This is a genomic window from Verrucosispora sp. WMMA2044 (genome assembly GCF_027497155.1).
GTDB lineage: Bacteria > Actinomycetota > Actinomycetes > Mycobacteriales > Micromonosporaceae > Micromonospora > Micromonospora palythoicola.
Genome location: NZ_CP114913.1, coordinates 3,901,074 through 3,958,744 on the forward strand (window position 1 = coordinate 3,901,074; position 57,671 = coordinate 3,958,744).

Genomic DNA, 57,671 nt, shown 5'->3' on the forward strand with positions numbered 1-57,671 from the left:
GATCTGCGTGCTGGCCGCGCTGACCAACGCGCTGCGCGTCGTGGGCAAGCAGCTCACGGACGTCCGGGTGGTGGTTTCCGGCGCGGGCGCCGCCGGCACCGCGATCATGAAGCTGCTGCTGCGCCAGGGCGTCGGCGACATCATCGCGTACGACCGGCAGGGTGCCCTGCACCGTGGCCAGGCCGACCTCAATCCGGCCTGGCGGTGGCTGGCCGAGAACACCAACGCCGGCGGCTACTCGGGTGACCTGCCCGGTGCGCTGGCCGGTGCCGACGTCTTCATCGGGGTGAGCGCCCCGAACCTGCTCACCGGCGACGACATCGCCACCATGGCGAAGGACGCGATCGTGTTCGCGTTGGCGAACCCGGACCCGGAGGTCGACCCACGGGAGGCGCGCAAGCACGCCGCGGTCGTCGCCACCGGCCGCTCCGACCAGCCGAATCAGATCAACAACGTGCTCGCCTTCCCCGGCGTCTTCCGTGGCATGCTCGACGCGCACGCCGAGGAGTTCACCGAGGAGATGGCGATCGCCGCTGCCCGGGCCATCGCCGACGTGGTCGGCGAGGAGAAGATCAACCCGACGGTAATCGTGCCCAGCGTCTTCGACTCCCGGGTGGCCCCGGCGGTCGCCGCCGCCGTCCGCGCCGCCGCCCAGAACCCCACCGTCACCCCACCCCCCGCCGCCGACCCCGGCCCGGCCGACCTCCCCGAGATCGCCGCCTCCGCCTCCGCCACCCCCTGACGGACCTCCCGACCCCAACAGCCCATGTTGATCATGAGGTTGACGGCAAGTTCGATCTCAGGAACCGCCGCTAACCTCATGATCAACGCAGGTCAGGTCAGGTCAGGGGTGGGAAGGTTAGTTCGCCGGTGGCGACGAGGAGGGCGGGGCCGGAGAGCCAGCAGGAGTCGGGGGTGACGGTCACGGTTAGGCGGCCGCCTGGGACGTCTACGGCGACAGTCCCGGTCTCCTGGTCGGCGTCGCGCAGGGCCACCGCGGCGACCGCGCAGGCACCGGTGCCGCAGGACAGGGTCTCGGCGGAGCCACGCTCGTGGACGCGCATCAGCACGTGTGCGTCGACGCCGGGGACCGGTCCACCGACGGTGGTGAACTCGACGTTCACCCCGGCGGGGAAGACCGCCGGGTCGATGTCGGGGGCGCGGGTCAGGTCCAGTCCGGCCAGGTCCAGCCCGGCGGGTACCGGGCAGACCAGGTGGGGATTGCCGACGTCCACCGCGGTGCCGGGCAGGGTCAGTCCGCCCAGGGCGGCGGCGGAGGCGCCGTACAGCTGAGGTCTTTGCATCTCGACGGCGATGGTGTCGCCCTCGACCCGTGCCCGCACCACGCCGGCCCGGGTCGCCACCGGCAGTGCGTCGCCAGACGGTACGGCCAGCCCGTTCGCCAGCAGGTACCGGACGAAGACCCGGGCACCGTTGCCGCACATCTCGGCGAAGGAGCCGTCGGAGTTCCAGTAGTCCATGAACCACTCGGCCTCGCCGGCCAGGGCTGCGCCGTCGGCGTGCTTCGCGGCGCGGACCACCCGCAGCACGCCGTCCCCGCCGAGACCACGCCGCCGGTCGCAGATCGCCGCCACCAGTTCGGGCGTCAGGTCGAGCGCGCCGTCCGGGTCGGGCAGGATCACGAAGTCGTTGCCGGTGCCGTGCCCCTTGGTGAACTCCACGCTCCCATCATTGCGCAGCCTCACCGAGGATCCGCATCGCGGCCCCGATCAGCCCCGGGTCGGCCGAGTCGAGCCAGTGCACCCGAGGATCGCGCCGGAACCAGGAGCGCTGGCGGCGGACGAAGCGACGGGTGGCCCGGACCGTCTCGTCGTACGCCTCGGTCTCGGTCAGCTCCCCACCCAGGAAACGCAGCACCTGCTGGTAGCCGAGCGCCCGGCTCGCGGTAAGCCCCTGCGGCAGGCCGCGCTCGACCAGTCTCCGGGTCTCCGCGACCAGCCCGTCGGCCCACATCCGGTCGACCCGCGTCGCGATCCGCTCGTCGAGCAGCGCGGTGTCCAGGTCCACGCCGAGCTGCACCGCCGGGTAGTAGGGCGTCGGCTCGGGCAACGCCGCGGTGAACGGCTTACCGGTCAGCTCGATCACCTCCAGCGCGCGCACGATGCGCCGGCCGTTGCCGGGCAGGATGCCGGCCGCCGCGACCGGGTCGGCGTCGCGCAGTCGCGCGTACAGCGGCACCGGCCCGAGCGCGGCCAACTCGCCTTCCAGGCGTTGGCGCACTGCCGGATCGGTGCCGGGGAACTCGAACTGTTCCAGCACCGCCCGCACGTAGAGCCCGGACCCACCGACCAGCAGTGGCACCCGGCCCCGGGCGAGGATGTCGTCGACCGCCGCCCGGGCCAGCCGCTGGTACTCCGCCACGCTGGCCGGTTCGGTGACCTCCCAGATGTCGAGCAGGTGATGTGGTACGCCGTCACGTTCGGCGACGGTGAGCTTGGCCGTGCCAATGTCCATGCCCCGGTAGAGCTGCATCGAGTCGGCGTTGACCACCTCACCGTCGAGCGCGTGCGCCAGCGCGATGCTCAGCGCCGACTTGCCGGCCGCCGTCGGCCCGACGACGGCGACCACGGTGCTCGGGGCGGTCACGGCCGCTGCCAGTTCGCCACGAGGTAGCCCACCCCGTAGGGCGCGGCGTGGTAACGCAGCTCGCCACGCCAGCGATCACCCGCCGCTCGTGCGGCACCGGCGAGCACCTGCCAGGGCGCCCGTCCCGCGACCTTGAGCTGCGTCGACAGGCCGGGATCCAGGCCGAGCAGGGCGTCGCCGTCCGCGTCGGCCAGGGCTCGCGCGACCGTCTCGTCGTACGCCTCGGCGCGCGGATCGGCGTAGCCGGGCGCCTTCTCGCCCCGGCAGGCCGAACCGTCCCCCATCACCAGCAGCGCCCACGGCTGGTCCGAGCCGAGCCGGGCACCGAGGTCGGCGCAGGTATCGACCGGGTCGGCGGCCCCGACCGTCGTCATCCGCCAGTCCATGCCCCGGTTCCTGGCCGACGGTCGCCGGCCGAGCAGCCACGCGCCGACCAGCAGGCTGAGCGGTAGATGGTCGGTGCCCACCAATCCGTCGGGGTGGTCGCCGAGGCGTACCTCAAGCGGCACCCCCCACGGCGCGAAGCTGCCCCGGAACGGAGAGTCGAGGTCGGCTCCGCGGTCGCCGGCCCCGATCACCAGGACGGTCCGCGCTTCCGAGTCGAGCAGGCGGGCGACGGCGGCGTCACAGGCGGCGCGCAGGTCGTCCAGCTCGGGCGCCGCGGCACCGGCGATCTCGGGGATGAGCAGCGGCGGGTGGGGGCAGACGGCGGCGGCGACCAGTGGCACCAGGCAACCGTAGCGGTCCGCTTCGGCAGCGTGGCCGCGTGCCGCCGGGAAGGACGACCGCGCCGCACGTACACCGTACGGTCGAAAGCGGCACGCCGGTCGGATGGCCCAGACAGGCCCTAGGACACCGTATGGTCACGGTCGGCGATAGGCGCTCGACGCGGACCGGGGCGCACCTGTGACAATGCCCGGAGAAACTTGGCTGCGCCGTGGCGGCGCCCGGGAGACTGCTCCCTGGTGCCGGGAGAACGAGGATGGGCACATGAGCGACTGGACTGCCTTCGGACGGGTGGACGCGGACGGCACCGTTTACGTCAAGACCGCCGAGGGCGAGCGGGTGGTCGGATCCTGGCAGGCGGGAGCACCGGAGGAAGGGCTGGCACACTTCGCACGCCGCTTCGCCGACCTGGTGACCGAGGTGGATCTGACCGAAGCACGGCTCAACTCCGGTGCGGCGGACGCCAACCATTCGCTCGCCACCATCCGACGGATCCGTGCTTCCCTCCCCGAGGCTCACGTCGTCGGCGACATCGACGCCCTGGCGACCCGGCTCGACAAGCTCGCCACCGTTGCCGAGGAGAAGGCCGGTGAGGCCCGGGCGGCGAAGGAGGCCGCCCGCGTCGAGGCGCTCGCCCGCAAGACCGCCCTGGTGGAGGAGGCCGAGAAGCTGGCTGCCGAGTCGACCGGTTGGAAGACCGCCGGTGACCGGCTCAAGGAGATCCTCGACGAGTGGAAGACCATCCGGGGGGTCGACAAAAAGACCGATGGCGAGTTGTGGAAGCGGTTCGCCGCCGCCCGGGACGGCTTCACCCGCCGCCGAGGTGCCCACTTCGCCTCCCTCGACGCGCAGCGCAAGCAGGCGCAGACGGTCAAGGAGGAGCTGGTCGCCGAGGCCGAGAAGGTCGCCGAATCGACCGACTGGGCGGCGACGGCCAACCACCTCAAGAACCTGATGACGCAGTGGAAGGCCGCGCCGCGCGCCTCGAAGGAGGCCGAGCAGAAGCTCTGGGAACGGTTCCGGGCCGCCCAGGACGCCTTCTTCAGCCGGCGTAGCGAGGTTTTCTCCGCCCGGGACAACGAGCAGCGCGCCAACCTGGAGCGCAAGCAGGCACTGCTCGCCGAGGCCGAGGCGCTCGACATCGACGGCGACCCGAAGGGCGCCCAAGCGAAGCTGCGGGAGATCCAGGCGCAGTGGCACGAGGCCGGTCGGGTGCCGCGCGAGGCGGCAGCCGGGCTGGAGCGCCGGCTGCGCGCAATCGACGAGAAGGTCCGCGAGGTGATGGACTCGGCCTGGCGGCGCACCAGCCGGGAGGACAATCCGCTGCTGGCCCAGATGCGTTCGCAGGTCGCGGAGGCAGAGGAGCGGCTGGCCCGGGCGCAGGCCGCGGGTGACACCCGACGGATTAAGGAGGCCGAACAGGCGCTGGAGTCCAAGCGCCAGTTCCTCAAGCTGGCTGAACAGTCGAGCTGAGTCGCGTCGGCTACCGAGCCCCCGCCCTTTGAGGCGGGGGCTCCGTTGTGTCCGTCCCGCCGGTACTTGACGACCAGACGAAGCGCGTTCGGGCGGCACACCCTTTACATCGACGACCGTCTGTGGTTCGCTGAGGAAAGCGCTTACCTATGGGCACGGCACGGGAGCCATCCGTACAGCGCAGTCAGCAATTGGTAAGTCCATTGGCAGGGACGGCCCGACCGGCACGCCCGTCTGGGCACCGGGCAAACGCGGATCGAGCCGACCATCCCTGCGCACCCTCTCCGAGAGGAAGCGACCATGCGCACCGCACGGCGTCGTACGACGCTGCTCGCCACCACCGCCTCGGCCACCGCCGCACTGCTCGCCGCCGGGGTACTCACCGCCGTCACCGCCCACGCCGCGGCCGGCTGCCAGGTCAACTACTCGGTCGCCGGCGAGTGGCCGGGCGGCTTCACCGGCAACGTCGTCGTCACCAATCTCGGCGACCCCATCTCCGGCTGGACCCTGCGCTGGTCGTACAGCGCCGGGCAGCAGGTCGTCAGCCCCTGGAACGCGACGATCTCGCAGAGCGGGAGCCAGGTGACCGCCACCAATGTCGCCTACAACGGCAACATCCCCACCAACGGGAACGTCTCGTTCGGGTTCAACGGCTCCTGGAACAACTCCAGCAACCCGGCCCCGACGAGCTTCACCCTCAACGGCGTGTCCTGCACCGGCGGCGTCACGCCAACCACCCCCGGCGGAACCACGCCGCCACCCACCACCACACCACCGACCACTCCGCCACCGACCACTCCGCCACCCGGCCCGGTACCGACGGGTCTGGTCGGCTGGGCCACCCAGAACGGTGGCACCACCGGCGGAGGTAACGCCTCCTCCACCACGGTCACCAGCGAGTCGGCGCTCCGTTCGGCAGTCAGTTCGTCAAGCGCCGCGGTTATCCGGGTGTCCGGCACGATCAGCTGCTCCGGCATGCTCAGCGTGGGCAGCAACAAGAGCATCCTCGGCGTCGGCTCGTCGGCCACGATCTCCGGTTGCGGCTTCAACATCAATGGCAGCCGGAACGTGATCATCCGTAACATCAACTTCCGCAACTGGAACGACGACGCCATCAACGTGCAGGAGTCGGCCACCAACGTCTGGGTGGACCACAACTCGTTCACCAACGGCTACGACGGCGCGGTGGACATCAAGCGCGGCTCCGACTACATCACGGTGTCCTGGAACCGGGTGTTCAACCACGACAAGTCCATGCTGCTCGGGCATTCCGACAACAACAGCAGCCAGGACCGCGGCCACCTGCGGGTGACCTACCACCACAACTGGTTCGACGGTTCCGGCAGCCGGCACCCGCGGGTGCGGTTCGGTAACCCGGTCCACGTGTTCAACAACTACTACTACAACAACGACTACGGCGTCGCGTCGACCATGGGCGCCGGCGTGCTCGTCGAGGGCAACTACTTCGAGTCCGTCGACGACCCGACCCTGGTCGGGTACGCCGCGTCGGGCCCGGGGACGTTGGTCCAGCGCAACAACCACTTCGTCAACTCCGGCAGCCCGCAATCGTCGGGCAGCGTGGCGAGCATCCCGTACTCGTACTCGCTGACCAGCGCCAGCCAGGTCAAGTCGGTCGTCACCAACGGCGCAGGCACCGGCAAGATCGGCCTGTAACCGTCGGTTTCACGGTGTTCCCCGGCCACCCGGTGGCCGGGGAACACACCTGCCTCACGCCGGTAGACGCCTGCCGAACTCGACCCGGCGCTCGGTCAGCGTACGCAGGCCGACTCGGCCGGCGGCGCGGCCGGCGGCACGCCCACCGTGGGCAGCCCCAGCGACACCCCGCCGGTACGCGGCACCCGTCCGGCCTCAACCGCGTCACCGGCCCTGGTCCGCCGGTGCGACAGGGGTTGACCGTCGGCGTTCAGATGGTGCGGAGCAGCGTAGGTGACCGTGGTCTCAACGAGGTCACCCGGGCGGATCGCACCCGCCAGCGACCCCACGTCGAAGTGCACCAGGCGGCCGTCGCAGGCCCGGCCCGACATCCGGCCGGTCCGCTCGTCCTTGCGGCCCTCACCGACGGCGACCAGCACCTCGACCGGCGTCCCGACGAGCTTGCGGTTCTCCGCCCAGGTGATCTCCTCCACGCAGGCGATCAGCCGCTCATACCGCTCCTGCACGACCTGTTTGGGCAGCTGGCCGTCCATGCTCGCGGCCGGGGTGCCGGGCCGCTTGGAGTACTGGAAGGTGAACGCGGAGGCGAACCGCGCCTCGCGGACCACGTCCAGGGTGCGCTCGAAGTCGGTCTCGGTCTCGCCGGGGAAGCCGACGATGATGTCGGTGGTGATCGCCGCGTCGGGCATGGCGGCGCGGACCTTTTCGATGATCCCCAGGTACTTCTCCGACCGGTACGACCGGCGCATCGCGCGCAGCACGTCGTCCGAGCCAGACTGCAACGGCATGTGCAGCGAGGGGCAGACGTTCGGCGTCTCGGCCATCGCCGCAATCACGTCGTCGGTGAAGTCCTTCGGGTGCGGGCTGGTGAACCGGACCCGCTCCAGCCCGTCGATCTCGCCGCAGGCGCGCAGCAGCTTGCCGAAGGCGTACCGGTCGCCGAACTCGACGCCGTAGGAGTTGACGTTCTGCCCGAGCAGGGTCACCTCCAGCACGCCCTCGTCGACAAGCGCCCGGACCTCGCTGAGGATGTCGCCGGGGCGGCGGTCCTTCTCCCGGCCGCGCAGCGACGGCACGATGCAGAAGGTGCAGGTGTTGTTGCAGCCCACCGAGATCGACACCCAGCCGGCGTAGGTCGACTCGCGGCGGGTCGGCAGCGTCGAGGGGAAGACGTCGAGGGATTCGAGGATCTCCACCTCGGCGGCGGCGTTGTGCCGGGCGCGCTCCAGCAGCACCGGCAGCGAGCCGATGTTGTGGGTACCGAAGACCACGTCCACCCACGGTGCCCGGCGGACGATGTCGCCCCGGTCCTTCTGGGCCAGGCAGCCACCGACGGCGATCTGCATCCCCGGGTGCCGGTTCTTGACCGGACGCAGGTGACCGAGGTTGCCGTAGAGCCGGTTGTCCGCGTTCTCGCGGACCGCGCAGGTGTTGAACACCACCACGTCGGGGGTGTCCTCGGCCTCGCCCGCGCGGACGTAACCCGCCTGCTCCAGCAGGCCGGAAATGCGCTCGGAGTCGTGCACGTTCATCTGGCAGCCGTAGGTGCGCACCTGGTAGGTGCGCGGGCCGCCCGCCGCTGCGGTAGTCATGACGTGCACAGCGTAGCTGGGCCCGAGGAATCGGACGCAAACGTGATGCACTGCGGCAGCCGACCCGCCGCGGCGTCGTAGGACCTCAGGCGGCGGCCAGGGCGGGGTTCACCGAGTCGGGCGCCCAGCGGGAGCGGCGGCAACGCGACCAGCCCCGGCAGCGCGGATCCGCCTCGGTGCACAGCCGGCGGTCGCTGAGCACCTCGCCGTCGTCGGTCTCCCGCACGTCGAAGTGGACCGGGCGGATGCTGCCGTCCGGGGCCACCAGCAGGTGCCGGGTGTCGTCGAGCGTGTCGTCACGCAGGACGCAGTTGCGGCCGAGCAGCCGGGCCAGCGCCGCGACGCTGGGCAGCTCGGGCAACTCGTCCGGTACGCCGTAGCAGTCCACGATCGTGGCGAACTCCCCCGGCGCCTGCCAGACGTCGCAGACCACCGCGTACGTCGGCAGCCGCAGCGGATCCGCCACCGCCAGCGGCATCACCACCCGACCGAGCGCGTCGGCCAGCGCCGGGTAGACCTCCACCGGTCGTACCTGGTCGATTCTCCAGTTCCACAGCTCGGTCATGCCGTCTCCTCGCTGTGCTCGTCCCCACCGGCCTCCGGATCGGGCCATACGACGATGGTGGGGGGCATTTGCCCCCAGCCGGGGGCAAGTTACCGGTCTGTGACCATTCTGGCCCAAATTTCCCGGAGCATCATCGCTCCAGGTAGCGGGAAGATGACAGTTTATCGGGTATCGTGCGCGTTCCCACGCAACGGCACGCGTACCGAAACCTGCGTTCAGCGCAGGACGACCCGGTGTTCCCCGGGAGGCAGCAGCTCACCGATCACCGGGGCGCCCGGTATCTCCCCGGCGATCAGCAGCCCGCCGGAGGTCTGCGCGTCGGCCAGCAGCAGCCGATCCTGCTCGGTGGCGGCGCCGAAGTCCGTCCACGGGGTCACCCACTCCAGGTTGCGGCGGGAACCACCGCTGACGTACCCGTCCCGGACCGCCTCGCGGGCACCGGCCAGGTACGGCACCCGGGCGGTGTCGATCGCCACCGTCAGCCGGCTCGCCCGGGCCAGCTTCGAGGCGTGCCCGAGCAGACCGAATCCGGTCACGTCGGTGCCGCAGCGCACGCCGGCCGCCACGGCCACCCGCGCGGCGTCCCGGTTCAGCGTGGTCATCGCCGCCACCGCCGCCGGGAAGCTCTCGCCGGTGCTCTTGTGGCGGGTGTTGAGCACGCCGACGCCGAGCGGTTTGGTAAGCGACAGCGGCAGACCGGCCCGCCCGGCGTCCAGGGTGATCAGCTCTTCCGGCCGGACCAGCCCGGTGACGGCCAGGCCGTACTTCGGGCCGTCATCGTCGACGCTGTGCCCACCGGCCAGGTGGCAGCCCGCCGCGCGGGCCACGTCCAGGCCACCGCGCAGCACCTCCCGGGCCAGTTCCAGCGGCAGCACCTCGCGCGGCCAGCAGAGCAGGTTGAGCGCCACCAGCGGGCTGCCGCCCATCGCGTACACGTCGGACAGCGCGTTGGTGGCGGCGATCCGACCCCAGTCGTACGCGTCGTCGACCACCGGCGTGAAGAAGTCCGCGGTGGTCACCAGGCTGGTGCGCTCGTCCAGCCGGACCACCGCGGCGTCGTCACCGTGGTCCAGCCCGACCAGCAGCTCGGCGGTGCTGGCGGTCGGACCGAGGCCGGCCACCATCGCCTCCAGCTCACCGGGCGGGATCTTGCAGGCGCACCCGCCGCCACGGGCGTACCGGGTCAGCCGCACGGGCTCGGTCATCTCCTCATGATCTCCGTCACCCGGGCCGGACGCCAGCCGGGCGGGTCAAATTCGGACGCCGGAGTCGGATCATCCAGGGTGTTACCGCTCCGTGACCATCTGAGTTGTGTTCCGCCACTTCACCCCGCCTACAGTGGCCGCTACCGGGGGTCGACCGACTCCCGACAGCGACGAGGAGGACAGACGACGTGGCGACGGGCGAACCGCTCATCGTGCTGGACTCGGTCAACAAATGGTTCGGGCCGTTGCACGTACTGGACGACGTCTCGCTGTCGGTGGGGCGGGGCGAGGTGGTCGTGGTGATCGGCCCCTCCGGTTCCGGCAAGTCGACCCTGTGCCGCACCATCAACCGGCTTGAGCCGATCAACTCCGGCACCATCACCTTCGACGGGCAGGCGCTGCCGGCCGAGGGCAAGGCCCTGGCCAAGCTGCGCAGCGAGGTCGGCATGGTGTTCCAGTCGTTCAACCTCTTCGCGCACAAGACGATCCTGGAGAACGTCACCCTCGGCCCGATCAAGGTCCGCAAGGAGAAGCCGGCGGCGGCCCGGGAGCGAGGGCTCGCCCTGCTCGACCGGGTCGGCATCGCCAACCAGGCCGACAAGTACCCGGCCCAGCTCTCCGGCGGCCAGCAGCAGCGCGCCGCGATCGCCCGCGCGCTGGCCATGCAGCCCAAGGCGATGCTCTTCGACGAGCCCACCAGCGCGCTGGACCCGGAGATGGTCGGCGAGGTGCTGGACGTGATGACCTCGCTCGCCCGCGACGGCATGACCATGGTCGTGGTCACCCACGAGATGGGTTTCGCGCGGCACGCGGCCAACCGCGTCATCTTCATGGCCGACGGCAAGCTCGTCGAGGATGCCGCTCCGACGGAGTTCTTCGCGAATCCGCGCAGCGAGCGCGCCAAGGACTTCCTCTCCAAGATCCTCACCCACTAGGCGTCCGGTAGTGGGGCGGGCCGTGACCCGGCCGGCTCCAGTCGAAGAAGGAGATCAGGTATGCGAATGAAGCGGATGGCGGCGGTTGCCGCCGTTGCCGGCCTCGCGGTCGCGATGACCGCCTGCGGCGGGGACAGCGACGAGGGCGGCTCCGGCACGGGCGCCGGTGGCATCGTCGGCAAGGCCGAGAGCCAGAACAAGCTGGTCATCGGCGTCAAGGCCGACCAGCCGGGCCTGGGCCTGCAGACCGGTAGCCAGTACGAGGGCTTCGACATCGAGATCGCGAAGATCATCGCGAAGGGCCTCGGCGTCGAGGAGAGCGGCATCGAGTGGAAGACCACCGTGTCGGCCAACCGGGAGCCCTTCATCGAGCAGGGCACCGTCGACCTCGTGGTGGCCACCTACACCATCAACGACGAGCGCAAGCAGAAGGTCAACTTCGCCGGACCGTACTACATCGCCGGCCAGGACCTGCTGGTCAAGGCGGACTCCACCCTCACCGGCCCGGACCAGCTGGCGGGTAAGACGGTCTGCTCGGTAACCGGCTCGACGCCGGCCAAGCGGATCACCGAGAACTACCCGGATGCCAAGCTGCAGCAGTTCGACGCGTACTCGAAGTGCCTGCCGCTGCTGGAGAACGGCCAGGTCGACGCGGTGACCACCGACGACATCATCCTCGCCGGCTACGCCGCGCAGGACCAGTACGCCGGCAAGTTCAAGGTGGTCGGCAGCACCTTCTCCGACGAGCCCTACGGCATCGGTCTGAAGAAGGACGACACCGACGGCTGCGAGAAGGTCAACGAAATCCTCAAGGCCGCCGCCGAGGACGGCAGCTACAAGGCTGCCTGGGACGCCACCCTGGGCAAGAGCGGCACCCCCGCGCCCGAGCTGGACACCACCAAGCTGACCCACTGCGGCGCTGTCTGACCGGTACCGGAGCCGGCACCCCTTGCGGGTGCCGGCTCCGGCCTGTCACCGGCCCTCATAACGTGCCCCGGGAGCCGAAGCATGGACGTATTCACCGATCCGCAGAACTTCGACGCGTTCGTGTCGGGCTTCGTCTGGATCCTCAAGCTGACCGGCGCGTCCGCGGTCTGCGCGCTGGTGGTCGGCGTGCTGCTGGCCGCGATGCGGGTCTCCCCCGTACCCGTGCTGCGCGGCTTCGGCGCGGCCTGGGTCAACATCTTCCGCAACACCCCGCTGACCCTTGTCGTCTTCTTCTGCTACTTCGGGCTGTACGCCACCCTCGGGCTGAGCCTGTCTCAGGAACTCGACGTCAACATCTACTGGCTCGGTGTGATCGGCCTGTCGACCTACACCGCCGCCTTCGTCTGCGAGGCGGTGCGCTCGGGCATCAACACCGTGCCGGCCGGCCAGGCCGAGGCGGCCCGGGCGATCGGGCTGTCGTTCGCGCAGACGCTGCGGATCGTGGTGCTGCCGCAGGCCGCCCGCTCGGTGATCGCGCCCTTCGGCAGCATCCTGATCGCGCTCTGCAAGAACGCCACAATCGTCGGCACCATCGGGCTCGTCGAGGCCTCCAGCGTCATGAAGGACCTGCTCAACAGCTACGGTAACGCCGTCATTTTGATCTTCCTGGTCTTCGCCGGCACGTTCGCCGCGCTCCTGATTCCCACCGGCTACTTCTTCGGCTGGTTGGCCAACCGTCTGGCGGTGAAGCGCTGATGAGCACCAGCGTCCTCTACGACCACCCGGGACCCCGGGCCAGGATCCGCAACGCGGTGCTGAGTGTCGTCTTCGGCGTCGTGCTGCTCGGGCTGCTCTACTGGATCTACACGAAGTTCGACCAGGCCAACCAGTGGGAGCCCCGACTGTGGGAGCCGTTCACCCGGTCGGCCACCTGGACCCAGTTCATCCTGCCGGGCCTGTGGGCGACCCTGAAGGCGGCCGGGGTCGGCATAGTGCTGTCGCTCGCCTTCGGCGTCGTCTTCGCCTTCGGCCGGCTTTCCGACCGCTGGTGGGTCAGCGTGCCGGCCGGCATGGTGGTGGAGTTCTTCCGCGCCGTCCCGCTGCTGCTGATGATCTTCTTCATCTTCTACGGCGTACCGTTCCTCATCAAGGGTCCGGTGACCGCCTTCTGGGCCGTGGTGATCGGCCTGACGCTCTACAACGGGTCGGTGCTGGCCGAGGCGTTCCGGGCCGGAATCCGGGCCGTGCCCGGCGGGCAGTCCGAGGCGGCGTACGCGATCGGCATGCGTAAGAACCAGGTGATGCGGATGATCCTGCTGCCCCAGGCGGCCCGCGCCATGCTGCCGATCATCGTCAGCCAGCTGGTGGTGCTGCTCAAGGACACCGCGCTCGGCTACATCGTGGCCTACCCGGAGCTGCTCCAGCGCGGCGTCAACGACCTCTCCGCCAACTACGGCAACATCATCGCCTGCGCCATCGTCGCCGCCGTCATCTACATCGTGATCAACTCACTGCTCACCTGGTTCGCCGGCTGGCTGGACCGGCGCAGCGGTGTTCGGGCCTTCCGGGTACCGAAGCAGACCGCGCCGGCCGGAGCGGCGGACTCCACCCCGGAGGGCGGCGCCACCGTCTCCGAGCCGCAGGGCTGAGCGGGTACCGCTTCGATGCGGCGCGCGGCTGCCTCGCCGCGCGCCGCATCGCCGTCCGTGGAGCCCTGGGACTGAACGCCGCCAGCAAGGGACTCCCGCTGCGGGGTCGAGCGGACGCCTCAGCGGGCGATCTCGGTGACCCGGGACTCGCGGACCACCGTCACCCGGATCTGCCCCGGATAGGTCAACTCCTCCTCGACCTGCTTGGCCACGTCCCGGGCCAGCACCGCCGCGCCGATGTCGTCGACGTCGTCGGGCTTGACCATCACCCGGATCTCCCGGCCCGCCTGCATCGCGAAGACCTTCTCCACCCCGACCTTGCCGGCCGCGATCTCCTCGATGCGTTCCAGCCGCTTGACGTACGCCTCCAGGCTCTCCCGCCGCGCTCCCGGCCGACCGCCTGAGCAGGCGTCGGACGCCTGGGTCAGCACCGCCTCCACGGTCTGCGGCGGCACCTCGTTGTGGTGCGCCTCGATGGCGTGCACCACGTCCTCGCTCTCGCCGTACTTACGGGCCACGTCCGCGCCGATGAGGGCATGACTGCCCTCCACCTCGTGGGTGAGCGCCTTGCCGATGTCGTGCAGGAAAGCCGACCGCTTGATCAACGGCACGTCCAACCGCAGCTCGGCCGCCATGATCCCGGCGATGTGCGCGGTCTCCACCAGGTGCTTGAGCACGTTCTGCCCGTACGACGTGCGGTAGCGCAACCGACCGAGCAGGGTGACCAGCTCCGGGTGGATCTCGGTGATGCCGACCTCCACCAGGGCGTCCTCGGCGGCCCGGTGGCAGAGTTGGTCCACCTCCTGCCGGGCCAGCTCGTGCACCTCCTCGATCCGGTGCGGGTGGATCCGGCCGTCCAGCACCAGCTTCTCCAGCGTCAACCGACCGACCTCCCGGCGCACCGGGTCGAAGCAGGACAGCAGCACCGCCTCGGGAGTGTCGTCAATGATCAGGTTGACCCCGGTGACCGACTCGAAGGCCCGGATGTTGCGGCCTTCCCGGCCGATGATCCGCCCCTTCATCTCGTCGCCCGGCAGATGCAGCACACTGACCACACTCTCGGCGGTCTGCTCGCTGGCCACCCGCTGGATGGCGTCGACCACGATGTGCCGGGCCCGCTGCTCGGCCGTCGACCTCGCGTCGGACTCGATGTCCCGGACCAGCAGCGCGGCCTCCCGCTTCGCCTGGCCCTCGATCGCCTCGACCAACTCGGCCCGCGCGGCGTCGGCGGTCAACCCGGCTACCCGCTCCAACTCACGTCGCCGCTGGTTCTCGACCTCGGCCAGCTCGGCCTCCCGCTCGGCCAGCGCCGCCTCACGGGCCGCCAGCGCGGCGTTGGCCGCGGTGAGCTGGCGTTCCCGTTCCGCGAGCCGCTCCACCTCCTCGGTGTGCAGCCGCTCCCGCTCGTCCATCCGGGTCGCCCGCCGCTCCACCTCGGCGGCCTGCTCCCGGGTGGTCGCGGCCAGCACCGCCACCTCCCGCTCACCGCTGCGCCGGGCCGCCGTGCGCAACTGCTCGGCATCCGCCTCGGCCTGCTTGTGCGCCCGTTCCAGCACCGTGTCCGCCTCGGCGCGGGCGTCGTCGAGCACCCGACGTGCCTCCGCCCGGGCGGCCTTCGCCTCGGCCTTGGCCGCCGCCGCCTCGGCGCGGGCCGCCGCCGCCGCGGACTTCGCCACATCGATGGTGCTGTTCGCCTCGTCGGCGGCCGTGCGTAGCGCGGCCAGCGATTGCTCCTGCCGGTCCTTCTCCGCGACGTACGCCGGATCCTCCGCCGCCGGACGCGACATGAAACCCCGCATCAGGCGCACGCCGAACAGAACCGCACCGAGGACCACGAGGGTCAACACCAGCACGGCGACGAGGATCACGACGTCGAAGGCGCTCATCGAACGGCTCCGTCCGGCCGGTCGCCGACCCCGAGGGCGACGGCAGGTGGGCCGGAACTCTGCTCACCGTCGTCGCTGGCCCCGAACTCCGCCGCACCGGGAGCGCCCGCCCCCGCGCTCATGCCGGCGCTCCGTTCCGCTGCGTGCCCCTGGCGGGCAACGCCGAACGAAGCCTCAAGATCGGCCCGCTCCGCTCGCTCATACCGGGACTCCGGTGAACCTGTGCCGCCTCGCCATGGCGCGCCTCCCCTGAACCGTCGCGCCGCAACAGCCTGCCGGGTGGGCACGCTCCTGCGACTCTGGACGCCCGACCGGAGCGCATGGCCGTGGGTTGGCTTCCTCCGCCGACGTCCCTGACGGCCGTCGGCGGGCCGGGTGCACTGTCACGTGAGCCCGGACCGGCCTGTCCGGAGCTGACGTACGCGGCCGAAGGTGCCGGCCAAAGTGATGCTGTTCTGTTACGGGATCTATGTTGTGCGCTTAGCCTGCGCTTGGTCGGGCAATGTGAGCCTTATGGCGAGGCTAGGTCTCAACCGGGCTCCGGTCAAGAACGGATGATCAAACCACCCGGACGGAGAGAAGTTAAATCGTCACCCTCCGCCTATGAACACTCGGACGCCAGTGGGCAAAAAAGACGAACAACCAACGCCGAGTTGACTCATCAGGGCTGGTCACGTCGCGAAGGTGGTCGTCGCAGCCGCGCCACACGCATCGCCCGCGCCCCCGGGACGGGCCAGGCCGGGATCACAGTTGGTGGACGGCACGACAGCGCGAACGCGCGGTCAGCGGTCGATCTCGCCCTCGGCGTCGGCGAGGGCGTCGGCGTCGATCTGCTCGGCGAACTCGGCCGCCTCGGCGCTCTGCGCGGCGATCGCGTCCTTCACCGCCCGGATCGCGACACCGGCCGGGTACCCCTTGCGGGCCAGCATGCCGACCAGTCGCCGGAACACCGCGTCCGGCTCGCCCCGGGCGGTCCGCAGTTTCCGCTCCACCAGGGCGCGGGCGGTCTCCGCCTCGGTGGTCTCGTCCAGCTCGTCCAGCGCCTCGCTGGCCGTGTCGCCGTCCACGCCGCGCTGACGCAGCTCGTTGGCGAGTGCTCGGCGAGCCAGCCCACGGCCGGTGTGTCGGCTGCTCACCCAGGCCCGGGCGAACGCGGCGTCGTCGATGATGCCGACCTCGTCGTACCGGTCGAGGACCTGGTTGGCGGTCTCCTCGGAGATGCCCCGCCGCGCCAACGCGCTGGCCAGCTCGGCACGAGTACGCGGACGCACCGCGAGCTGCCGCAGGCAGATCTCCCGGGCCACCTCGGCCTCGTCGCGAGGCGTGGCAGCCGCGTCACCGCGTGCCGAACCGCCGGCCCGTCGGGTGGAACCAGCCCTGCCCGGGGCCGGGGAACCTGGAGCCGACACGTCCGGAGCCGACGGGTCACCCGGGTCGGAGGTGTTGCCGGCAGCGCGGCGGCCTCGACGGGGTCGTGGTGTGGCGTCACCCGCGCGGGGCGGACTGGCATCCCAGCCCCGCCCCGAGCGGGCACGTCGTCCTGCCACGGATCGTCGATCAGAAGTCGACCGGCGGCAGCTCCGGGCCACCGGCGGCGTCGCCCGCGCCGACCCCGACGCCGAGCTTCTCCAGGATCTTCTTCTCGATCTCGGCGGCCACGTCCGGGTTCTCCCGGAGGAACTCGCGAGCCTTCTCCTTGCCCTGGCCCAACTGGTCGCCCTCGTAGGTGTACCAGGCACCGGACTTGCGGATGATCGACTGCTCGACACCGACGTCGATAAGCGAACCTTCGCGGGAAATGCCCTTTCCATACATGATGTCGAACTCGGCTTGTTTGAATGGGGACGCAACTTTGTTCTTCACGACCTTGACCCGGGTCCGGTTACCGACCACGTCGGTACCGTCCTTCAGGCTCTCGATGCGCCGCACGTCGAGCCGGACCGAGGCGTAGAACTTCAGCGCCCGACCACCGGTAGTGGTCTCGGGGCTGTTGTGCACCATGACGCCGTCGACGAAGTAGTTGTGGTTGCCCTCGACCTCGATGTCGAACCGGTTCATCGAACGGGTTTTCGGCTTAACCCGGACATCGATGATCCTTGCGGGCACCGGCACTAGCTCCGCCGGGACGAACTGCGGCTCGACTGCACACTGGCCCTGGAAGCGCGGCAGCAGCTTGGCCTCCATCACCGCCGGCACGTAGGGAGCAACCAGCTCTTGGAACTTCGCCGACGACTCCGTGGTGAAGACGATCGACGCCGTCTGTCGGGCCCCCCGGGACACCAGCTTCACGTCCATGCCGTACGCGTCGCGCAGGTGCGCCACCAGACGGTCGCGGCTGCCCTCCGCCATTGCCTCGACGCAGATCTCGATCCGGCCGGAGCCGCCGGTCGTACGTTCCTGCAGACCCTTGGAGCGGACGGTGAAGCAGCCATCGTCCATGTACCACACGGCGAGCGCGAGCGGGCTCAGCGCCTTGAGGTAGTCCCAGCTGAGGTGCTTCTTGCCGTCGCCCAGGTAGACCGCGCGGCGCAGCTCGTCCAACTCCGGCAGCGGGGTGAAGTCCACGAAAGCAGCGCCCCGGGCGTCGGTACGCCGGGAGTGGCCGATGTTGCCGAGCAGCGAGACCTTCCAGTCGAGATAGTCGACCTGCTGTGCACCGTGGCCGAGTCGGAAGCGGACACCGGAGCGATCCTGGCGGTTCGGCGACAGGTTACCGTCACCCATCAGCGAGCCGAGCAAGACCTGCCACTGCTGCTCGCTGAGACGGCGTGACTCGGCGAGCATCACCCGGTCGCCGGCGATCAACTCGCCCGCCTCCCGCCAGCCGCCGGGAGTGCGTACCAGGTGGTTGGCGGTGGCGGCGAACTGCGCCCGCCCGTTGCCACCCGACTTGGCGACGGTGAACTGGAGGAACTGCTCCGCCGGACCGTTGTTGAACCAGTTGGTGATCCGCTTCGGCTCCACCCGGTCGGTGTCCGGGTTGTAGGAGAGGACCTCGACGTCCATCCGCTGGTTGACGATCTTGCCGATCTTCTCCTGCGTGCCGTCGGCCAGGGTGACCCGGGTCGAGTACGACATGCAGCCGAACATGACCCCGATCTTCTCGCGGAGCTGGTTGATGAAGATCGCGGTGGTGCCGGTGTTGTTGAGCACGCCGGTGATCTTCCGCAGCGCCTGGCTCATCAGCCGGGCCTGGAGACCGACGTGACTGTCGCCCATCTCGCCCTCGATCTCGGCGCGCGGCACCAGCGCGGCGACCGAGTCGATCACGATGATGTCGATCGCGCCGGAGCGGACCAGCATGTCGGCGATCTCCAGCGCCTGCTCGCCGGTGTCCGGCTGGGAGACCAGCAGGGCGTCGGTGTCGACACCGAGGGCCCTGGCGTACTCCGGGTCGAGCGCGTGCTCGGCGTCGATGAAGGCGGCGATGCCGCCGGCCCGCTGGGCGTTGGCCACCGCGTGCAGGGCGACCGTGGTGTTGTGGGAGAGCATTCCGTTCGCGAGGAAGCTATGCGTTCCCGGAAGCATCACGTCGAAGGTGGGTTGGGTGCCCGCATCGGCGGCCTCGACGACCTGCTCATAGGTGTAGGAGGAGGTGGCCAGGTGCTTGAGGTGCGTCACGATCGCCTGGCCTGACGCCGACAGGCGCTCCCAGCGCCGCTCCCCCCATTCCACGATCTTGGCCAAGCGGCTACGGGAGCAGGCCAACTCGATGTCCGTACGGAACAGGTCTCCCGCGACCCTGTCGAATGCCCGATCACCACCACAGTCGTCGCGCAGGTCTTGAATGAGGCCCTTGAGGTGAGGGATGTTCTCGAACTGGGCGTCCCGCTCACTGGTGCGGAAGCACCGCTCGACCTGTGCACGACGCCGAGCCGAGCGGAATCCGACCTCGTCGACGAACCTGTGCGCCACCGATGGATTGACCGTCACGGTCCAGTAGTGGCGCTGGTACGTCTCGTTCCACTTTGAGGAGACAGTGTTGGGGATGTTGAGTCCGTAGAGCAGCAGCTGTACCTCACGGGCCAGTTGCTCGGACGCGGTGCCGAGCCCGATGGTCGAACTCTCGTCGATCCATCCGTCACCCTCGAAGAGCGCCGACAAGAAGGCGCGCTGCACCTTGTGACCTGCGGTGCGCACCCGGTAGGGAACGCTCTTGCCGTGCGCGGTGACATAGTCGAGGCCGTACTCCTCGGCGAGGCGCTTGCGGAACGCCCCGCCCGAGACGACGAACTCCTTATTGTCGTAGTCGCGGACCTCGACGCCGAACACCTGCTCCATGAGGTGGCGGTACTCACCACTCACCTCTGGGTCCCAGTTGGTAAACCGTACGCTGTGCTGGTAGCCAAGCGAGCCCTCGGCGACGAGGTAGCCCAGGACCACGGCCTCGTCCTCCGAAAGACCGTCGCCGTGGGCGGCCTCCGATGCGCCGAAGGTCGCCGACACCACGAAGTCGCCAGGTCGGATGTTGCCGACCTTCCGCCAAGCGATGAATCCACGGTCGGTCATCACTCGTAGTGGGTGGTTCTTCGTGGCGGTCACCGTCCGCCCGGATCGCAGCTCGAGCTTGATCACCGGCTTGCGGTTGTTGTGGGTCAAGGCGGCAACGGCTTCGAGCTCGCCCCGCTCGTTGACCATCCGCAAACCCAGGTCACGGATATCGGTGACCCGGCTGGTGCAGCTTGCGGGCTGACCGCATCGCGTGAAGAGCTCCTCGACGGTCTCCAGGCCCCGGTCCGTCCAGAGATGCGTGTCGGCCGTCAGGCACTTACCGCTGCTCTCCGGGCCGTACACCTCGACGACCCGGCCGCGGGGCAGACCGCCCACGCCGAGCGCCACGTCGAGCGCGATGGAACCGGTCGGAATGACCGAGGTCTGGATGACCGGTCGCTCCCCCAGCCGCATCACCGAGCCCTTGCCGAACTGCTTGTCGATCTGAGCGAGAGCAAGGTCGAGCGCCTTCTCCCGGTCAGGACCTGCCGCCATCGTTGCCACCCCTGCCTTCGCCGGCGTCTTTCCTGAGCTTCGCGTCACGCGGGACACGCTAGGCGCTGGGTCCGACAGAAAACCAGCCGACTGGCCGTGGCCTGTGGACGAGCACCCCGCTGTGGACAATAGCCGAACAGGTGTACGACTCGGCAAGAGACACGCGGAAGTAACGAATCGGCTGCTCAGCGTAGCCGGACGGGGACCCGGTCCGGATAGGCCGCGACCACGGCGCGCCACACCACGTGCGTCTCCACGCCGGCCTTGAGGGCCTGCTCGATGGTTCGCCCGCCGAGTTCCGACAGCACCTGGTCGCTGGCGATGCTGGTCGCGTACGCCGGACCGAACGCCTCGGCCAGGCGGGCCCAGAAGTCGGTCAGCCGCACGTGATCAGTCCTTCCTGTCCGGTGCAATCATCGGCACCGGACGCAACGCTAGCGCCAGCAGGGGTGCCACCGCGACCGCGGCGAGCAGGGTCAGCACCGGATAGCCCGCCAGTTGCATGACAAACCCGCTCAGTGCTCCGGCCGACGCTCCGGCCAGCCCCATGAGCAGGTCGGACAGGCCCTGGGCGCTGGGCCGCACCTCGTCCGGTACCGACTCCGACAGCAGGGTGGAACCGGCCACCATGGTCGCCGACCAGCCGAGCCCGAGCAGGATGAGCCCGACGGTGAGCCGGGGCGTGTGGTGCCCGGCGGTGCCGGCGACCGCGCAGGCGGCCAGCAGCGTCCCGATCCCGCCGAGGATGACCGGGCGCCGACCGAACCGGTCGGCGAGCCAGCCGACCACCGGTGCCAGCGCGTACATGCCGGCGATGTGCAGGCTCAGCACCAGCCCGACCACCGGCAGCACCTCGTCGACGGCGTAGTACTCCCGCAGGTGCACCGGGGTCATCGCCATCACCGCCACCATCACCAGGTGGCCCACGGCCACGGCGGACACGCCGAGCCGGGCGGCCGGTCGGGCGCGTACCACCGACCAGGCGGCGCGCATGCCCACGCCGCGCCGGGCCGGCGCTGCCGGTGCCGGGATCGGGCCGGCCGGGGCGAGCGCGGACGCCGCCTGGGCCGGCTCGGCCGGGACCGGTGGTGGACCAGGCGGAGGCGGCTCGGACGCGGCGGCCCGGGCCACCGCGAGCCGGCGCGCGGTGAGCAGCGGGTCGGGCCGCAACCAGAGCAGCAGTACGCCGGCGGCGAGCACGAACGCGACGGCGCTGAACGCGAACGGGCCGGACAGCGCCGGCAGCCCCCAGCCGCTTGTGGTCCGGTCGGCGAGCGCGGCGAAGTTCGGGGCGGCCACCGCACCGATGGTGGTGGCCCAGACGATCAGCGACAGTTGCCGGGCACGCCGGTCCGGTTCGGCGAGATCGACCGCGGCGTAGCGGGCCTGGAGGTTGGCGGCTGAGCCACCGCCGAAGAGGAGCATGCCGAGGAAGAGCAGCGGGACCGACCGGGTTGCCGCGGCGAGCACGACAAGCGCCCCGCCCAACGCCCCGACCACGTACGCGACGGCCAGGCCGGGGCGGCGGCCGTACCCGGTGATGATCCGGGTGACCGGCACGGCGAGCAGTGCGGCGCCGACGACGGCGGCGCTCTGCGCCAGGCCGGCCACGGCGGTGCCGGCGATCTCGGCGGCGAGCAGAGCGCCGACGGAGATGCCGATGGTCACGCCGATGCCGCCGACGACCTGGGTGGTGAAGAGCAGCCGCAGGGTGCGCCGCTGGATGGGCGCAACGTCCGGATGCGCCGGCGTGGTCGTCAGGTCAGTGGCCAACGGGAGGCTCCTTGGTAAGGGGTGACCATCCTTTCGCACCCGACCGACGGTCGGCAGCCCGGTTTTCGTCACAGCCCCAGGCCGCGGCCGATGATCTCCTTCATGATCTCCGTGGTGCCGCCGTAGATGGTCTGCACCCGGCTGTCCAGCCAGGCCCGCGCCACCGGGTACTCCGCCATGAAGCCGTAGCCGCCGTGCAGCTGCACGCACCGGTCGGCGACCCGGTTCTGCAACTCCGTGGTCCACCACTTGGCCTTGGCCGCGTCGGTCACCGACAGCCGGCCGGCGTTGAACTCGGCAACGCAGTGGTTGACGAAGGTCCGCGCGATGGTGACCTCGGTGTCCAGTTGGGCGAGGAGGAACCGGTTGTGCTGGAACTTCCCGATGGGCCGGCCGAACGCCTCCCGGGTACGCGCGTGGTCCAGGGTGAGGGCGAGCAGCCGTTCCGCGGCGGCGACCGCGGCCACGGCGATGCTGAGCCGTTCCCGGGGCAGGTTGGCCATCAGGTGGTAGAAGCCGTGGTTCTCGGTGCCGATGAGGTTGGCGGCCGGCACCCGACAGTCGTCGAAGAAGAGTTCGGCGGTGTCGTTGGCCTTCAGCCCGACCTTGGCCAGTCGGCGGCCCCGGGTGAAGCCGGCGGTCCCGGTCTCCACCGCGATCAGGCTCACGCCGTGGGCGCCCTCGTCGGCGGTACGGGCCACCACGATCACCAGGTCGGCCAGTTCACCGTTGGTGATGAACGTCTTCTGCCCGTTGAGCAGGTAGCTGTCGCCGTCGCGGACGGCGGTGGTGCGGACGCCGGCCAGGTCGGAGCCGGCGCCGGGTTCGCTCATCGCGATGGCGGTGACCAGGTCGCCGGAGCAGAACCGGGGCAGCCAGCGCTGGCGCTGATCCTCGGTGGTCAGCTCGGTGAGGTACGGCGCGACCACGTCGTTGTGCAGGCCGAAGCCGAGCCCGGAGCAGCCCGAGTTGACGATTTCCTCGACCAGGACGGCGTTGTACCGGAAGTCCCGCTGTCCGCCGCCGCCGTACGCCTCGTCGACGTCCGGGCCGAGCAGTCCGGCGGCGCCGGCCTTCCGCCACACCTCGCGGTCGACGATGCCGTCGGCCTCCCAGCGGTCGTGGTACGGCACGGCCTCGCGGTCCAGGAAGCGTCGGCACAGGTCGCGGAACGCGTCGTGGTCGGGCTGGTAGAGGTGCTGCTGCATGGCGGCAAGTGTGGCACCGCCGGGCGCGGGCGTCAGCCGGCGAGGGCGCGGGAGACGACGGTGAGGTCGGCGACCAGCCCGTCGTACGCGACGTCCTGGTTGTCGGCTCGCAGCACGGCGGACGGGTGGATGGTGGCCAGCAGTTGGGCCGGTGGTGCGTCGGCGGCGTGGCCGGTGTTGTCGACCGGCACCTGGTGGAAGTCCTCGGGGCGCTGGGCGGCGGCCGGCCAGGGCAGCAGCTCACCGCGCTGACGGGTGACCCGGAACGTCGGGCCGAGCAGCGCCTTCGCCGCGGTCGCCCCGAGTACCACGATCACCTCGGGGGCCAGCTGGGCGAACTCGGCCACCAGCCAGGGCCGACAGGCGGTGATGTGTACCCGGTCGGGGGTCTGGTGGATGCGCCGCTTGCCGCGTACTTCGAAGCGGAAGTGCTTCACGGCGTTGGTGAGGTAGATGTGGGCCGGGTCGAGGCCGGCGTCGTCGACCGCCTTGCGGAGCAGCCGACCGGCCGGGCCGACGAAGGGCAGCCCCTTCTGGTCTTCAATGTCGCCGGGCTGCTCACCGACGAAGACCACCCGGGCGCTGGCGTCGCCTCGGCCGAAGACGGTCTGTGTGGCGTCCCGGTACAGCTCGCAGCCCCGGCAGCCGGTGGCGGCCGCCCGCAGCTCGTCGAGGGTGTCGGCCTGCGGCGGAATGAACCGCTGTGCGCCGGGCGCGGTGTCGGTGTCGGCCATGGCGACTGTTCTACCCGGTTCGGTGCGGCCCACGCGAGCCAGCGGCGACGCGTCGCTCCGCGCGCCCGACCGTTCACGCCTCACGTGTCGTGGGGGGGGGCAGGGGTCTGCTCAGGCGGTGAAGCCTGGGGGCGGGGTGGGGCGGGCCGCGTGGGCGACCGTGTCGGCGAACGCCGGGATCTCCTTGTCGTGCAGGTCGCTGACGGTGATGCGCAGTCCGGGCGGGCCGGCGATCCGGTAGAGCGCGCCCGGCGCGACCACCCAGCCGGCGTCGCGCAGCACGGTCAGCGCGCTGGTCTCGTCGTCCACCGGTACCCAGACGTTGATGCCGGTGCGGCCGTGGGCGGGCAGGCCACGGTCGGTGAGGGCGGTGACCAGCGCGTGACGCCGTCGTTCGTAACTCTGCGCCGCCCGGTCGACAAGGGCGGTCGTCTCCGGGTCCGCCCAGAGCGAGAGCACGAGCCGTTGCAACACGGTGGAGACCCAGCCGGTGCCGACCCTTGCCCGGCCGGCCACCCGCGCCACCGTGGTCTCGTCCGCGGCCAGCACGGCCAGGCGCAGGTCGGGGCCGAAGGGCTTGCTGACCGAGCGGAGGAAGGCCCAGTGGGTGGTGGCTCCGGCGAGCGGGTGCAGCGGTACGCGAGCCAGTTCGGCGGCGTGGTCGTCCTCGATCAGCAGCAGGTCGGCCCGGCCGGCGAGCAGGGCGCGTAGGTCGTCGGCCCGGCCGGCGGAGATTGCCGCGCCGGTGGGGTTCTGGGCCCGGCTGGTCACGATGAGCGCTCGTGCTCCGGCGTCGAGGGCGGCGGCGACTCCCGCGACGATCGGCCCGTCGTCGTCGACGGGCATGCCGATCGGCCGTAGCCCGAGGGCGGCCAGCAGGTCGAGCAGGCCGGCCCAGCCCGGATCCTCCACGGCGACCGCGTCACCGTGGCGCAGGTGCGCGTCGAGCAGACGCTCGATGCCGTCCAGTGCGCCGCCGGTGAGGGTCAGCCCGGGCGCTGGTACCCCGTCGGCGGCCAGTCGAGCCCCGGCCGCCTCGGTCATCTCGGGTAGCACACCGAGGTCGGGATAGCCCACGGGGTCGCCGACGGTGTCGGCGAGGGCGGCCAGGTGCCGACGCAGCGGCGGCAGCAGCCGCTGGTCGGGTTGACCTCGGGACAGGTCACGCAGACCGGGTGCGGGCGGCGGGCGCAGGGCGGCTCGGCGGGCGGCGACCGCCGGTCGGGGGCGTACCCGGGTGCCGCGCCGGCCGGCGGTGACGACGAGTCCGCGACGGCGCAGCTCGGCGTAGGCCCGGGAGACGGTGGCGGGGCTGACGGCCAGGTCGGCGGCGAGCGTGCGCACCGGTGGCAGTGGGTCGCCGGGAGCGAGGGCGGCGTCGCGGATGGCGGATTCGATGCTGGCCGAAATCTCGACGGCCGTCGCACCGGTCACCTGATAGCGTGCTGACACAAAGATGAGATTGTACTAGAACAAAGGTGGAGGCATGTACCCGCAGACCACCCGCACCACCGCCAGCCGTTCCCGGGACCGGATGAGCTACGACCGGATCGCCGCGCACGCCGTACTGGACGAGGCGTACCACTGCGCGCTCGGGTTCACCGTCGACGGCGAGCCCCGGGTGCTGCCCACGCTGCACGTGCGCATCGGCGACACGCTCTACCTGCACGGCTCCACCGGCAGCCGGCCGCTGCTCGCGGCCCGCGCCGACGGCCTTCCGGTATGCGTCGCGGTCACCCTGCTCGACGGGCTGGTCTACGGGCGCTCCCAGTTCCACCACAGCGCCAACTACCGGTCGGTGATCGCGCACGGCACCGCACACCTGGTCACCGACCCGGACGAGAAGACCGACGTGCTGACCGCCCTGGTGGAGAAGGTCGGCACCGGCCGCGCGGCGGACAGCCGACCGCCGAGCCGGCGGGAGCTGGCCGAGACCGCCGTGCTGGCGTTGCCGCTGACGGAGGTGTCGCTGCGCACCCGCACCGGCGGGGTACGCGACGACCCGGCCGATCTCGACCTGGCGCACTGGGCCGGGGTGGTGCCGCTACGGCTGACCCCCGGCCGGCCGGAGCCGGACGCCGGGGTCACCGCGCCGCTGCCGGCGTACCTGCGCCCGCGCCGTTCGCCCTGGCACGAACCGGCGGTGCTGCGCGGTACCCACGTGCTGCTGGAGCCGCTCGACCTGGCGCACGCCGACGAGTTGTACGCGGCCACCGCCGACGCCGAGGTCTGGCGGCACCTCACCCGACCGCTGCCGACCGGGCCGGGGCAGGTGCGTGAGGTGATCATCGAGGCCCTTGCCGACCAGCAGCGGGTCGCCTGGGTGCAACGGTGCGCGGTCACCGGCGCGGTGGTCGGCTCCACCTCGTACTACGAAATCGACCCGGCGCGTCGGTCGGTGGCGATCGGGCACACCATGCTCGGGCGGCCGTGGTGGCGTACCGGGATCAACACCGAGGCGAAGCTGCTGCTGCTCGCCCGCGCCTTCGACGAACTCGACGCGGTGCGGGTGGTCTGGCACACCGACATCCGCAACGAGCGTTCGCAGCGGGCCATCGAGCGGCTCGGCGCGACCCGGGAGGGGGTGCTGCGGATGCACCGGTTGCGGCCGGACGGCTCGTGGCGGGACACCGTGCAGTATGCGATGACCGTCGACGAGTGGCCGAAAGCACAGGTCAGCCTGCGGGAAAGGCTTCGTGCCCAGCCCATGTCGGCCCGATGATGTCGGACGTGCTGGGAATCACCGACCTCTGGACGTACGTGCTGGGCACCGTGGCCATCGTGCTGCTGCCCGGCCCCAATTCGTTGTTCGTCCTCTCCACCGCCGCGCGGCGTGGCGTCGGCGTCGGCTACCGGGCGGCGAGCGGCGTCTGGGTCGGTGACGCGATCCTGATGTTCCTCTCCGCCGCAGGAGTGGCGTCGCTGCTCAAGGCGTACCCGCCGGTCTTCCTTGTGATCAAGTACGCGGGCGCGGCGTACCTGGGCTATGTGGGGTTGACCATGCTGCGCGGGGCGTGGCGACGCTGGCGGGAACGCAACGACCCGGCGACCCCGCGGTTGATCGATGCCGCGGAGCCGGCGGCGATGCGCAGCCCGTTCCGCAAGGCGCTGGTGATCAGTCTGCTCAACCCGAAGGCGATCCTGTTCTTCGTCTCGTTCTTCATCCAGTTCGTCGATCCGACCTACCCCTGGCCGGCGCTGTCGTTCCTGCTGCTCGGTCTGATCGCCCAGGTGACCAGCGCGCTCTACCTGACTGCGTTGATCTTCGCGGGTACCTTCCTGGCCGCCCAGTTCAGTCGGCGTCGCCGGCTGGCGGCCGGCGCGACAAGCGCGGTCGGTGCGCTCTTCCTCGGCTTCGGCCTCAAGCTCGCCCAGGGCTGAGCGGCGGACGGGCGGCGGCCTCAGGTGCCGCCGCCACCGCCGCCACCGCCGCCCTCGCCGCCGCCGACACCCGCGCCGCCCGCGTCGCCACCGAATGTCGGGCCGGGTGGCAGCGGCCGGTCGGGTGGGCGGCTGACGTGGGCCGACTCGGGGACGGGGGCTGACCAGTCGGCGTGTGCCGCGGCGGCGGCGTGCCGGTTGATCGCTTCGCGCAGCCACCCGTCCACGGTGCTCACCCAGTCCCGCTGGTCGGCGCCGACGTGCCAGATCCGGAACCGGCTGATGCTGGTGTGGGTGATTCCGGCCAGCGCCAACCGCCGGTCGCACCAGAGGATCACCTCCAGGCCGGCGGAGTTGGTCACGAAGATCACCTCCAGCTCGGTGATCGGCCCGGCGTAGAGCGGACCGACCCAGAAGCCCCACCGCTGGTGCAGGGGCAGGGCCTGCTCCACGCCGGGTAGCCGGCCGTCGACCAGGCCGGACTGGCGGACGCGGAAGCCGAGCGTGTCCAGGGCGGCCAGGATGTGCTGCTGGGTCGGCAGCGGATGGACCAGAACCGGCACCATCGCCCCCTGGTCCAGGGTGGCGTCGATCGCCACCTCGGTACGCAGTCCCATCCGCAGGCTGAGCAAGGGCACCCCACCCAGCGTGGTCACCGGCGTCTCCCACGGCACCGGGAACTCGAACGGGATCGACCGGGCCCGTCCGGCCCGCAGCACCATCGCGTCCGCCACCTGCGCCTGATGGAACTGCACCAGCCGGCGGGGAGCCTCCGGATCGTCCGGCTCGACCGTGCTGACCAGGCCGAGCCGGACGTGCCGGACCGCTACGTCGACGGAGCCGGCGATCAGGTTCACCCGCCCCGGCAGGCGCAGGCCGGGACGGGTGCTCGGGTTGGCCAGCGCGGTCTGCACCGTCAGGCCCGTTCCGCCCGATCCCGGTGACACCCCCGTCAGCCGCACCCGTTACCCCTATCTGAGCCGGCGTACCGCGCGCGGGATCGGATCGGTCTCGTCGTCGAACTCCCCGATGACCTCCTCCAGCAGGTCCTCCAGCGCGACGAAGCCGACCGGCCGGGTGGGTCCACCGCCGTTGCGGACCAGGGCGAGTTGGGACTGGCGGGCCCGCATCACGGCCACCGCCTCGGTCACGGTGGCGGTGTCGGGCAGCGTGATGGCGTCGTTCATCAGGTCCGCCGCGGTGGCGTCGGGTCGACCGGCGGTGGCCCGTACCGCCTCCCGTACGTGCACCAGGCCGCAGACGTCACCGGCGGCGTCCAGCACCGCCAGCCGGGACCGGCCGCTGTCCCGGCTGACCTGCTCGATGCGGTTCGCCGGATCGTCCCGGCGCACGGTCACCATCCGGTCGAACGGTTCCATCACCTGGGCGACCGTCGTGCCCTGCAACTCCAGCATGCTGGTGAGCAGTTCGTGCTGGGCGGCGCCGAGCAGCCCGTGTTCCCGGGACTGTTCCAGCAGCATGCGCAGCTCGTCCGGGCCGTGCACCTGGGCCAACTGGTCCTGCGGGTTCACCTTCACCAGCCGCAGCATGGCGTTGGCCACCGCGTTGAGCACCGACAGCACCGGGCGGGCCACCCGGGCGAAGGCCCGGAACGGCAGGGCCAACAGCAGCGCGGACCGCTCCGGGTGGGTGATCGCCCAGGACTTCGGTGCCATCTCACCGACCACCAGGTGCAGGAAGGTGACCAGGCTCAGCGCGAAGATCAACGCGATCACGTGGCTGGCGCCGTACGGCACGCCGACCGCGTGCAGCAGCGGACTGAGCAGCCGCTCGATCGCCGGCTCGGCCAGCGCGCCGAGGCCCAGCGTGCACAGGGTGATGCCGAGCTGCGCGCCGGCCAGCATCAGCGACAGCTCACGCACGCCGTCGAGGGCGGCCCGGGCGGCCCGGCCGCCGCCGGCCGCCGCCTGTTCCAGGCGGTACCGCTTGCTCGCCACCAGGGCGAACTCGGCGGCGACGAAGAAGCCGTTGAGCGCCAGCAGGACCACCGAGGTGATCAGCGCGAATCCGGTGCTCATGCCGTCACCTCCGACTGCCCGCCGGTGACCTGGAGGCGGACCGAGTCGGCCACGTGCCGATCCACCGCGAGCACCTCGACCAGGGCGCGCGGTGGCACCTGGCCGTTCTCGCCGTCGGCCGGCAGGCTGATCTCCAGCCGGTCACCGACCTCGGGCACCCGGCCCAGCTCCCGCATGACCAGCCCGGACAGGGTGTCGTACTCGGCCCCCTCGGGCAGGGCGATGCCGGTGCTGTCGGCGACCTCGTCGATGCGCCAACGGGCGGGCACCACCCAGGAGCCGTCCTCCTGCCGCGTCGGGGCCCGCTCCGGCGGGTCGTCCTCGTCGCGGATCGGGCCGACCAGTTCCTCGGCGATGTCCTCGAGCGTGATGACTCCGGCGAAACCGCCGTACTCGTCGACCACGCAGGCGAGCTGGCGGTGCCCGGAGCGCAGCCGGTCCAGCACGGTGGGCAGCGGCAGTGTCTCGGGCACCAGCAGCGGCGGTACGGCGACCGCGCTAACCGGGGTGGCGGCCCGCTCGGCCGGTGGTACCTGGAGCACGTCGGCGATGCCGATCACGCCGACCAGGTCGTCGACGCCCTCCGCGCCGCGTACCGGGAAGCGGGAGCGGCCGGTGTCGAGCAGCTCGACCACCCGGCTCACCGGCTCGTGCGCGCGCACGGTGTGCACGTCGACCCGGGGCACCATCGCCTCACCGGCCGTCAACTGCCGGAAGTCGAGCCCCCGGTCCAGCAGCTCCGACATGTCGGCGTCGAGATGCCCCTCCAACCGGGACTCGGCGATGATCTGTTCCAGGTCCTCCGGGGTGGCGCCGCTGGGCAGTTCCTCGATCGGCTCGATGCCGACCCGCCGCAGCAGCCGCACCGCGGACTTGTCGAAGAGCTTGATCAACGGTCCGGCCATGGCCAGGTAGACCAGGGTGGACCGGGACAACGCCCGGGCCACCTGTTCGGGCCGGGCGATGGCCAGGTTCTTCGGGGCCAGCTCCCCCACCACCATCTGCACCACAGTGGCGATGACCAGGGCCAGCGCGACCGACAGCGGCAGGCTGACGCCGGTGGAGACACCGGCCACGCCGAGCAGCTCGGCCAGGCCGGCACCGAGGTACGGCTCGGCGACGTAACCGACGAGCAGTGCGGTCACGGTGATGCCGAGCTGTGCGCCGGAGAGCATGAACGAGAGCCGTCCAGCGACCTCCAGGGCCCGGACGGACGCCTGGTCACCTTCGGCGGCGAGCTGCTTCAGCTTGCCGCGGTCGACCGCGACGTAGCCGAACTCCTGCGCGACGAAGTACCCCGTCGCGACGGTCAAGACAACGATCAGAAGAAGACCGACGAGGATCAACACGGGAGGTTCAGGGCTCCCGGGGTCGTCGGTGCGTAGGGATGCCGGGGCCTACCCGGCTGGCTACTGCTGCCCTCCTGGGCAGAAGAGTCGATCATGTGGTCATTCTACCGGCGGCGTGGCCCGGGCCGGGCGGGTGTGCTTACTCATCGTGCCCGCCGGCCGGGACGGCTCAGTGGTCGGCGAGTTCGTCGGCGTCGAGCAGGTCCCGGTCCACCCGCCCGGCCCGGTACGCGGCCCGACCGATCATCTGGGCGGCGACCGGGGCGGTGGCCAGTTGAAAGACCCCGACGAGAACGATCATGCCGAGGTCGGCCGGGCTGCGCAGCCGCAGACCCACCCCCAGCAGCAGGAGCAGCACGCCGAGCACCTGCGGCTTGGTGGCCGCGTGCATGCGACTCAGCGTGTCCGGGAAGCGCAGCACCCCGATCGCGGCGGCCAGGCTCAGCAGCGCACCGGTGACGAGGCTGACCGCAGCCAGCCAGTCCGCGACGGCGCCCGGTGTCACGGCCGGTCCCGGACGGCGAAGCGGACCAGCGAGACGGATCCGACGAAGCCGAGCAGGGCGAGGACCACCAGCACCGGCAGGGTGGTGGCGTGCCGGTTGACCGCGGCCTCCGCGCCGACGGCGCCGACCATGGTGGCGAGCAGCATGTCGGCCGCGACGACCCGGTCCAGCAGCGTCGGACCCCGGTAGAGGCGGACGAGGGCGAGCAGCGCGGTCACCGACAGCAAACTGGTGAGCACGACGGCGAGGAAGATGGTCACGGGAACTCCTTGTCCACTTCTCCGGTACGCGTCCGGCGTAGTTCGGCGGTCGAGCCGATCGCCGCGACGATCCGCCCTTCCACGGCGCGGACCTGGTCACGGCTGGCGGCGAGCGAGGCGGGGCCGCGTACGTCGAGCACGTGCACGTAGAGGATTCCGGCGTCCCGGTCCACCTCGATGATCAAAGTGCCGGGCACCAGGGAGAGCACCTCGGCGGTGAGGGCGAGGTTGAGGTCGGTGGGCAGCCGCAGCCGCACGCCGATGATCGCCGAACGGGGCGTGTAGCCGGGCTGCACCGCGATCCGAGCGACGTGGGCGCTGGCCCGGACCAACTCGACGACGAACCGGCCGCCGAAGACCAGCAGCCCCCACGGCCGGAGCCGGCCGTGGAAGGTCACCGGCGGCAGCGGGAAGAACAGCAGCACCACCCCGGCGGTCAGCAGCCCGCCGAGCAGGTTGCCCCAGGTGAACTCCCCCCAGAACAGGTTCCAGGCGAGCACCAGCCAGCCGTAGGCGATCAGTTGGTCACGCCATCGGCCGATCCGGGTGCGCCGCTGCGGCGCCTCGGGCGTGGTCACGACGCCCCGCCGGGCAGGACGGCGCGCACGTACGGGGTGCGCTCGATCAGATCCGCCGCCGCCCGCCCGGTGACGTCGAACAACGGTCCGGCCACGAAGGTCAACGACACGCCGAGCACCACCAGGGCGACCGTGGCGCCGACCATCAGCGCGGGCAGCGGGGCGGTCGGCGCGACCGTTTGGCAGGGCGAGCGCCAGAAGGCGATGTTCCACACCCGGCTCGCCACGTAGAGGGTGAGCAGGCTGGTCACGGCACCGACGGCCACCAGCGTCCAGGGCAGCGGACCGCCCACGGCGACACCGGCCTGGAGCAGGCCGAGCTTGCCCAGGAAGCCGGAGAACGGCGGGATACCCGCCAGGTTCATCGCCGAGACGAAGAAGAGCACGCCCACCAGGGGCGCCAGTCGGGCCAGCCCGCCGAGGCGGCGCAGGTCGGTGCTGCCGGCCCGCTGCTCGACCAGCCCGGAGATCAGGAACAGGGTGGTCTGGATGGTGATGTGGTGGACCACGTAGAAGATGGCACCGACCAGCCCGGCGACCGTGCTCAGCCCCACCCCGAAGATCATGTAACCGATGTGACTGACGAGCGTGAACGACAGCAGCCGCTTGATGTCCGACTGGGCCACCGCGCCGAGGATGCCGACCAGCATGGTCAGGCCGGCCGCCACCATCAGCAGTTCCCCGGCCTGCTGCCCAGGGAAGAGCAGGGTCTGGGTCCGGATGATCGCGTACACGCCGACCTTGGTGAGCAGGCCGGCGAAGACCGCGGTGACCGGGGCCGGTGCCGTCGGATAGCTGTCGGGCAGCCAGGCCGACAGCGGGAAGACCGCCGCCTTGATCCCGAAGGCCACCAGCAGCATCAGTTGCAGGCTCAGTCGTACGCCGCCCGGTAGCGCGTCCAGTCGCGCGGTGAGCTGTGCCAGGTTGAGGGTGCCGGTGGCCGCGTAGACCAGGCCCACCGAGATCAGGAAGATCATCGACGCCAGGACGTTGACCACGACGTAGGTGGAGCCGGTCCGGATGCGTGGCCCGGTGCCGTTGAGGGTGATCAGGACGAAGCTCGCGGCGAGCAGCATCTCGAAGCCGACGAAGAGGTTGAACAGGTCACCGGCGAGGAACGCGTTGCACACGCCGGCGGTCAGCACGAGGTAGGTGGGGTGGAAGATCGCCACCGGGGACCGCTCCCCGACCTCCGCCTGGCCCTGCCCGATCGAGTACAGCAGCACGCAGAGGGTCACCGCCGAGGAGACCACCAGCATCAGCGCGGCCAGTTGGTCGGCGACCAGCACAATGCCCACCGGCGCCGGCCAGCCGCCGATCTGCACCACCAGTGGGCCCTGCCGGTACGCCTGGACCAGCAGGACGACCGCCACCACCAGGCTGGTGCTCAGGCACCCCACGCTCACCGTCCGCTGGGTCCACGGCCGGCCCGCCAGCAGCAAGGTCAGCGCGGCACCCAGCAGCGGCAGCACCACCGGCAGCGGCACGAGAGTGTTCATCGCCGCCACCGGTCCGGTCCGGCCGGCACGTACCGGCTCATCCCGGGCCCTCCTCGCGCGGTGGGGCGGGTGCGTCGACCTGCTGCGGGTCGGCGGTCGGTGGCTCGCCGATGAGATCGGCGGCGGAAACCTCGTGTTGGGCGGTCCGGCGGACGATCTCCCGGTCCTCTATGTCGTCGGGCACCTCGTCGTCGCCGCTGAGGTACCAGCTGCGGTAGCTGATCGCCAGCAGGAAGGCGGTGAAGCCGAAGGTGATCACGATGGCGGTGAGCACCATGGCCTGGGGCAGGGCGTCGCTCATCGCCGCCTCGTCGCTGACGCCGACCACCGGTGCCTCGCCGGACCGGCCACCGAAGACGATCAACAGGTTGACGCCGTTGCCGATCAGGATGACGCCGAGCAGGATCCGGCTCAGGCTGCGTTCCAGCAGCAGGGTCACGCCGCAGCCGACGAGTACCCCGATCGTGATGAAGGAGACCAGGTTCGCTCCGGCGGCCCTCACCGCGCCTCCCCTCGCTGGCCGGCGAGCCCGCCCCCGGACCCGCCGGCCGTCTCGATGTGCCGGTCCACCTCGGCGCCGAGGCTGCGCAGCACGTCCAGCGCCAGACCGATCACCACCAGGTAGACGCCGACGTCGAAGAAGAGGGAGGTGACCAGGTAGAAGTGACCGATCAGGGGCAGCCAGAGGTCGACCCTGGTGCTCTCCAGCACCGTGCCGTCGGCGATCAGGGAGACCACGCCGCCGCCGACCGACAGCAGCAGGCCGGCACCGAGCACGGTGCCGGCACCGATCGGTGCCGCCTCGACCAACTCGTACCGGCCACCGGCGAGATACCGCATGGTCAGCGCGAGGCTGGCCACCAGCCCTCCGGCGAAGCCGCCACCGGGCGCGTTGTGCCCGGAGAAGAGCAGGTAGAGCGAGAACAGGACCGCGGTGTGCGAGATCAGTCGGGTGACCACCTCCAGCACGATCGACCGTTGCCGTTCGTGCAGCGTCGCCCCGCCACGCAGCCAGACCGCCCGACCTGCGGGCGCGTCGTCCTCGGCGACCTCGCGGCGACGGGGACGGGGCCCGGTACGGGACCGGTGGAAGATCAGACTCGCCACTCCGGTGGCCGCCGCCACCAGCACCGCCATCTCCCCCAGGGTGTCCCAGGCGCGGATGTCCACCAGGGTCACGTTGACCACGTTGCGTCCGTGCCCCTCCTCGACCGCCAGGTGCGGGAACTCCTCAGAGATGGACCGCGCCTGCCGGGCCGCCGCGGCACCGACAGCCAGCGCGGCCACGGTCGTACCGACGATCACGCCGATCGCCCGCCGGATCCACCGACTGCGCCGCAGCGGCCGGGTCGAGAACCGTTCGGGGAGTCGGCGCAGCACCAGCACGAAGATCGCGATGGTCATCGTCTCCACGAGGAACTGGGTCAGCGCCAGGTCGGGCGCGCCGTAGAGCACGAACAGCATCGCGGTGCCGTAACCGGTCATGCCGACCAGCAGCATCGCGGTCAGCCGCCGGGTGGCGCCCACGGCGAGCAGGGCGGCGACGCAGACCACCAGCAGCACCACCGGCTGCGCGGGAGTGGCCCACAGCTCCAGCGGCTGTTCCCAGGGCTCGATGAGGAACACCGCCCCGCCCGGCACCGCGGCCAGCACGATCAGGATGAGGCCGAGGTACTGCGGCAGCGATCCTCGCTGGGTGACGCTGGTGACGTTCAACGCGACCCGGTCGAAGCGGTGGGTGGTCCACTCGTACCCCTGTTGGCCGGTGACCGGCCATCGCAGCCGGGCCAGCACCGGGGCCAGCGGGCCGCGCAGCGCGAACAGCGCGGTGCCACCCACCAGCGCCAGCGCGGACAGGCCGAGCGCCGGGGTGAGCCCGTGCCACAGGGCCAGGTGTTTCCCGACGGCGCCGAAGAGTTCGGGATACGGGCGGAGCAGATGGTCCAGCGCTCCGGCGGCCGGGCCCGCGACGAGCCCGACGACGGCCAGCAGGGCCGGTGGGGCCAGCAGCGACGGGGCGATCCGTCCCAGGTCGGTGGCGTCGGCGCCGGGGCGGTCGGCGAACGCGCCCCAGATGAACCTGATGCTGTACGCGACGGTGAGCACGGTGCCGACGACGAGCACCGCCAGCACCAGTGGCTGGTCGGCGAAGGCGGCGAACACGGCCTCCTTGGCGACGAAGCCGAACAGCGGTGGCAGCCCGGCCATCGAGGCGGCGGCGAGCACGGCCACCCCGGTCAGCACCGGTGCGGTGCGCCGCAGTCCCGACAACTCGCGCAGGTCACGGGTCCCGGCGCCATGGTCGATCACACCGACCACGAGGAACAGCGCCGCCTTGAACAACGCGTGGGCGAGCAGCATGGCGACACCGGCGAGCGCGGCGTCCGCGGTGCCCACCCCGACGACCACCGTCAGCAGTCCGAGCTGGCTGACCGTGCCGTAGGCGAGCAGCAGCTTCAGGTCGGTCTGCCGCAGTGCCGCCCAGCCGCCCACCAGCATGGTGGCCAGGCCGGCGATCAGCACCACCGGACGCCACGGGCCGACCACGGCGAGCACCGGGGTGAGCAGGCCGAGCAGGTAGACGCCGGCCTTCACCATCGCGGCCGCGTGCAGGTACGCGCTGACCGGTGTCGGTGCGGCCATCGCCACCGGCAGCCACGAGGTGAACGGCAGCACCGCCGACTTCGACAGCGCACCGAGCAGGATCAGCAGCACCGCGACGACCAGGTACGCCCCGCCGGGCAGCGGTCGCTGGGCCAGCTCGGACCAGCGGTAGGTGCCGGCGTGGTGACCGAGCATGAGGAACCCGACAAGCATGGCCAGACCGCCGAGGGTGGTCACGGTCAGCGCCTGGGCCGCGGCCCAACGGCTCGACCGCCGTTCGGTGCTGTGACCGATCAGCAGGTACGAGAAGACGGTGGTGAGTTCCCAGCAGACGTAGAGCAGCAGCAGATCGTCGGCGAGGACCAGCCCGAGCATCGCGCCGGCGAAGGCGACAAGCACACCGGCGAACCGTGAGTTGCCGAGCGCGTCGGGCGGGAAGTACCGGGCGCTGTAGCCGAGCACCAGCGCGCCCACCCCGCCCACCAGCAGGGTCATCAGCCAGGACAGGGTGGTCATCCGCAGCGCGAGGTCCAACCCCAGTTCCCGGATCCACGGGTAGGTCTCGACGACCGCACCGCCACGCGTCACGTCGGGTGTGCGTACCAGCGCCCAGCCGAAGGCGGCCGCCGGCACCAACGCCAGCAGGTAACAGGCGCGCGGACCCCACCGGCGAACCAGCAGCGGTGCCGCGACGGCCGCCACGAGGTGCAGGATGAGCAGTACGAGCACGCGCGCTCCCGGTCGAGGTGGCCGCGACGCCCCACGGGGGTTGGGGGTCTAGCAGCGATCAGACGACAGATCGGCGCGCTATGGACGCTTTTTCCGAGATAAAAACACTTTCGCCGTCAATACGGCGAAAGGTGGGGGAAGGCCGAATCAGCTGTGCGCGGCAACATCCGTCGGGGCGCTTTCGCCGCCGCGTACCGGACGCCCCTCGACCACCAGGTCCGCCCGGCCAAGTTGAGAGGCGGCCTTGTTGACCAGTCGCTGCGCGGCGGCCAGGGACCGCACGGACAACAACCGCCCGCGGCTTTCCCGACGCAGGACGAAGTAGTGCACGGCGGCCCGCACCTGGGCACGGTCGGCCGCGCTGGCCTGCGCGGTGGAGACGACCAGTTCGCGCAGGCAACTGGCGAGCCGCTCGGCCAACTCGAGATCCGCGCCGTGCAGCCCGGCACGCAGGGCGGTGACGTGGCTGTCGACCTTGCGGATCAGGATGTCGGTGCCGGGCCCCGAACTCCGCTCCTCGACGGCCATCCGACTTCCCTCCACCGCTCGCCCACGACCCGGGTGAAGTTACTTTATGTTGCCCCGCAAGAGCAAGCAGTTAAGTAAGACTTAACGGATTCTCGGCGCAAGTCACCCGAAACGCCTTAACACCACATACTCGCCTGGCTCGCGGCGGGATGAATGTCGGTGCCCGGGGGCAGGATGGGTTCGTGGCGGACTCCAGCACGGCCTCCGGCGAGGGGGTGCTCTCCCGGTTCGGGCCGGCGACCCGGGAGTGGTTCGGTGCGGCGTTCGCCGCGCCGACGGCGGCGCAGGCCGGTGCCTGGAACGCGGTGGCCGCCGGCCGGCACGCCCTGGTCGTGGCGCCCACCGGTTCCGGCAAGACGCTCGCGGCGTTCCTGTGGTCACTCGACCGGCTCTCCCGCGAGACCGCCCCGGCCGACCCTCGACGACGCTGCCGGGTGCTCTACGTCAGCCCGCTCAAGGCGCTCGCGGTCGACGTCGAACGCAACCTGCGCGCCCCCCTCACGGGAATCCGGCAGGCCGCCACCCGGCTCGCCCTACCCCCGCCGGAGATCACCGTCGGGATGCGCACCGGCGACACTCCCGCCGACGAGCGGCGGGCCTTCGCCCGCACCCCGCCGGACATCCTCATCACCACGCCGGAGTCGCTGTTCCTACTGCTCACCTCGGCCGCGCGGGACTCGCTGCGCGGTGTGGAGACCGTGATCGTCGACGAGGTGCACGCGGTCGCCGGCACCAAACGGGGTGCCCATCTGGCGCTCTCCCTGGAACGGCTCGACGAACTGCTGCCTGCTCCGGCACAGCGCATCGGGCTCTCCGCCACCGTCCGGCCGCTGGACGAGTGCGCCCGTTTCCTCGGCGGCGCCCGCCCGGTCGAGGTGGTGGCCCCGGCGACCGCCAAGACGATCGAGGTCAGCGTCCAGGTGCCGGTGGAGGACATGACCCGCCTCGACGAGCAGCCGACGCCGGAGGACGATCTCGCCGGTCCACGCACGGCATCCATCTGGCCGGCCGTGGAGGAGCGGGTCTTCGCCCTGATCAGGGCGCACCGCTCGACGATCGTCTTCACCAACTCCCGGCGCAGCGCCGAACGTCTCTGCGCCCGGCTCAACGAGTTGGCCGCCGACGAGACGGCCACGGCTGCGTCACCCGCGACCGGCCCGGCGGCTCGGACACCTGCCGAGATGATGGCCCAGGCCGGCGCGGTGTCCGGTGCGCCGCCGGTGATCGCCCGGGCGCACCACGGCAGCGTCTCCCGGGAGGAGCGCCGGCAGATCGAGGAGGCGCTGAAGGCGGGCCGGTTGCCCGCGGTGGTGGCCACCTCCAGTCTCGAACTCGGCATCGACATGGGCGCGGTCGACCTGGTCGTGCAGATCGAGGCACCGCCGAGCGTGGCCGCCGGCCTGCAACGGGTCGGCCGGGCCGGGCACCAGGTCGGCGCGGTGTCGCGCGGGGTGGTCCTGCCCAAGCACCGCGGCGACCTGCTCTCCTGCGCGGTGGTCGCCGAGCGGATGGGCGAGGCGGCCATCGAGGAGCTGCGCCATCCCCGCAACCCGCTGGACGTGCTCGCCCAGCAGGTCGTCGCGATGGTCGCGCTGGACGAGTGGCGGGTCGGCGACCTGGCGACCGTCGTCCGTCGGGCCGCACCCTTCGCCGAGCTGCCCGACTCCGCGCTGCACGCCGTACTGGACATGCTCTCCGGCCGCTACCCGTCCACCGCCTTCGCCGAGCTTCGTCCCCGCCTGGTCTGGGATCGCGCCACCGACGTGCTCACCGGCCGTCCCGGCGCCCAGCGACTCGCGGTGACAAGTGGCGGCACCATCCCCGACCGGGGGCTGTTCGGCGTCTTCCTGGCCGGGGCGGAACGGGCCGCCCGGGTCGGCGAGCTGGACGAGGAGATGGTCTACGAGTCCCGGGTCGGTGACATCTTCCTGCTCGGTTCCTCGTCCTGGCGGATCGAGGAGATCACGCCCGACCGCGTGCTGGTCTCCCCGGCACCCGGGCAGGCGGCGAAGATGCCGTTCTGGAAGGGCGACCAGCCGGGCCGGCCGGTGGAACTGGGCCGGGCGATCGGTGCCCGGGTGCGGGCCCTGCTCCGGCAGGACACCGAGCAGGCCACGGCCGCGCTGCGGGCCACCGGGTTGGACGACTGGGCCGCCGGGAACCTGCTGACCTACCTGCACGAGCAGCGGGCGGCGACCCGGGCCCTGCCGGACGACCGGACGGTGGTCGTCGAACGCTTCCGCGACGAGCTGGGTGACTGGCGACTGGCCGTGCACAGCGTCCTGGGCGCCCGGGTCAACGCACCGTGGGCGTTGGCCATCGGCCGTCGGCTCGCCGAGCGCTACGGGGTCGACGCGCAGGTGATGCCCGCCGACGACGGGATCGTGGTCCGGCTGCCGGACACCGCCGACACCCCGCCCGGTGCCGACGTGGTGGCCTTCGACCCGGAGGAGATCGCCCAACTGGTGGAGGAGTCGGTGGGCACCTCGACGCTGTTCGCCGCGCGGTTCCGGGAGTGCGCCGCCCGGTCGCTGCTGCTGCCCCGCCGCGATCCGCGCCGCCGCCAGCCGCTGTGGCAACAGCGGCAACGCGCCGCCCAACTGCTCGACGTGGCCCGCGAGTACGCCGACTTCCCGGTCACCCTGGAGGCGGCGCGGGAGTGCCTGCAGGATGTCTTCGACCTGCCCGCCCTGACCGAGGTGATGCGTGACCTGGCCGGCCGCCGGGTGCGCCTGGTCGAGGTGGAGAGCGCCCGGCCGTCCCCGTTCGCCCGCTCGCTGCTGTTCGGCTACGTCGGTGCCTTCCTCTACGAGGGCGACGCCCCGCTGGCCGAACGCCGGGCCGCTGCCCTCACCCTGGACTCGGCCCTGCTCGGTGAGTTGCTCGGCCGGGTCGACCTGCGCGAGCTGCTCGACCCGGCGGTGCTCGCCGAGACCGAACGGCAACTGCGCTGGCTGACCCCGCAACGCCGGGCACGCGATGCCGAGGACGTGATCGAACTGCTCCGACAGCTCGGCGACCTGAGCGCCGCCGAGTTGGCCGAGCGCGGGGTACCCGAGGCGTGGCTCACCGACCTGGCCGCCGCCCGGCGGGTGCTGCGGGTTCGCATCGCCGGTCAGGAACGCTGGGTCGGCGTCGAGGATGCCGGCCGGCTGCGGGACGCTCTCGGCGTGGCCCTGCCGGTCGGTGTCGCCGAGGCATACCTCGAACCGGTCACCGACCCGCTCGGCGACCTGGTGGCCCGGTACGCCCGCACCCACACCCCGTTCACGGCCGCAAGTTGCGCGGCCCGGTTCGGGCTCGGCGTCTTCGTGGTCGAGCAGGCGCTGCGCCGGCTGGCCGCCGCAGGCCGGGTGGTCTCCGGCGAGTTCACCCCGGACACGGCCGGCACCCAGTGGTGCGACGCCGAGGTGCTGCGCCTGCTGCGCCGCCGTTCCCTCGCCGCGCTCCGCCGCGAGATCGAACCGGTGCCACCGCAGGCCCTGGCCACCTTCCTGCCCCGCTGGCAGCAGGTGGGCTCCGCGGCGCGCGGTGTGGAGGCGGTGGCCGCGACGGTCGAGCAGTTGCAGGGCGCCTCGGTGCCCGCGTCGGCGCTGGAACGGCTGGTGCTGCCCGCCCGGGTCGCCGACTACTCTCCCGCCCAGCTCGACGAGCTGTGCGCCAGCGGTGAGGTGCTGTGGGCCGGCGCGGGGGCGATCTCCGGTGGGGACGGCTGGGTCAGCCTGGCGTACGCCGACTCGGCTGCCCTGCTGCTCCCGCCGCCGGACGAGACCCTCGCGCGTACGCCCCTGCACGACGCGGTGCTGGACGCGCTCGACGCCGGGCAGGCCCTGTTCTTCCGGCCGTTGGCCGACCGGGTCGGCGCCACCGACGACGCCGAGCTGACCGCCGTCATCTGGGACCTGGTCTGGGCCGGTCACCTCACCAACGACACCCTGGCTCCGCTGCGGGCGGTCCTCGGCGCCGGTGGCGCCCACCGCGCCCGCCCGACCGCCGCCCGCAGCCGTTACCGCCGACCGGGACGGGTGGCGCTGCCGAGTCGCGGTGGCCCGCCGACGGTGGCCGGACGCTGGTCCCGGCTGCCGGCGCGGGACACCGACCCGACCCGCCGCGCCGCCGCCCTCGCCGACGTGCTGCTGGAACGGCACGGTGTGCTGACCCGGGGTGCGGTCGTGGCCGAGCAGGTGGCGGGCGGCTTCGCGGCCGTCTACCCGGTGCTGTCCGCGCTGGAGGAGCGCGGCGCGGCCCGGCGGGGATACTTCGTCGACGGGCTGGGCGCGGCGCAGTTCGCGGTGCCGGGCGCGGTGGACCGGATCCGCGCCGGTGCCGATCCACTCGACGGTGGCCGGCCCCGGGGCGGGGCCACGGTGGTGCTGGCCGCCACCGACCCGGCGAACCCGTACGGCGCGGCGCTGCCCTGGCCGGAGCGGGCCGTCGACTCCGGTGACGCGGCATCGCCACCGACCAGCGGGCACCGGGCGGGTCGCAAGGCCGGGGCACTGGTCGTGCTGGTCGAGGGTGGGTTGGCGCTCTACGTGGAGCGGGGTGGACGGACGCTGCTGTCCTTCACCGACGACGTCGACGTGCTGGCCGCGGCCGGCAAGGCGCTCGCCGACGCCGTCCACTCCGGCGCGCTGGGTCCGATCTCGGTGGAACGCGCCGACGGCGAGTCCGTAGGCTCGTCGCCGCTGCGCGACGCCCTGACCGCCGCCGGCTTCCGCACCACCCCCCGCGGCCTCCGCCTACGCCCCTGACCCGCTCCGCCACCGCGCGCCAGGCGGGGCAGGACGAGGGCAGAGCGGGGTGGAGGGGTCAACGGAGCTTGTCGAGGACCTTCTCGTAGCGGGGGCGGTCGGCGGGCGGCGTCGGTGCCTCAAGGTAGTTGAGCACCACGGTGCCGTTGCGGTAAGCGGCTCCGCTCCACCGCTCGGCCAGGTCACCGGCGCTGCTCTCGTCGGGGAAGACGTAGACGGCCACGTTGTCGGTCACGACCAGCTCCGAACAGCCCAGACCCAGCCCGTCCGGTCCGCAGTCGACGGAACGGTCGCGGACGTTGGCCGCCTTGAGCCCGGCCGCCCGGAACGCCGCCACGACCTCCCGGCCGGTCGGTTCGCCGGCCTGACGCGGTGGTAGCTCCACCGGAGGCGGGCTCGGCGGTCGCCGTTCGGTGGTGCCGTCGGCGTTCGGCGCGGTCGGCGCCGGTCGGGGCGACGACGGCGGTACGGCACCGCCGGTGGCGACGTCCCCCGGGGCGGCGGGACTCACCGCGCCGGTCGGCGCAGTTGCGGCGCCCGGCGGGCCAGGATCCGCCGATGGTCCGCTGACGGCCGGTGCCGGTGCGGCGGCAGGCGGTGCGTCCTGGTCGGCTCCGCAGGCGGCGAGGACCACGGTGACCATGAGCAGAACGACGGTTGGCAGCATCCGGTGACTCACCCACGCAGTCTGTCCAACCGGGACCACCACCGGCAGTGGCCGGTCGGTCAGCCACGCTGTCGGCTTTCCGGCATCGCAGCGCCCACCGCACGACTGCCGCAGACCGAGGTGGTGCGGCAGCGGCGGCGCGGGTACGCGGCTGCCGGGGATCGGCGGCGAAAGCGGCGATCCCGCGCCGGCACCGTCCGCCGCGACGGCGGATACGGGCGTACGATCCGGTGCCGTGACCAGCAGCGCCGCTCGCGAGTCCCGACCACCGACCGAGGTCGTCTCGCTGACCACCGACTACGGCCTCGCCGACGGCTTCGTGGCCGCCTGCCACGGAGTGATCGCCCGCCTCGCGCCCACGCTGCGGGTCATCGACGTGACCCACCTGGTGCCGCCGGGTGACGTCCGCCGGGGCGCGGCGGTGCTGGCCCAGACCGTGCCGCACCTGCCGCCCGGGGTGCACGTGGCGGTGGTCGACCCCGGGGTCGGTACGAGCCGGCGAGGTGTCGCCCTGGGCACGCCTGAGGGTCTGCTGGTGGGCCCGGACAACGGCCTGCTGCTGGACGCCGCCGCGGCGCTCGGCGGGGTGACCGGGGCGGTGGAGCTGACCAATCCGCGCTGGCTGGCCCCACGGGTGTCGGCCACCTTTCACGGACGGGACGTCTTCGCCCCGGTCGCGGCCCGCCTGGCTCGCGGTGCCCCGCTGACCGACGCCGGCCCGGCGGTCGACCCGGCGACGCTGGTACGGCTGCCCGAACCGCTGGTCCGCCGGGGGCCGGACGGGTTCGTCGCCGAGGTGCTGACGGTGGACCACTTCGGAAACGTCCAGTTGGCCGCGCCTGCCGAGCTGCTCGACCCCCTGCCGGCGCGGGTCCGGGTGTGCCCGGCGACCGTGCCGACCGCACCCGGCGCGGACGAGGACGCCCCGGCGGGCGTCGGCGGGTGGGAGCGGGAAGCGGTGCACGGGCGTACCTTCGGAGACGCCCCGGTCGGTGCCCTGGTGGCGCACGTCGACTCGACCGGCCGGGTCGCACTCTCCGTCAACGGTGGACACGCCGCCGAACTACTCGCGGTGGATCCGGGTACGCTGCTGCGGGTCCGGGGTTACGGCGTCGTGGGGGACGCTCCCGGACAACACGGATGAAGTGTCTACTGTGGAAAGCTGTCAAGGTGGATGATCGCTGGGTTCCCGCCGCTTGTCCCTGCTGCGCGTACCGGACCGGCGGCGGCACCTGCCCGGTCTGTTTCTGGACAGACGACGGTCAGGGCGACGCCGACGCGGACGTCGTACGCGGCGGGGCGAACGGGGACCTGAGCCTGTCGCACGCCCGCCTCAACTTCGCCGTCTACGGTGCCTGCCATCCCCGGTACCAGGAACTGGTGCGGACGCCGAGGCCGGAGGAGATGCCCTGAATCGGCCGGGCACCCGCTGACGCGGCGAGCCGGGCCGGCCTGGGAGGACGCCGACCCGGCTCGGGGTGCCGGTCTCAGCAGACCGGCACCGACCCACCCCAGACCGTCGAGATGTACGCGTGGCTGACGAACTGCCCGCTGGCCAGGCGGTTCCACCGATTGGTGGTGCGGTACGGGCCGACGATCGTCTGCCCGGTCACGTAGCACTGGATCGGCACGTTCGCGTACTGGGCGGCCAGGCCCCGGGACTGGTAGCCGGTGCTCGGGCCGGAGCGCACGGTCAACGGCCCGTCACCGACCACCCCTCGCGGGCCGGTGCCGGTCCACAGGTACGCCACGTCGACCCAGGCGTTCGTGGACAGCTGCAACCCGTCCCAGAACGTCCCGTCGGCGAGGTCGATGCCGGCCGGGTTGAGCACCACCCGACCGAACTGGTCCCGCCCGCCGTTGTAGCCGTCCTGGTACGCGGCCTGCGCCTGCGGCCTGCCCTGCGGCAGTGCCTTCCAGTTCTCCCGCACCGCGCTGAGATTCCAGTAGTCGTCGCGGGTGTTCCACGGACCGACGTCCCAGACCGGAGCGTATTCGCAGCGGCTGCCGGTGACGGTGCAGACCCGGACGGTGTAGTCGCCGGTGTTGCGTGGGGACAGCCCCCGGCGCGAGGGCAACGCGACGAAATGGTCCCGGGTGCGAACCGTGTGCCCGTTCGCGGTCAACTCGCCCACCAGTCCGACCCGGGTCGCGTACACCCGGTAGGTCAGGCCGGGGGTGGCCGCGGTGGTGGCGGCGACGGTGTCGGCGGTGAGCCGGACGGCACGCACCTCGCTGCTGGCACCGGCGGGGCTGCCGGTCAACACCACCCGGGCCTGCACCCGGCGGACCGGCCGGTCGAAGACGGCCGCGGGTGCCGCGTCGCGCCACTCGGTCCAGCCGGCGGCCCGCCAGCCGCGGACCTGCACGGTCGCGGTGGCGCCGGACCGGGCGGCGATGGTGGCCTGGGCGCGGATCCGGGTGGCCGGGCGACTGAGGGTACGCGGTACGGACACCAGCATGCCCTCGGCGACGGCGCTACGCCGGGCGGACCCGCCGGGTGGCCGGGCGTCGGCCAGTCGCAGGCCGGTACGGGTATGTCGCACGTTGACGTCGTCGGCGTCGACGACCGACAGGTCGGCGGTCCACCGGTCGGCCCGGCCGGCCGAGGATGCGGATTGTGGATGGAGGGCGATGGCGAGGGCGGTGGTCAGAAGGGCGGCCAGGACGGCGTTGCGGGGATGATTCATCGGCATTCTCCTCAGAACTCCCCGATAGTGCCTATATCCGTAGATCGAACAGAAGCGCCATACAAATAGCGATACATGTGAATTGCGCTCGGGTGAGGGAGAATGGTGCCGTGCCCGAAGGTGACACCGTCTGGAACACCGCCCGCGTCCTGGAACGCGCGCTGGTCGGCGCCCGGCTGACCGGCAGCGACTTTCGGGTGCCCTCGCTCGCCACCACCGACCTCGCCGGATGGTCGGTACGCGACAGCGCGAGCCGGGGGAAGCACCTGCTGCTCCGGCTGGACGCACCGGCCGGCACCGGCGAGTCGCGCTGGACGCTGCACTCGCACCTGCGGATGGACGGCACCTGGCGGGCCTACGCGCCCGGGGAGCGGTGGACGGGCCGACCGGCGCACCTGATCCGGGTGGTGCTGCGCGCCCCGGCCGCGACCGCCGTCGGCTACCACCTGCACGAGGTGGCCCTGGTGCCGACCGCCGACGAGGAGCGCCTCGTCGGTCACCTCGGCCCCGACCTGCTCGGCGCCGACTGGGATCCCACCGAGGCCGCCCGTCGACTCGCCACCCACCCGGACACCCCGGTCGGTGTGGCCCTGCTCGACCAGCGCATCCTGGCCGGCGTCGGCAACCTCTACAAGTGCGAGGTGCTGTTCCTGCGCGGTGTGCACCCGCGTACCCCCGTGCGGGACGTGACCGACCTCACCGGTTTGGTGACCCTGGCCCAGAAGTTGCTGGCCGCGAACCGGGGTCGCTGGACGCAGAGCACCACCGGTGCGCTGGGGCGCGGCCGGACCAGCTACGTGTACGGCCGCCGGGCGCAGCCGTGCCGACGCTGCGGCACCGCCATCCGCAAGGAGGAACTGGGCGACCGGGTCACCTACTGGTGTCCCACCTGCCAGCCCGGCGAGCCGACCTGACCCCTCACCGCGCATCTTCCACGCGGCGGTCTGGGCAGGTCGTGACCGGTGTACGGCCGGCCACGCCACCGGCGCGGAGTGGCGACGGCGACACGCCGGCAGCTCGGCAGATTGGCACGAAAGGGGACTTCCTAACCGGCCACCACACGTCGCATGCTGCGGTTGAGGGCTCACGGAACGTCAGCACGCGTGTCCGGGCCGCCACGTCGGGGTGGTGGCCGGCGCGCCCCGATCACCGGGAGAGCCATGGCCGTGTTCCGCAGACTCCGGTCGACCTGGTTGGACCGCGTCGCCCGCACCGACCAGCCCGGCACACCGAGCGCCGTCCCCGGCACCCGGACCGCCCCGGACACGGAGCACGGCACGCACCCCCGTCCCGACCGCGAGGCTCCGACGGCTGGGACCGCCGGGACCGGAAGTACCGACGACACGGGCGCGGCGACGCGGACACCGGCGGTGCCCGGGCAGCCGCATCCGGAAACGGCCCCGTCCCGGCCCGGGCCGGCGAGCCTGGACCCGGCGGCGGCCCCCCACTACTTCGGCGCCGTGCCGAACCACGCCTACAGCCCACTGCCCGCCCTCGGCGAGGACAGGCAGGTGGTGCCCGGCACCGGGTTGCGCAAGTTCGTCGACCCACTGCCCGGTCTCGGTCCGCTGGGACGTACCCCGCACGGTGCCCACCTGCCGGTCGCCGTACCCGACACGATCACCTATCCCGGTTGCGACTACTACGAGATCGGGCTCCAGGAATACACCCAACGGCTGCACCGGGACCTGCCGGCGACCCGGCTGCGCGGCTACCGCCAACTGAACCTGGGTACCAACCCGGACGGGCACAACACGGTCGCCCCGCCACGGCGACCCTGGCATCTCGGTCCGGTCGTGCTCGCCCGACGCGGCCGGCCGGTACGCGTCAAGTTCATCAACCAACTGCCCACCGGCGACCTCTTCCTACCGGTCGACCCGACCGTGCCCGGTGCCGGCCCGGGGCCCCTCGACGGGCCGGCGCCCTACCCGCAGAACCGGGCCGTGCCGCATCTCTGCGGCGCACTCACCGGCTGGATCAGCGCCGGCGGCCCCTGGCAGTGGATCACTCCGGCGGGCGAGATCACCCCCTACCCCACCGGCGCCGGCCTGGCCCACGTGCCGGACATGCCCCATCCGGGGCAGGGTGCCACCACCCGCTACTACCCGAACGACCAGAGCGGCCGGCTGCTCTGGTTCCACGACAACACCGTCGGACTCGCCCGACTGACCAGCTACTCCGGTCAGCTCGCGCTCTACCTGCTCACCGACGACGCGCAGGAGCGGTTGATCGCCGACGGGACGCTGCCGTCCGAGCAGCTGCCGCTGGTCTTCGAGGACAAGACGTTCGTGCCGGACGACGCCCAGCTCGCCGCCCAGGACCCGACCTGGGACCGGGACCGGTGGGGTTCCCGCGGCTCCCTCTGGCACCCGCACGTCTACCAGGTCCGCCAGAACCCGTACCGGCGCGACGGGATCAACCCGACCGGCCGGTGGGACTACGGGCCCTGGTCGCGTACCGCCCCCGCCGGTGCCGACGCCTCCGCCGCCACCGTGCCCAACCCGCATCACGACCCGGTCACCGACCCGGACGAGCCGCCGGAAACCCCGGGCGTGCCGCAGCCGAGCGCGGTGCCCGCCGCGTACGGCGACACGGTCCTGGTGAACGGTGCCGCGTACCCGTACCTGGAGGTGCAGCCGAAGGTCCACCGGTGGCGCATCCTCAACGCCTGCACCGACCGCTGGCTCAATCTGCAGCTGTACCGGGCCGCCTCGGACACGCCGATGTGGACGCCGGACGGCACCCTGGTCGACGCCGCTGCCGGTGAGGTGCCGATGGTCGACGCGGTACGCGCCCCGGACCGGCCGGCGGGCTGGCCCACCGACGGGCGGCCCGGCGGCGTGCCGGACCCGACGGCGGCCGGGCCGGAGATGATCCGGATCGGCAACGAGGGCGGCCTGCTGCCGGCACCCGTGGTGGTGCCGAACCGTCCGATCGGCTTCCGCCACGACCGACGCGACCCGACCGTGCTCAACGTCGACGGCCACGCGCTGCTGCTCGCCCCCGGCGAGCGGGCCGACGTGCTCGTCGACTTCGCCGCCGTCGACCCCGGCACCACCCTGATCCTCTACAACGACTGCCCCGTCCCGCTGCCCTGCTTCGACCCCCGCTACGACCACCACACCGGCGATCCCGACCGGACCACCGAGGGCGGTGCGCCGCCGACCGTGCCCGGGTACGGTCCGAACACCCGCACCCTGTTGCAGCTGCGGGTGACGGGCACTCCGGCCCCGCCGTACGACCTCGACCGGCTGCGGGACCGCCTGCCCGCCGCGTACGCGGCCAGCCAGCGTCCCCCGGTCGTGCCGCAACCGGCCTACGACCCCTGCTTCGGCACCACGAGTACGGCGACCCGGATCCCGGTCCACGCCAGCACCGTCGAGTTCACCCCGCCCGGCGGAGCACCGGTGCGCCTGCCGCTGACCGTGCGGTCCGTGTGTCAGGTCTTCGAACCCGAGTACGGCAGGCTCGTCGGCCGCCTCGGCGTGGCCCACCCGCACGGCGGACCACGCGGCGCGGCGACCCTGCCGCTCGTTTCCACCGACCCGGCAACCGAGGTGGTGTACGCCAGCGACCCGGCCCTGGCGGTCGGCACACCGGGTGACGGCAGTCAGCTCTGGCGGGTACGCGGCTGCGGACGGCAGAGCCATCCGGTGCGCTTCGACGGCCTGGACGTGCAGGTGATCGGCCGGGTCGGCCGGGACGGCAGGATCCGGCCACCGCACCCCGGCGAACTCGGCTGGAAGCAGGTGGTGCGCGTCGATCCCGGTGAGGACGTGCTGCTCGCGCTGCGCCCCGAGGCACCACCCCTACCGTTCAAGATCGGCGACAGCGTACGACTGCTCGACCCGACCCGCCCGGCCGACACCCGGCTCGACTCCACCCCGGTCAGTCCCGTCGACGGGCGACCCGCGTCGGTGGTCAACCAGCTGGTGAACCTCGGCTGGGAGTACCGCTGGGGCAGCGCGGCGGCCGGCCATCGCGATCTGGGCATGAGCCGCCCGCTCGTGGTCCGGGTCTCGCCCCGGGCACCGACCGGGCTCACCGCCGCGCCGGCCCCGGGCTCGGCCACCGCGCTGCCGGCGATCACCCTCGCCTGGACCGGCAACGGCAGCCGCCCGCCGGCCACCAGCCACCTGCTGCACCGGGCCACCGACGCGACCTTCACCAACGGGCTGACCACCATCACCGTCGCGGCCACCGCGACCCGGTACACCGACGCCACCGTCACCCCGGGCGTCACCTACCACTACCGCATCCGCGCCGAGACCGCGGCCAGCTGCTCCACCTGGTCGAACAGCGTTCCCGCGTCGGTACAGCTCACCGCGCCGGCCAAGCTGACCGCGACCGTGCCACCGGCCGCACCGCTGCGGGTGGCACTGCGCTGGGCCAACAATTCCTTCGCCACCGGCATCGACGTGCAACGCGCCACCAACCCGACCTTCACCAGTGGGCCCGGCACCACCGCGATAAGCGTCGGCGACAGTCACCTGGACCCGGCGGTCGCGCCCGACACCACCTACTACTACCGGGTACGCACCACCTACCTGGGCGCCGCCTCACCCTGGTCCACCCTGGCGGCGGTGACCACCCCACCCGCGCCCGGCACGCCGACCTCGGTCAGCGTGGCCGCCACCGCTCCCGGCCCGGACACCGCGACCGTGGTGCTCGGCTGGTCGGCCAGCACGCCCGCCGGACAGGGTGCCGGCTTCACCGTGGAGCGGGCCCTGGACCCGGCATTCACCCGGGAACTGGCCACCTTCACCGTGACCGGTCGGGGCTTCACCAACACCGGCCTGTCCCGGGGCGTGACCTACCACTACCGGGTGCGCTCGTTCAACGTGGTCGGCGCCTCCCCGTACACCGGCCCCATCCCGGTCACCACCCCCGAGTAAGACGGTGGCGGTCAGCGCGACGGGGCGGGGCGGCCCACGGCGCGTAGTTCGGAGAGGGCGGAGGCGAAGCCGTGGAGGAGGTCCGTGGCTTCGGTGAGGCGGGCGGCTGCGGGGTGTTCGGTCTCGGGGCGGTACTCCTCGGCGAGGTAGCCGGCGGCGGCGGCGACCAGCCGCTCGTACGCTGTCACGCCCGTCTCCAGCTGCCCGGTGAGCGCCCGGTGCGCCTCGGCCAGCGGCGGCTTCGCGTCGGCCGGGGCGAGCCGGACCGCGCGTTCCACGCTGGCGACCCGGTTGGCCAGCTCGCGCAGGGACTGCTCGGCGGCGGAGGCTTCGGCGACGGCCGGTTCGGCGAGGCCGGTCAGCCGGCCCGCCATGGCTGCCATGGTCGCGGCGGCCCGGTCGAGGCGTTCCCACGGCTGGGCGGCGGTGGTGCCGCGCAGCGCGGTGCGGGAGCGGACCCGTCGTACCTCGGCCAGCACGCCGGCACCGGCGGGGAGCCGTTCCACGGCGGCGACCAGGCGGGCCCGGTTGCGGGCGGCCGCCTGGGCCGGGTCCAGCGGCGGTGGAGCGGGTTGGGCGGCGAGGGCACGCAGGTCCACCCAGCGCCAGGTGGCAAGTGCGGTGGCCGCGCCCGCGGCGGCGGCCCACGCCGCGTCGGCCAGACCGATCCCGGCGTACGGGGTCAGCACCGCTGCTGCGCCACCGAGCCCGCCGGCCAGGACGCTCCACCGGCGGGCGGAGCCGCGCAGCCTGCTCAGCCGGCGGAAATACCGGGTACGCTCGTCCGCTGCCACCGTCGCCCTCCTCGATCCTCCGCCTCAGCCGGCGACTCTCCGCTCAGCCGGCGGCCGTGGTGTCGCCGGTGCCGCGTTCGCGGCTCATGCTGGCGCGGATCTCGTCGAGCCGGGCCACCCCCGGGTCCGCGCTGGCCGGTTGCTCCTCGGCGGTGCCGCGGTCGGCGCCCGCGCCGAGCTGCTCACCGGCCATGCTGGCCCGGATCTGGTCCAGCCGGGCGGAGCCCGCCGAGTCCAGCGTCGCCTGCTGGATCTCCAGCATCCGGCCCTCGGTCGAGTTGCTGGCCAGCTCGGCGCGGCCCATGGCGTTGGCGTAACGGCGTTCGATGCGCTCGCGTACCTCGTCGAGGGTGGGCGTGCTGCCGGGGGCGGTGAGCGCCGACATGGACTCCAGCGAGGCTGCGACGCTCTCCTGCATCTTGGCCTGCTCCAGCTGGCTGAGCAGCTTGGCGCGCTCGGCGAGCTTCTGCTGGAGAATCATGGAATTGTTCTCCACCGCCCGGCGGGCCTGCCCGGCGGCGGCCAGCGCCTGGTCGTGCAGGGTCTTCAGGTCCTCCGCGGACTGTTCGGCGTTGACCAGTTGGGTGGCCAGGGTCTGCGCGGACTGCTCGTACCGCCCGGCCTCCGCCTCGTCGCCCTTGGCCCGGGCCTGGTCGGCCAGGACCAGCGCCTGGCGGGCGTTGGCCTGCAACCGCTCGACGTCGGACATCTGCCGGGACAGCTTCATCTCCAGCTGCCGCTGGTTGCCGATCACCGCGGCGGCCTGCTGGACGAGCGCCTGGTGCTGCCGGTGCGCCTCGTCGATGGCCTGCTGGAGCTGCACCTTCGGGTCGGCGTGCTCGTCGATGCGGGCACCGAAGAGCGCCATCAGGTACTTCCACCCCTTGACGAACGGGTTCGCCATCTCCGCGGTATCCCCTCAGTCACGTCGCTGCGCCTGCCCCACCTCCGGGCAACCGGCTCGGCTTCCGGCGATGGTGGCTCCATCGTCCCAGCCGGGCGCCAACACGGCATCCGTACCGGCGGAAGGGGACGTCCGCGATCAACCCTACGCGGCGGGAGCTACCGCGACCATCGGCCACGAGGCTCAGGCGGCGCAGACCACGTCCCGGTCACTGCGGTCCGCGGGCCGGACCCGGGCGCTGCGCAGGGTGGCCTTGAGCGGGGAGTCCTGGCGCACCGAGACGGCGACGTTGCCGTCCGAGGTGACCTGGCGTACGCCCCGACCGGTGGTCTTGTGCACCGACGCGGCGGCGACCGACGTCGACTCGGCCGGCTCGTCCTGCACCGGCACCAGCACGCCCGGCATCTGTTCGGCGAGCGCGACCGTGTCGCTGACCTCGCGCAGCAGCTCGGAGAGGCGGGCACCCAGCGCGTCGCAGATCGCCGCGAGCAGCTCGCTTGAGGGTTCCTTCTGGCCGCGTTCGATCTCCGAGAGGTAGCCCAGGCTGACGTTGGCTGCGGACGAGACCTCACGCAGCGTGCGGTGCTGCCCCTGCCGGCGCGCCCGTAGTGCGTCACCGATCACCCGGCGTAGCAGGACCATCGCACCTCCCCTGAGGGACACAGTTCGCCCGGCCGACCGGCCTGCGGGAGCACCGGCTGTCGGAGCTTTCCCGCAACCGTACCCGCTGTGCGCCGCCGCGACATCCCGCCCCGCCCGGTCTTCCCACGGCCGCCGCCCGCCGCTCGGTCGATCCGTGGCAGCGCAGGTGTCCGATCCGCCCGTGCGGCGGCACCTGGAGTGCCACCGTCGGTGGCACCCAGAATCGACGGCGGCGAGGTCAGGCCGGGTGCGGGGCGGCGATCCGGTCAGCCAGCAGGCGCAGAGCCTCGGTCACGGCGGCTCCCCGGACCTGGTCGCGCCCACCATCAAGATTCAGTTCCCGCACCTCGGTGCCACCCGGTCCGGCGACCGCGACGAAGACCAGGCCGACGGGCTTACCATCCTGCGGTTCCGGTCCGGCCACCCCGGTGGTGGCCAGACCCCAGTCGGCGCCACAGCGTCGCCGCCCACCCTCGGCGAGTGCCGTCGCCACGTCGGGATCGACCGGGCCGCGTTCGGCCAGCAGCTCCGCCGGCACGTCGGCCAGCCGCTGCTTCAGCTCGGTGGCGTAGACCACCAGTCCACCCCGGTAGACGGCGCTCGCCCCGGCGATCTCCACGACCGTGGCGGCCAACAGGCCTCCGGTCAGCGACTCGACGGTGGCGAACGTCTCCCGCCGTTCGGCGAGCCGGTGCACCACACCGGCCGCCGCAGCGCCCATCGAACCCTCACCCTCGCGTACACCCATGATCTGCATCCTTCCCGGCCCCGGCGCGGTCTACCCGTCGCAACGCCGTTGCCCCGCTCACCCCTTGGCGCGTCGCAGCCGGGTGGCCTGGGCGATGTAGTCCAGCCCGGTGACGAGGGTGACCGCGACCGCCGCGCCCATGATCCAGGGCCCGACCGGGGTGAGAGCGGCCGGCATCGGCCACAGGTACCAGGTGATGGCCAGCACCTGAAGCGCGGTCTTGATCTTTCCGCCCCGGCTGGCGGCGATCACGCCGCGCCGGATCACCCAGAACCTCAGGGCGGTGATCCCCAGCTCCCGGGCCAGGATGACCGCAGTCACCCACCAGGGCAGCCGGTCGTACCAGGACAGCAGCAGCAGGGCGGCGCCGGTGAGTGCCTTGTCGGCGATCGGGTCGGCCACCTTTCCCACGGCGGTGACCAGCGCGAACCTGCGGGCGATCCACCCGTCGACCAGATCCGTCACCGAGGCCACGGCGAAGATCACGCAGGCGATGACCTGCCATCCGGCGTGGGTCATCCCCGACACGACCACCGAGGCGGCGAAGACCGGTACGAGCACCAGCCGCAGCGCGGTCAGGGCGTTGGCGGCGTTGACCACGGGTACCCGGGCCACCACCGGCACCGGAGGCGACTCCGTCGCCCCGGTCATCGAACTGCCCCGCTCGGGTGGCGCACCCGGCACCGCACCTCGTGCCTCCTCCGCCTCGTCCCAGCCCACCGTCACCGCGCCGCGCCGGGCGCGGCGGAGATCATCTCGTCCGGCACGGCGAGCAGGTCGACGCCCTCGGTGCCGGTCACCGTGGCCCGGACCAGGTCGCCGGGACGCAGCGCGGCCAGGTCGACGCCGCCGCCGTCGGGGGCGACCAGGGTGGTCGACCCGTCCACCTCCGGCGCCTGGTGCGCCGCCCGTCCCTCGACGACCCCACCGTCCACCGAGTCGACGAGCACCTCCACCGTCGAGCCGAGGCGGTCCTCGGCCCGCTGCGAACACAGCTCGTCGGCGAGCGCGCTGAGCCTGTCGTACCGGCGTTTGATGGTGGCGGCGGAAACCTTGCCCGACAGTCCGGCGGCCTCCGTGCCGTCCTCGTCGCTGTAGTCGAAGACGCCGATCGCGTCGAGCCGGGCCTCGGTGAGGAACCGCACCAGTTCGTCGACGTCGCCCCGGGTCTCACCGGGGAACCCGACGATGAAGTTGCTGCGCGCCCCGGCCTCCGGCGCGAGTTGCCGGGCGGCGGCGAGCAGGTCCAGGAACCGGTCGGTGGAGCCGAAACGACGCATCCGGCGCAGTACCGGCTCGCTGGAGTGCTGGAACGACAGGTCGAAGTAGGGTGCCACCCCGGGCGTGCCGGCGATCGCCTCGATCAGCCCGGGCCGGGTCTCGGCGGGCTGGAGGTAGCTGGCCCGGACCCGGACGATGCCCTCGACGGCGGCGAGCTGCGGCAGCAGCTTCTCCAGGGCACGCGGGTCGCCCAGGTCCTTGCCGTAGGAGGTCGAGTTCTCGCTGACCAGCACGAGTTCCCGGACGCCGCTCTTGGCCAGCCACTCGGCCTCGGCGAGCAGCTCGTCCGGCGTGCGGGAGACGAAGGCGCCCCGGAAGGCGGGGATGGCACAGAAGGCGCAGCGCCGGTCACAGCCACTGGCCAGCTTGAGCGAGGCCACCGGGCCACTGTCCAACCGGCGACGCAGCACCGTACGCAGGTGGGCCGGGGTGTGCTCGTCGACGTCGGTGCCGCGGCCGTGCCCGGGCAGGGAGACCGCGCTGTCGCGCCGGGCGACCGGGGTCAGCGGCAGCAGCTCGCGTCGGTCTCGGGGCGTGTGCGCGGCGACCTCCCGGCCGGCCACCACCGCGTCCAGCCGGGCGGCGATGTCGGGGTAGTCGTCGAAGCTGAGCACCGCCTGCGCCTCGGGAAGACTGTCGGCCAGTTCCCGGCCGTACCGCTCGGCCATGCAGCCGGCGGCCACGACCTTCGCCCCGGTGTCGGCGGCGGCCAGCAGCGTCTGGATCGAATCCTGCTTGGCCTTCTCCACGAACCCGCAGGTGTTGACGACCACCACGTCGGCACCCTCGCCGTCGGTGGTCACCTGCCAGCCGTCGGCGTGCAGGCGGGCGGCCAGCTCCTCCGAGTCGACCTCGTTGCGGGCACAGCCCAGGGTCAGCAGTGCGACCCGGCGACCATCGGGGGAAGGCGAGGAGGTGGCAGACACCATCCGAGGGTACCGGGCGGCGGTGCCCGCACCGGCGACGGCGGTCGACGCCGGTGCCGCTCAGACCGCCGTGGCGAGGATCCGGACCACGCGGTCGAGCAGGAAGACCTCGGTACCGGCCAGACCGACCGAGCAGAAGACCGAGATCTGGTCCGCGTCGGTCCGGCCGGGTGCCGTGCCGGCCAGCACCGCGCCCAGGTCGCGCAACCGGGCGGCGTACGGCGGCAGCGCGGCGAGCATCGGCGGGGCGTACGACCGCGCCTGCGCCACCGAGTCGCTGGCCAGCACGGTGGCGGCGTCGAGCAGGTCGGTGCCGAACTCCGCGCGGTCCAGCTGCTTGAAGCCGACCGCGTTGACGTGCGTTCCGGGGCGCAGGTCGGCAGCGCTGAGCACGGGAGTCGGGCTGGTGGTGGCCAGTACCACCACGTCCCGGTCGCGTACCGCCTCCCGGGCGGTGTCCACCGCGCGGGCCGCGATGCCGAGTTCGGCCCGCACCCGGGCGGCGAACGCCTCCCGACGCGCGGCCGAGCGGCTGTGCACGGTCACCTCACCCAGACGTCGCACGGCGGCGATGGCCCAGACCTGGGTCCACGCCTGCCCGCCAGCGCCGATCACGCCGACGGTCGCCGCGTCCGCGCGGGCCAGCGTGTCCACCGCCACCCCGCCCAGTGCGCCGGTGCGCCGCGAGCCCAGTTCCTCCCCCACGGCCACGGCCCGCACCGCGCCGGTCCGCCCGTCGTGCAGCACCACCACCTGCTCGGCTTCCGGGTGCCCGAACGTGTCGTACGCCCGGTACCCGTACCACTGCCCCTCCATGTGGCCAGCGGTGAGCACCATCCGGCCGGCGCCCAGCGACGCGGCGGCCCGGGGCGGGGCGACGAGCCGCCCGTCGTAGGCGGCGAGCAGGGCCTGACGCATCGCGTCGACCGAGGTCGCCGCGTCCAGCGCGGCGGCGACCTCCGGATCGGAGATGAGCACGGTCACGCGTCCATGGTGCAGCTTGAAGCGGGCTTGAGGTCCATCCGGGGTGATCCGTCTCACCCGGACCGCCGTCGGGGCGGTGCTACGGTCGGTTTCGGCGGCCCGCGTGGCCACTGCTGAAGAGGTGACCTGATGGCCTGGCTCGTGCTGGTGCTCTCCGGACTGCTCGAAACGGCCTGGGCCATCGCCCTGGACCGCTCCGCCGGATTCACCCGACCCGTCGCCTCGACGGTGTTCGCGGTCACGCTGGTGTTGAGCATGGCCGGCCTGGCGTACGCGCTGCGGGAAATCCCGGTCGGCACCGGCTACGCGGTGTGGGTCGGCATCGGTGCGGTCGGCACCGCCGTCGTCGGCATGGTGGCGCTCGGCGAACCGGCCAACCTGCCCCGCCTGCTCAGCCTGCTGCTGGTGGTGGCCGGCGTGATCGGTCTGAAGCTGTTCCACTGACTCGCGGGCGGGTGTGCGTGGCGATCGTCCGTAGTGGGTAGAGATCCGGACAGCAGACCTGACACTCATCCCCTTGGAGGAAGACATGGCCACCAGCACCGTCCGCTCGACCAGCGCCGCCCGCATCTGCACCATCGTGGGTTTCGTCTGCGCGGTACTCGCGCTGCTGCTCAACCCGGTCCTCTTCGGAGTCATCGGTCTGGTCCTCGGCGTCGTCGGCGCGGTGCTCGGTGACAAGCCGCTCGGCTGGTACGCCGCCGCGGCCAACGTGGTCGCCATGCTGCTGAGCATGCTGATCCTCAGCGCCCTCTGATCCCGGCTACGTCGACGGCCCGCCACATTCCGTGGCGGGCCGTTGCCATGACCTGTTCCACCCCCACGTCGGCCCGTCCCACCCATGGTCCCCGCATGACTGCTCCACTGGCATGACGCCCGGCCGAACGCCGCTACGGACAGCAACACTGCGCGCTGAACACGAACCGTAGCGCCAACGGGGTAGCCCACCCTTACCCCTTCCGCCGCTTTGCTCT

General features: G+C 72.0%; 50 protein-coding genes and 5 pseudogenes (1 of these 55 only partly in view). 16 read left to right on the plus strand and 39 right to left on the minus strand.

The window, feature by feature from the left end:
• A protein-coding gene (locus O3597_RS17705; protein ID WP_281601812.1) for an NAD-dependent malic enzyme crosses the window boundary here: on the plus strand, window positions 1-742 show its 3' portion. The gene continues 731 nt to the left of window position 1, outside the view; only the last 742 of its 1,473 coding nucleotides appear in the window; the start codon falls outside the window, past its left edge; the stop codon is at window positions 740-742.
• A gap of 97 nt (window positions 743-839) precedes the next feature.
• Here the strand turns inward: O3597_RS17705 and dapF are convergent, their stop codons facing one another.
• Genes dapF through O3597_RS17720 form a run of 3 tightly spaced genes read right to left on the minus strand, consistent with a single transcriptional unit; the run spans window position 840 to window position 3,335 of the window.
• Window positions 840-1,682, minus strand: coding sequence for a diaminopimelate epimerase (dapF, locus tag O3597_RS17710; protein WP_164445604.1), 843 nt, complete (start codon window positions 1,680-1,682; stop codon window positions 840-842).
• 7 nt (window positions 1,683-1,689) lie between these two features.
• The gene (gene miaA / locus O3597_RS17715) at window positions 1,690-2,607 is read right to left on the minus strand and encodes a tRNA (adenosine(37)-N6)-dimethylallyltransferase MiaA (RefSeq protein WP_281601813.1); all 918 of its coding nucleotides are present in this window, start codon (window positions 2,605-2,607) and stop codon (window positions 1,690-1,692) included.
• Window positions 2,604-3,335, minus strand: coding sequence for a class III extradiol dioxygenase subunit B-like domain-containing protein (locus tag O3597_RS17720; protein WP_164445605.1), 732 nt, complete (start codon window positions 3,333-3,335; stop codon window positions 2,604-2,606). The genes miaA and O3597_RS17720 overlap by 4 nt, the downstream gene beginning before the upstream one ends.
• Window positions 3,336-3,597: 262 nt before the next feature.
• Between O3597_RS17720 and O3597_RS17725 the strand changes: the two genes are divergently transcribed.
• Window positions 3,598-4,806, plus strand: coding sequence for a DUF349 domain-containing protein (locus O3597_RS17725; protein WP_164445606.1), 1,209 nt, complete (start codon window positions 3,598-3,600; stop codon window positions 4,804-4,806).
• Between the two features lie 300 nt (window positions 4,807-5,106).
• Window positions 5,107-6,480: a cellulose binding domain-containing protein gene (locus O3597_RS17730; protein ID WP_164445607.1), complete on the plus strand. Its 1,374-nt coding sequence runs from the start codon at window positions 5,107-5,109 to the stop codon at window positions 6,478-6,480.
• 95 nt (window positions 6,481-6,575) lie between these two features.
• On the opposite strand, the gene miaB is transcribed toward O3597_RS17730, so the two are convergent.
• The 3 genes from miaB to selD form a co-directional block, all read right to left on the minus strand.
• Window positions 6,576-8,072, minus strand: a complete 1,497-nt coding sequence (gene miaB / locus O3597_RS17735) for a tRNA (N6-isopentenyl adenosine(37)-C2)-methylthiotransferase MiaB (protein ID WP_164445608.1) — start codon at window positions 8,070-8,072, stop codon at window positions 6,576-6,578.
• A gap of 85 nt (window positions 8,073-8,157) precedes the next feature.
• On the minus strand, window positions 8,158-8,637 hold the full coding sequence (locus tag O3597_RS17740) for a hypothetical protein (RefSeq protein ID WP_164445609.1): 480 nt from the start codon (window positions 8,635-8,637) through the stop codon (window positions 8,158-8,160).
• 215 nt (window positions 8,638-8,852) lie between these two features.
• A complete protein-coding gene (gene selD / locus O3597_RS17745) occupies window positions 8,853-9,842 on the minus strand; it encodes a selenide, water dikinase SelD (RefSeq protein WP_281601814.1) in 990 nt (329 codons plus the stop codon).
• Between the two features lie 188 nt (window positions 9,843-10,030).
• On the opposite strand from selD, the gene O3597_RS17750 reads away from it, so the two are divergent.
• From O3597_RS17750 to O3597_RS17765, 4 genes are all read left to right on the plus strand, one after another.
• On the plus strand, window positions 10,031-10,777 hold the full coding sequence (locus O3597_RS17750; RefSeq protein WP_093410231.1) for an amino acid ABC transporter ATP-binding protein: 747 nt from the start codon (window positions 10,031-10,033) through the stop codon (window positions 10,775-10,777).
• 60 nt (window positions 10,778-10,837) lie between these two features.
• Window positions 10,838-11,704, plus strand: a complete 867-nt coding sequence (locus O3597_RS17755) for a glutamate ABC transporter substrate-binding protein (protein WP_093410229.1) — start codon at window positions 10,838-10,840, stop codon at window positions 11,702-11,704.
• Between the two features lie 81 nt (window positions 11,705-11,785).
• On the plus strand, window positions 11,786-12,460 hold the full coding sequence (locus O3597_RS17760) for an amino acid ABC transporter permease (protein WP_210937299.1): 675 nt from the start codon (window positions 11,786-11,788) through the stop codon (window positions 12,458-12,460).
• Window positions 12,457-13,353 (plus strand): amino acid ABC transporter permease, encoded by an 897-nt coding sequence (locus O3597_RS17765; protein WP_281604574.1) that lies wholly within the window; start codon window positions 12,457-12,459, stop codon window positions 13,351-13,353. The genes O3597_RS17760 and O3597_RS17765 overlap by 4 nt, the downstream gene beginning before the upstream one ends.
• Window positions 13,354-13,472: 119 nt before the next feature.
• Here O3597_RS17765 and rny read toward each other — a convergent pair whose 3' ends face one another.
• From rny to O3597_RS17830, 14 genes and pseudogenes are all read right to left on the minus strand, one after another.
• Entirely contained in the window at window positions 13,473-15,239 is a 1,767-nt protein-coding gene (rny, locus tag O3597_RS17770; RefSeq protein WP_210937298.1) for a ribonuclease Y, read from the minus strand.
• The gene (locus O3597_RS17775; RefSeq protein ID WP_281601815.1) at window positions 15,236-15,361 is read right to left on the minus strand and encodes a hypothetical protein; all 126 of its coding nucleotides are present in this window, start codon (window positions 15,359-15,361) and stop codon (window positions 15,236-15,238) included. Before O3597_RS17775 ends, rny begins: the two co-directional genes overlap by 4 nt.
• A 660-nt stretch (window positions 15,362-16,021) precedes the next feature.
• Window positions 16,022-16,786 (minus strand): regulatory protein RecX, encoded by a 765-nt coding sequence (locus tag O3597_RS17780; RefSeq protein ID WP_281601816.1) that lies wholly within the window; start codon window positions 16,784-16,786, stop codon window positions 16,022-16,024.
• A 10-nt stretch (window positions 16,787-16,796) separates the two neighbouring features.
• Window positions 16,797-17,054 carry a hypothetical protein gene (locus tag O3597_RS28580; protein WP_348650365.1) on the minus strand — a complete coding sequence of 86 codons (258 nt, stop codon included), beginning with the start codon at window positions 17,052-17,054 and terminating at the stop codon, window positions 16,797-16,799.
• Window positions 17,046-17,283, minus strand: a pseudogene (locus O3597_RS28585) (hypothetical protein); the annotation flags it as partial. The gene O3597_RS28580 and the pseudogene O3597_RS28585, both read right to left, overlap by 9 nt.
• A gap of 185 nt (window positions 17,284-17,468) precedes the next feature.
• A pseudogene (locus tag O3597_RS17790) lies at window positions 17,469-18,329 on the minus strand (recombinase RecA); the annotation flags it as partial.
• Window positions 18,321-18,716 (minus strand): annotated as a pseudogene (locus O3597_RS17795) (hypothetical protein); the annotation flags it as partial. The pseudogenes O3597_RS17790 and O3597_RS17795, both read right to left, overlap by 9 nt.
• 3 nt (window positions 18,717-18,719) lie before the next feature.
• Window positions 18,720-20,033 (minus strand): annotated as a pseudogene (locus O3597_RS17800) (LAGLIDADG family homing endonuclease); the annotation flags it as partial.
• Window positions 20,007-20,225 (minus strand): annotated as a pseudogene (locus O3597_RS17805) (hypothetical protein); the annotation flags it as partial. The pseudogenes O3597_RS17805 and O3597_RS17800, both read right to left, overlap by 27 nt.
• A gap of 185 nt (window positions 20,226-20,410) precedes the next feature.
• Window positions 20,411-20,611, minus strand: coding sequence for a DUF3046 domain-containing protein (locus tag O3597_RS17810; RefSeq protein ID WP_281601817.1), 201 nt, complete (start codon window positions 20,609-20,611; stop codon window positions 20,411-20,413).
• Window positions 20,612-20,615: 4 nt separating this feature from the next.
• Entirely contained in the window at window positions 20,616-21,998 is a 1,383-nt protein-coding gene (locus O3597_RS17815; RefSeq protein WP_281601818.1) for an MFS transporter, read from the minus strand.
• A gap of 68 nt (window positions 21,999-22,066) precedes the next feature.
• Complete coding sequence (locus tag O3597_RS17820; RefSeq protein ID WP_281601819.1) at window positions 22,067-23,206, minus strand: acyl-CoA dehydrogenase family protein; 1,140 nt, start codon at window positions 23,204-23,206, stop codon at window positions 22,067-22,069.
• 32 nt (window positions 23,207-23,238) lie between these two features.
• Entirely contained in the window at window positions 23,239-23,940 is a 702-nt protein-coding gene (locus O3597_RS17825) for a UdgX family uracil-DNA binding protein (RefSeq protein WP_164445621.1), read from the minus strand.
• Between the two features lie 111 nt (window positions 23,941-24,051).
• On the minus strand, window positions 24,052-25,392 hold the full coding sequence (locus tag O3597_RS17830; protein WP_281601820.1) for an aminotransferase class I/II-fold pyridoxal phosphate-dependent enzyme: 1,341 nt from the start codon (window positions 25,390-25,392) through the stop codon (window positions 24,052-24,054).
• 34 nt (window positions 25,393-25,426) lie between these two features.
• On the opposite strand from O3597_RS17830, the gene O3597_RS17835 reads away from it, so the two are divergent.
• Complete coding sequence (locus O3597_RS17835) at window positions 25,427-26,662, plus strand: bifunctional pyridoxamine 5'-phosphate oxidase family protein/GNAT family N-acetyltransferase (protein WP_281601821.1); 1,236 nt, start codon at window positions 25,427-25,429, stop codon at window positions 26,660-26,662.
• Window positions 26,659-27,321, plus strand: a complete 663-nt coding sequence (gene leuE, locus O3597_RS17840; protein ID WP_164445623.1) for a leucine efflux protein LeuE — start codon at window positions 26,659-26,661, stop codon at window positions 27,319-27,321. The genes O3597_RS17835 and leuE overlap by 4 nt, the downstream gene beginning before the upstream one ends.
• Window positions 27,322-27,341: 20 nt before the next feature.
• Here leuE and O3597_RS17845 read toward each other — a convergent pair whose 3' ends face one another.
• The 10 genes from O3597_RS17845 to O3597_RS17890 form a co-directional block, all read right to left on the minus strand.
• Window positions 27,342-28,283 carry a sporulation protein gene (locus tag O3597_RS17845; protein WP_281601822.1) on the minus strand — a complete coding sequence of 314 codons (942 nt, stop codon included), beginning with the start codon at window positions 28,281-28,283 and terminating at the stop codon, window positions 27,342-27,344.
• Window positions 28,284-28,292: 9 nt separating this feature from the next.
• A complete protein-coding gene (locus tag O3597_RS17850; RefSeq protein WP_164445624.1) occupies window positions 28,293-29,360 on the minus strand; it encodes a hemolysin family protein in 1,068 nt (355 codons plus the stop codon).
• Entirely contained in the window at window positions 29,357-30,709 is a 1,353-nt protein-coding gene (locus tag O3597_RS17855; RefSeq protein ID WP_164445625.1) for a hemolysin family protein, read from the minus strand. Before O3597_RS17855 ends, O3597_RS17850 begins: the two co-directional genes overlap by 4 nt.
• A 169-nt stretch (window positions 30,710-30,878) precedes the next feature.
• Window positions 30,879-31,214, minus strand: a complete 336-nt coding sequence (gene mnhG, locus O3597_RS17860; protein WP_164445626.1) for a monovalent cation/H(+) antiporter subunit G — start codon at window positions 31,212-31,214, stop codon at window positions 30,879-30,881.
• The gene (locus O3597_RS17865) at window positions 31,211-31,474 is read right to left on the minus strand and encodes a monovalent cation/H+ antiporter complex subunit F (protein ID WP_164445627.1); all 264 of its coding nucleotides are present in this window, start codon (window positions 31,472-31,474) and stop codon (window positions 31,211-31,213) included. Before O3597_RS17865 ends, mnhG begins: the two co-directional genes overlap by 4 nt.
• Window positions 31,471-32,052, minus strand: a complete 582-nt coding sequence (locus O3597_RS17870) for a Na+/H+ antiporter subunit E (protein WP_281601823.1) — start codon at window positions 32,050-32,052, stop codon at window positions 31,471-31,473. Before O3597_RS17870 ends, O3597_RS17865 begins: the two co-directional genes overlap by 4 nt.
• Complete coding sequence (locus tag O3597_RS17875) at window positions 32,049-33,551, minus strand: Na+/H+ antiporter subunit D (protein WP_164445629.1); 1,503 nt, start codon at window positions 33,549-33,551, stop codon at window positions 32,049-32,051. Before O3597_RS17875 ends, O3597_RS17870 begins: the two co-directional genes overlap by 4 nt.
• Window positions 33,552-33,588: 37 nt before the next feature.
• Window positions 33,589-34,053 carry a Na(+)/H(+) antiporter subunit C gene (locus tag O3597_RS17880; RefSeq protein WP_281601824.1) on the minus strand — a complete coding sequence of 155 codons (465 nt, stop codon included), beginning with the start codon at window positions 34,051-34,053 and terminating at the stop codon, window positions 33,589-33,591.
• Window positions 34,050-36,884, minus strand: a complete 2,835-nt coding sequence (locus tag O3597_RS17885) for a Na+/H+ antiporter subunit A (RefSeq protein ID WP_281601825.1) — start codon at window positions 36,882-36,884, stop codon at window positions 34,050-34,052. The genes O3597_RS17880 and O3597_RS17885 overlap by 4 nt, the downstream gene beginning before the upstream one ends.
• A 147-nt stretch (window positions 36,885-37,031) precedes the next feature.
• Entirely contained in the window at window positions 37,032-37,412 is a 381-nt protein-coding gene (locus tag O3597_RS17890; RefSeq protein ID WP_164445632.1) for a hypothetical protein, read from the minus strand.
• Window positions 37,413-37,561: 149 nt separating this feature from the next.
• Between O3597_RS17890 and O3597_RS17895 the strand changes: the two genes are divergently transcribed.
• On the plus strand, window positions 37,562-42,166 hold the full coding sequence (locus O3597_RS17895) for an ATP-dependent helicase (RefSeq protein ID WP_281601826.1): 4,605 nt from the start codon (window positions 37,562-37,564) through the stop codon (window positions 42,164-42,166).
• A gap of 58 nt (window positions 42,167-42,224) precedes the next feature.
• On the opposite strand, the gene O3597_RS17900 is transcribed toward O3597_RS17895, so the two are convergent.
• The gene (locus tag O3597_RS17900) at window positions 42,225-42,845 is read right to left on the minus strand and encodes a hypothetical protein (protein ID WP_281601827.1); all 621 of its coding nucleotides are present in this window, start codon (window positions 42,843-42,845) and stop codon (window positions 42,225-42,227) included.
• Window positions 42,846-43,068: 223 nt separating this feature from the next.
• Between O3597_RS17900 and O3597_RS17905 the strand changes: the two genes are divergently transcribed.
• Together O3597_RS17905 and O3597_RS17910 are read left to right on the plus strand one after the other, a co-directional pair.
• Window positions 43,069-43,977 (plus strand): SAM-dependent chlorinase/fluorinase, encoded by a 909-nt coding sequence (locus O3597_RS17905; protein ID WP_281601828.1) that lies wholly within the window; start codon window positions 43,069-43,071, stop codon window positions 43,975-43,977.
• Window positions 43,978-44,003: 26 nt separating this feature from the next.
• Entirely contained in the window at window positions 44,004-44,246 is a 243-nt protein-coding gene (locus O3597_RS17910) for a CPCC family cysteine-rich protein (RefSeq protein ID WP_164445633.1), read from the plus strand.
• A 74-nt stretch (window positions 44,247-44,320) separates the two neighbouring features.
• Here the strand turns inward: O3597_RS17910 and O3597_RS17915 are convergent, their stop codons facing one another.
• Window positions 44,321-45,523, minus strand: a complete 1,203-nt coding sequence (locus tag O3597_RS17915; protein ID WP_281601829.1) for a hypothetical protein — start codon at window positions 45,521-45,523, stop codon at window positions 44,321-44,323.
• A 110-nt stretch (window positions 45,524-45,633) separates the two neighbouring features.
• Here O3597_RS17915 and O3597_RS17920 point away from each other — a divergent pair, with 110 nt between their 5' ends.
• Together O3597_RS17920 and O3597_RS17925 are read left to right on the plus strand one after the other, a co-directional pair.
• Window positions 45,634-46,437 (plus strand): zinc finger domain-containing protein, encoded by an 804-nt coding sequence (locus tag O3597_RS17920; protein ID WP_164445634.1) that lies wholly within the window; start codon window positions 45,634-45,636, stop codon window positions 46,435-46,437.
• 246 nt (window positions 46,438-46,683) lie between these two features.
• Window positions 46,684-50,418 (plus strand): hypothetical protein, encoded by a 3,735-nt coding sequence (locus tag O3597_RS17925; RefSeq protein WP_281601830.1) that lies wholly within the window; start codon window positions 46,684-46,686, stop codon window positions 50,416-50,418.
• 11 nt (window positions 50,419-50,429) lie between these two features.
• On the opposite strand, the gene O3597_RS17930 is transcribed toward O3597_RS17925, so the two are convergent.
• From O3597_RS17930 to O3597_RS17960, 7 genes are all read right to left on the minus strand, one after another.
• Window positions 50,430-51,212 carry a hypothetical protein gene (locus tag O3597_RS17930; protein ID WP_281601831.1) on the minus strand — a complete coding sequence of 261 codons (783 nt, stop codon included), beginning with the start codon at window positions 51,210-51,212 and terminating at the stop codon, window positions 50,430-50,432.
• Window positions 51,213-51,255: 43 nt separating this feature from the next.
• Window positions 51,256-52,116, minus strand: coding sequence for a PspA/IM30 family protein (locus tag O3597_RS17935; protein WP_164445636.1), 861 nt, complete (start codon window positions 52,114-52,116; stop codon window positions 51,256-51,258).
• Between the two features lie 183 nt (window positions 52,117-52,299).
• A complete protein-coding gene (locus tag O3597_RS17940; RefSeq protein ID WP_164445637.1) occupies window positions 52,300-52,758 on the minus strand; it encodes a helix-turn-helix transcriptional regulator in 459 nt (152 codons plus the stop codon).
• Between the two features lie 238 nt (window positions 52,759-52,996).
• A complete protein-coding gene (locus tag O3597_RS17945) occupies window positions 52,997-53,506 on the minus strand; it encodes a CinA family protein (protein WP_164445638.1) in 510 nt (169 codons plus the stop codon).
• Window positions 53,507-53,563: 57 nt separating this feature from the next.
• Window positions 53,564-54,157 carry a CDP-diacylglycerol--glycerol-3-phosphate 3-phosphatidyltransferase gene (gene pgsA, locus O3597_RS17950; protein ID WP_164445983.1) on the minus strand — a complete coding sequence of 198 codons (594 nt, stop codon included), beginning with the start codon at window positions 54,155-54,157 and terminating at the stop codon, window positions 53,564-53,566.
• A gap of 71 nt (window positions 54,158-54,228) precedes the next feature.
• On the minus strand, window positions 54,229-55,716 hold the full coding sequence (rimO, locus tag O3597_RS17955; RefSeq protein WP_281601832.1) for a 30S ribosomal protein S12 methylthiotransferase RimO: 1,488 nt from the start codon (window positions 55,714-55,716) through the stop codon (window positions 54,229-54,231).
• Window positions 55,717-55,773: 57 nt separating this feature from the next.
• Entirely contained in the window at window positions 55,774-56,697 is a 924-nt protein-coding gene (locus tag O3597_RS17960; RefSeq protein ID WP_281601833.1) for an ornithine cyclodeaminase family protein, read from the minus strand.
• Window positions 56,698-56,826: 129 nt separating this feature from the next.
• On the opposite strand from O3597_RS17960, the gene O3597_RS17965 reads away from it, so the two are divergent.
• Together O3597_RS17965 and O3597_RS17970 are read left to right on the plus strand one after the other, a co-directional pair.
• Window positions 56,827-57,141, plus strand: a complete 315-nt coding sequence (locus tag O3597_RS17965) for an SMR family transporter (protein ID WP_164445640.1) — start codon at window positions 56,827-56,829, stop codon at window positions 57,139-57,141.
• Window positions 57,142-57,226: 85 nt separating this feature from the next.
• A complete protein-coding gene (locus O3597_RS17970) occupies window positions 57,227-57,454 on the plus strand; it encodes a hypothetical protein (RefSeq protein WP_164445641.1) in 228 nt (75 codons plus the stop codon).
• The last annotated feature ends 217 nt before the right edge of the window (window positions 57,455-57,671 follow it).

Excerpts from the sequence above, each read along its gene's own strand:
- pgsA (WP_164445983.1), bottom strand. The coding sequence starts at position 54,157 with ATGACCGGGGCGACGGAGTCGCCTCCGGTGCCGGTGGTGGCCCGGGTA.
- O3597_RS17935 (WP_164445636.1), bottom strand. The coding sequence starts at position 52,116 with ATGGCGAACCCGTTCGTCAAGGGGTGGAAGTACCTGATGGCGCTCTTC.
- O3597_RS17835 (WP_281601821.1), top strand. The coding sequence starts at position 25,427 with ATGTACCCGCAGACCACCCGCACCACCGCCAGCCGTTCCCGGGACCGG.
- O3597_RS17775 (WP_281601815.1), bottom strand. The coding sequence starts at position 15,361 with ATGAGCGCGGGGGCGGGCGCTCCCGGTGCGGCGGAGTTCGGGGCCAGC.
- selD (WP_281601814.1), bottom strand. The coding sequence starts at position 9,842 with ATGACCGAGCCCGTGCGGCTGACCCGGTACGCCCGTGGCGGCGGGTGC.
- rny (WP_210937298.1), bottom strand. The coding sequence starts at position 15,239 with ATGAGCGCCTTCGACGTCGTGATCCTCGTCGCCGTGCTGGTGTTGACC.
- O3597_RS28580 (WP_348650365.1), bottom strand. The coding sequence starts at position 17,054 with ATGTATGGAAAGGGCATTTCCCGCGAAGGTTCGCTTATCGACGTCGGT.
- O3597_RS17740 (WP_164445609.1), bottom strand. The coding sequence starts at position 8,637 with ATGACCGAGCTGTGGAACTGGAGAATCGACCAGGTACGACCGGTGGAG.
- O3597_RS17940 (WP_164445637.1), bottom strand. The coding sequence starts at position 52,758 with ATGGTCCTGCTACGCCGGGTGATCGGTGACGCACTACGGGCGCGCCGG.
- O3597_RS17925 (WP_281601830.1), top strand. The coding sequence starts at position 46,684 with ATGGCCGTGTTCCGCAGACTCCGGTCGACCTGGTTGGACCGCGTCGCC.
- O3597_RS17945 (WP_164445638.1), bottom strand. The coding sequence starts at position 53,506 with ATGGGTGTACGCGAGGGTGAGGGTTCGATGGGCGCTGCGGCGGCCGGT.
- O3597_RS17820 (WP_281601819.1), bottom strand. The coding sequence starts at position 23,206 with ATGCAGCAGCACCTCTACCAGCCCGACCACGACGCGTTCCGCGACCTG.
- O3597_RS17965 (WP_164445640.1), top strand. The coding sequence starts at position 56,827 with ATGGCCTGGCTCGTGCTGGTGCTCTCCGGACTGCTCGAAACGGCCTGG.
- O3597_RS17760 (WP_210937299.1), top strand. The coding sequence starts at position 11,786 with ATGGACGTATTCACCGATCCGCAGAACTTCGACGCGTTCGTGTCGGGC.
- rimO (WP_281601832.1), bottom strand. The coding sequence starts at position 55,716 with ATGGTGTCTGCCACCTCCTCGCCTTCCCCCGATGGTCGCCGGGTCGCA.
- leuE (WP_164445623.1), top strand. The coding sequence starts at position 26,659 with ATGATGTCGGACGTGCTGGGAATCACCGACCTCTGGACGTACGTGCTG.
- O3597_RS17915 (WP_281601829.1), bottom strand. The coding sequence starts at position 45,523 with ATGAATCATCCCCGCAACGCCGTCCTGGCCGCCCTTCTGACCACCGCC.
- miaB (WP_164445608.1), bottom strand. The coding sequence starts at position 8,072 with ATGACTACCGCAGCGGCGGGCGGCCCGCGCACCTACCAGGTGCGCACC.
- O3597_RS17755 (WP_093410229.1), top strand. The coding sequence starts at position 10,838 with ATGCGAATGAAGCGGATGGCGGCGGTTGCCGCCGTTGCCGGCCTCGCG.
- O3597_RS17970 (WP_164445641.1), top strand. The coding sequence starts at position 57,227 with ATGGCCACCAGCACCGTCCGCTCGACCAGCGCCGCCCGCATCTGCACC.
- O3597_RS17825 (WP_164445621.1), bottom strand. The coding sequence starts at position 23,940 with ATGGCCGACACCGACACCGCGCCCGGCGCACAGCGGTTCATTCCGCCG.
- O3597_RS17850 (WP_164445624.1), bottom strand. The coding sequence starts at position 29,360 with ATGAGCACCGGATTCGCGCTGATCACCTCGGTGGTCCTGCTGGCGCTC.
- O3597_RS17725 (WP_164445606.1), top strand. The coding sequence starts at position 3,598 with ATGAGCGACTGGACTGCCTTCGGACGGGTGGACGCGGACGGCACCGTT.
- O3597_RS17875 (WP_164445629.1), bottom strand. The coding sequence starts at position 33,551 with ATGAACACTCTCGTGCCGCTGCCGGTGGTGCTGCCGCTGCTGGGTGCC.
- O3597_RS17895 (WP_281601826.1), top strand. The coding sequence starts at position 37,562 with ATGAATGTCGGTGCCCGGGGGCAGGATGGGTTCGTGGCGGACTCCAGC.
- O3597_RS17890 (WP_164445632.1), bottom strand. The coding sequence starts at position 37,412 with ATGGCCGTCGAGGAGCGGAGTTCGGGGCCCGGCACCGACATCCTGATC.
- O3597_RS17730 (WP_164445607.1), top strand. The coding sequence starts at position 5,107 with ATGCGCACCGCACGGCGTCGTACGACGCTGCTCGCCACCACCGCCTCG.